Origin of the sequence: Mycobacterium sp. JS623, assembly GCF_000328565.1 — a bacterium.
In the GTDB taxonomy this organism is placed as follows: domain Bacteria; phylum Actinomycetota; class Actinomycetes; order Mycobacteriales; family Mycobacteriaceae; genus Mycobacterium.
The window spans coordinates 6,349,617-6,407,287 of record NC_019966.1 but is presented as its reverse complement, the minus strand read 5'-3'; the positions used below and the strand labels follow the sequence as shown (position 1 = coordinate 6,407,287).

51 protein-coding genes (2 of these 51 cut by a window edge) are annotated in these 57,671 nt (G+C 65.0%); 34 read left to right on the top strand and 17 right to left on the bottom strand.

Features of this window, described 5'->3' with window-relative positions:
- Both MYCSM_RS31130 and MYCSM_RS31125 read left to right on the top strand, forming a co-directional pair.
- Nucleotides 1-335: the 3' portion of a DUF1931 family protein gene (locus MYCSM_RS31130; RefSeq protein ID WP_015310173.1), read on the top strand. The gene continues 118 nt to the left of window position 1, outside the view; only the last 335 of its 453 coding nucleotides appear in the window; its start codon lies off the left edge, out of view; the stop codon is at nt 333-335.
- 13 nt (nt 336-348) lie between these two features.
- Nucleotides 349-564, top strand: coding sequence for an Hsp20 family protein (locus tag MYCSM_RS31125; RefSeq protein WP_051073847.1), 216 nt, complete (start codon nt 349-351; stop codon nt 562-564).
- Nucleotides 565-587: 23 nt separating this feature from the next.
- On the opposite strand, the gene MYCSM_RS31120 is transcribed toward MYCSM_RS31125, so the two are convergent.
- The 3 genes from MYCSM_RS31120 to MYCSM_RS38545 form a co-directional block, all read right to left on the bottom strand.
- Nucleotides 588-1,928: a PucR family transcriptional regulator gene (locus MYCSM_RS31120; protein WP_157681426.1), complete on the bottom strand. Its 1,341-nt coding sequence runs from the start codon at nt 1,926-1,928 to the stop codon at nt 588-590.
- 503 nt (nt 1,929-2,431) lie between these two features.
- On the bottom strand, nt 2,432-3,049 hold the full coding sequence (locus tag MYCSM_RS35435; protein WP_232425697.1) for a PucR family transcriptional regulator: 618 nt from the start codon (nt 3,047-3,049) through the stop codon (nt 2,432-2,434).
- Entirely contained in the window at nt 2,974-3,501 is a 528-nt protein-coding gene (locus MYCSM_RS38545) for a hypothetical protein (RefSeq protein ID WP_157681425.1), read from the bottom strand. The genes MYCSM_RS35435 and MYCSM_RS38545 overlap by 76 nt, the downstream gene beginning before the upstream one ends.
- Nucleotides 3,502-3,581: 80 nt before the next feature.
- Between MYCSM_RS38545 and MYCSM_RS31110 the strand changes: the two genes are divergently transcribed.
- From MYCSM_RS31110 to MYCSM_RS31070, 10 genes are all read left to right on the top strand, one after another.
- A complete protein-coding gene (locus tag MYCSM_RS31110) occupies nt 3,582-4,442 on the top strand; it encodes a hypothetical protein (RefSeq protein WP_083906371.1) in 861 nt (286 codons plus the stop codon).
- Nucleotides 4,443-4,955: 513 nt separating this feature from the next.
- Nucleotides 4,956-5,459: a general stress protein gene (locus MYCSM_RS31105; protein WP_015310170.1), complete on the top strand. Its 504-nt coding sequence runs from the start codon at nt 4,956-4,958 to the stop codon at nt 5,457-5,459.
- 3 nt (nt 5,460-5,462) lie between these two features.
- Nucleotides 5,463-7,346 carry a molecular chaperone DnaK gene (gene dnaK, locus MYCSM_RS31100; RefSeq protein WP_015310169.1) on the top strand — a complete coding sequence of 628 codons (1,884 nt, stop codon included), beginning with the start codon at nt 5,463-5,465 and terminating at the stop codon, nt 7,344-7,346.
- Between the two features lie 6 nt (nt 7,347-7,352).
- Complete coding sequence (locus tag MYCSM_RS31095; protein ID WP_015310168.1) at nt 7,353-7,877, top strand: nucleotide exchange factor GrpE; 525 nt, start codon at nt 7,353-7,355, stop codon at nt 7,875-7,877.
- Nucleotides 7,878-7,883: 6 nt separating this feature from the next.
- On the top strand, nt 7,884-8,810 hold the full coding sequence (locus tag MYCSM_RS31090) for a DnaJ C-terminal domain-containing protein (RefSeq protein ID WP_015310167.1): 927 nt from the start codon (nt 7,884-7,886) through the stop codon (nt 8,808-8,810).
- The gene (locus MYCSM_RS31085; RefSeq protein ID WP_015310166.1) at nt 8,807-9,124 is read left to right on the top strand and encodes a chaperone modulator CbpM; all 318 of its coding nucleotides are present in this window, start codon (nt 8,807-8,809) and stop codon (nt 9,122-9,124) included. Before MYCSM_RS31090 ends, MYCSM_RS31085 begins: the two co-directional genes overlap by 4 nt.
- A complete protein-coding gene (gene clpB / locus MYCSM_RS31080) occupies nt 9,106-11,730 on the top strand; it encodes an ATP-dependent chaperone ClpB (RefSeq protein WP_015310165.1) in 2,625 nt (874 codons plus the stop codon). Before MYCSM_RS31085 ends, clpB begins: the two co-directional genes overlap by 19 nt.
- Nucleotides 11,731-11,743: 13 nt before the next feature.
- Nucleotides 11,744-12,196, top strand: a complete 453-nt coding sequence (gene trxA, locus MYCSM_RS31075; RefSeq protein WP_015310164.1) for a thioredoxin — start codon at nt 11,744-11,746, stop codon at nt 12,194-12,196.
- Nucleotides 12,193-12,456, top strand: a complete 264-nt coding sequence (locus MYCSM_RS36360) for a UBP-type zinc finger domain-containing protein (RefSeq protein ID WP_015310163.1) — start codon at nt 12,193-12,195, stop codon at nt 12,454-12,456. The genes trxA and MYCSM_RS36360 overlap by 4 nt, the downstream gene beginning before the upstream one ends.
- Nucleotides 12,449-14,137 carry a cyclic nucleotide-binding domain-containing thioredoxin-disulfide reductase gene (locus MYCSM_RS31070; RefSeq protein WP_015310162.1) on the top strand — a complete coding sequence of 563 codons (1,689 nt, stop codon included), beginning with the start codon at nt 12,449-12,451 and terminating at the stop codon, nt 14,135-14,137. The genes MYCSM_RS36360 and MYCSM_RS31070 overlap by 8 nt, the downstream gene beginning before the upstream one ends.
- Before the next feature lie 488 nt (nt 14,138-14,625).
- On the opposite strand, the gene MYCSM_RS31065 is transcribed toward MYCSM_RS31070, so the two are convergent.
- The gene (locus tag MYCSM_RS31065; RefSeq protein WP_041315381.1) at nt 14,626-15,888 is read right to left on the bottom strand and encodes a COG4705 family protein; all 1,263 of its coding nucleotides are present in this window, start codon (nt 15,886-15,888) and stop codon (nt 14,626-14,628) included.
- Between the two features lie 170 nt (nt 15,889-16,058).
- On the opposite strand from MYCSM_RS31065, the gene MYCSM_RS31060 reads away from it, so the two are divergent.
- Nucleotides 16,059-16,343, top strand: coding sequence for a YggT family protein (locus MYCSM_RS31060; protein WP_015310159.1), 285 nt, complete (start codon nt 16,059-16,061; stop codon nt 16,341-16,343).
- A gap of 1,085 nt (nt 16,344-17,428) precedes the next feature.
- On the opposite strand, the gene MYCSM_RS31055 is transcribed toward MYCSM_RS31060, so the two are convergent.
- Together MYCSM_RS31055 and MYCSM_RS31050 are read right to left on the bottom strand one after the other, a co-directional pair.
- The gene (locus MYCSM_RS31055) at nt 17,429-17,650 is read right to left on the bottom strand and encodes a hypothetical protein (RefSeq protein WP_083906370.1); all 222 of its coding nucleotides are present in this window, start codon (nt 17,648-17,650) and stop codon (nt 17,429-17,431) included.
- Between the two features lie 504 nt (nt 17,651-18,154).
- Complete coding sequence (locus MYCSM_RS31050) at nt 18,155-18,373, bottom strand: hypothetical protein (RefSeq protein ID WP_083906369.1); 219 nt, start codon at nt 18,371-18,373, stop codon at nt 18,155-18,157.
- 803 nt (nt 18,374-19,176) lie between these two features.
- Between MYCSM_RS31050 and MYCSM_RS31045 the strand changes: the two genes are divergently transcribed.
- Nucleotides 19,177-19,917, top strand: coding sequence for a COG4705 family protein (locus MYCSM_RS31045; RefSeq protein ID WP_232425696.1), 741 nt, complete (start codon nt 19,177-19,179; stop codon nt 19,915-19,917).
- 1,359 nt (nt 19,918-21,276) lie between these two features.
- Here the strand turns inward: MYCSM_RS31045 and MYCSM_RS31040 are convergent.
- Nucleotides 21,277-21,510 carry a hypothetical protein gene (locus tag MYCSM_RS31040; RefSeq protein WP_015310155.1) on the bottom strand — a complete coding sequence of 78 codons (234 nt, stop codon included), beginning with the start codon at nt 21,508-21,510 and terminating at the stop codon, nt 21,277-21,279.
- 544 nt (nt 21,511-22,054) lie between these two features.
- Nucleotides 22,055-22,585, bottom strand: coding sequence for a hypothetical protein (locus MYCSM_RS35425; protein WP_157681424.1), 531 nt, complete (start codon nt 22,583-22,585; stop codon nt 22,055-22,057).
- Nucleotides 22,586-23,075: 490 nt separating this feature from the next.
- Here MYCSM_RS35425 and MYCSM_RS31030 point away from each other — a divergent pair, with 490 nt between their 5' ends.
- Together MYCSM_RS31030 and MYCSM_RS31025 are read left to right on the top strand one after the other, a co-directional pair.
- Complete coding sequence (locus tag MYCSM_RS31030) at nt 23,076-23,324, top strand: hypothetical protein (RefSeq protein WP_015310153.1); 249 nt, start codon at nt 23,076-23,078, stop codon at nt 23,322-23,324.
- 314 nt (nt 23,325-23,638) lie between these two features.
- Complete coding sequence (locus tag MYCSM_RS31025) at nt 23,639-25,090, top strand: ATP-binding protein (RefSeq protein ID WP_015310152.1); 1,452 nt, start codon at nt 23,639-23,641, stop codon at nt 25,088-25,090.
- On the opposite strand, the gene MYCSM_RS31020 is transcribed toward MYCSM_RS31025, so the two are convergent.
- Nucleotides 25,060-25,740, bottom strand: coding sequence for a response regulator transcription factor (locus tag MYCSM_RS31020; protein ID WP_015310151.1), 681 nt, complete (start codon nt 25,738-25,740; stop codon nt 25,060-25,062). The genes MYCSM_RS31025 and MYCSM_RS31020 overlap by 31 nt on opposite strands.
- Nucleotides 25,741-25,852: 112 nt before the next feature.
- On the opposite strand from MYCSM_RS31020, the gene MYCSM_RS31015 reads away from it, so the two are divergent.
- From MYCSM_RS31015 to MYCSM_RS30980, 8 genes are all read left to right on the top strand, one after another.
- Nucleotides 25,853-26,776, top strand: a complete 924-nt coding sequence (locus MYCSM_RS31015; protein ID WP_015310150.1) for a phosphatase PAP2 family protein — start codon at nt 25,853-25,855, stop codon at nt 26,774-26,776.
- Entirely contained in the window at nt 26,773-27,387 is a 615-nt protein-coding gene (locus MYCSM_RS31010; RefSeq protein ID WP_015310149.1) for a hypothetical protein, read from the top strand. Before MYCSM_RS31015 ends, MYCSM_RS31010 begins: the two co-directional genes overlap by 4 nt.
- Entirely contained in the window at nt 27,384-28,055 is a 672-nt protein-coding gene (locus tag MYCSM_RS31005; protein ID WP_015310148.1) for an ABC transporter ATP-binding protein, read from the top strand. The genes MYCSM_RS31010 and MYCSM_RS31005 overlap by 4 nt, the downstream gene beginning before the upstream one ends.
- Nucleotides 28,052-28,780 carry an ABC transporter ATP-binding protein gene (locus MYCSM_RS31000; RefSeq protein ID WP_015310147.1) on the top strand — a complete coding sequence of 243 codons (729 nt, stop codon included), beginning with the start codon at nt 28,052-28,054 and terminating at the stop codon, nt 28,778-28,780. The genes MYCSM_RS31005 and MYCSM_RS31000 overlap by 4 nt, the downstream gene beginning before the upstream one ends.
- On the top strand, nt 28,777-31,437 hold the full coding sequence (locus MYCSM_RS30995) for an ABC transporter permease (protein WP_015310146.1): 2,661 nt from the start codon (nt 28,777-28,779) through the stop codon (nt 31,435-31,437). The genes MYCSM_RS31000 and MYCSM_RS30995 overlap by 4 nt, the downstream gene beginning before the upstream one ends.
- Before the next feature lie 207 nt (nt 31,438-31,644).
- Nucleotides 31,645-31,944, top strand: coding sequence for a WXG100 family type VII secretion target (locus tag MYCSM_RS30990; protein WP_015310145.1), 300 nt, complete (start codon nt 31,645-31,647; stop codon nt 31,942-31,944).
- Nucleotides 31,945-31,955: 11 nt separating this feature from the next.
- Complete coding sequence (locus tag MYCSM_RS30985; protein ID WP_232425695.1) at nt 31,956-33,779, top strand: alpha/beta hydrolase; 1,824 nt, start codon at nt 31,956-31,958, stop codon at nt 33,777-33,779.
- A 10-nt stretch (nt 33,780-33,789) separates the two neighbouring features.
- The gene (locus tag MYCSM_RS30980) at nt 33,790-34,347 is read left to right on the top strand and encodes an LppA family lipoprotein (protein WP_015310143.1); all 558 of its coding nucleotides are present in this window, start codon (nt 33,790-33,792) and stop codon (nt 34,345-34,347) included.
- Nucleotides 34,348-34,493: 146 nt separating this feature from the next.
- Here the strand turns inward: MYCSM_RS30980 and MYCSM_RS30975 are convergent, their stop codons facing one another.
- The 3 genes from MYCSM_RS30975 to MYCSM_RS30965 form a co-directional block, all read right to left on the bottom strand.
- Nucleotides 34,494-35,246 (bottom strand): hypothetical protein, encoded by a 753-nt coding sequence (locus MYCSM_RS30975; RefSeq protein ID WP_015310142.1) that lies wholly within the window; start codon nt 35,244-35,246, stop codon nt 34,494-34,496.
- Nucleotides 35,247-35,382: 136 nt separating this feature from the next.
- Nucleotides 35,383-37,437 (bottom strand): AMP-binding protein, encoded by a 2,055-nt coding sequence (locus tag MYCSM_RS30970; protein WP_041315361.1) that lies wholly within the window; start codon nt 37,435-37,437, stop codon nt 35,383-35,385.
- 146 nt (nt 37,438-37,583) lie between these two features.
- Complete coding sequence (locus tag MYCSM_RS30965) at nt 37,584-38,642, bottom strand: alcohol dehydrogenase catalytic domain-containing protein (protein ID WP_015310140.1); 1,059 nt, start codon at nt 38,640-38,642, stop codon at nt 37,584-37,586.
- Between the two features lie 276 nt (nt 38,643-38,918).
- On the opposite strand from MYCSM_RS30965, the gene MYCSM_RS30960 reads away from it, so the two are divergent.
- Both MYCSM_RS30960 and MYCSM_RS30955 read left to right on the top strand, forming a co-directional pair.
- Entirely contained in the window at nt 38,919-39,365 is a 447-nt protein-coding gene (locus tag MYCSM_RS30960; protein ID WP_015310139.1) for an MmpS family transport accessory protein, read from the top strand.
- Nucleotides 39,362-42,241 (top strand): MMPL/RND family transporter, encoded by a 2,880-nt coding sequence (locus MYCSM_RS30955; RefSeq protein WP_015310138.1) that lies wholly within the window; start codon nt 39,362-39,364, stop codon nt 42,239-42,241. The genes MYCSM_RS30960 and MYCSM_RS30955 overlap by 4 nt, the downstream gene beginning before the upstream one ends.
- Here the strand turns inward: MYCSM_RS30955 and MYCSM_RS30950 are convergent.
- The 3 genes from MYCSM_RS30950 to MYCSM_RS30940 form a co-directional block, all read right to left on the bottom strand.
- Entirely contained in the window at nt 42,181-42,675 is a 495-nt protein-coding gene (locus tag MYCSM_RS30950) for a hypothetical protein (RefSeq protein ID WP_015310137.1), read from the bottom strand. The genes MYCSM_RS30955 and MYCSM_RS30950 overlap by 61 nt on opposite strands.
- Nucleotides 42,676-42,737: 62 nt before the next feature.
- Complete coding sequence (locus MYCSM_RS30945; RefSeq protein ID WP_232425694.1) at nt 42,738-43,385, bottom strand: FKBP-type peptidyl-prolyl cis-trans isomerase; 648 nt, start codon at nt 43,383-43,385, stop codon at nt 42,738-42,740.
- A gap of 36 nt (nt 43,386-43,421) precedes the next feature.
- Entirely contained in the window at nt 43,422-44,444 is a 1,023-nt protein-coding gene (locus MYCSM_RS30940; protein WP_015310135.1) for a fused (3R)-hydroxyacyl-ACP dehydratase subunits HadA/HadB, read from the bottom strand.
- Nucleotides 44,445-44,624: 180 nt separating this feature from the next.
- On the opposite strand from MYCSM_RS30940, the gene MYCSM_RS30935 reads away from it, so the two are divergent.
- Nucleotides 44,625-45,968, top strand: coding sequence for a S1C family serine protease (locus MYCSM_RS30935; RefSeq protein WP_015310134.1), 1,344 nt, complete (start codon nt 44,625-44,627; stop codon nt 45,966-45,968).
- A gap of 54 nt (nt 45,969-46,022) precedes the next feature.
- The gene (locus MYCSM_RS30930) at nt 46,023-47,015 is read left to right on the top strand and encodes a glycoside hydrolase family 6 protein (protein ID WP_015310133.1); all 993 of its coding nucleotides are present in this window, start codon (nt 46,023-46,025) and stop codon (nt 47,013-47,015) included.
- A gap of 105 nt (nt 47,016-47,120) precedes the next feature.
- On the opposite strand, the gene MYCSM_RS30925 is transcribed toward MYCSM_RS30930, so the two are convergent.
- On the bottom strand, nt 47,121-49,448 hold the full coding sequence (locus tag MYCSM_RS30925; RefSeq protein WP_015310132.1) for a Tex family protein: 2,328 nt from the start codon (nt 49,446-49,448) through the stop codon (nt 47,121-47,123).
- Between the two features lie 80 nt (nt 49,449-49,528).
- Entirely contained in the window at nt 49,529-50,719 is a 1,191-nt protein-coding gene (locus tag MYCSM_RS30920; RefSeq protein WP_015310131.1) for a metallophosphoesterase, read from the bottom strand.
- Between the two features lie 127 nt (nt 50,720-50,846).
- On the opposite strand from MYCSM_RS30920, the gene MYCSM_RS30915 reads away from it, so the two are divergent.
- The 6 genes from MYCSM_RS30915 to MYCSM_RS30890 form a co-directional block, all read left to right on the top strand.
- A complete protein-coding gene (locus MYCSM_RS30915; RefSeq protein WP_015310130.1) occupies nt 50,847-51,677 on the top strand; it encodes an LLM class F420-dependent oxidoreductase in 831 nt (276 codons plus the stop codon).
- 93 nt (nt 51,678-51,770) lie between these two features.
- A complete protein-coding gene (locus MYCSM_RS30910) occupies nt 51,771-52,184 on the top strand; it encodes a YciI family protein (protein WP_015310129.1) in 414 nt (137 codons plus the stop codon).
- A 3-nt stretch (nt 52,185-52,187) separates the two neighbouring features.
- Nucleotides 52,188-53,360 carry an RNA polymerase sigma factor gene (locus MYCSM_RS30905; RefSeq protein ID WP_015310128.1) on the top strand — a complete coding sequence of 391 codons (1,173 nt, stop codon included), beginning with the start codon at nt 52,188-52,190 and terminating at the stop codon, nt 53,358-53,360.
- Nucleotides 53,361-54,191: 831 nt separating this feature from the next.
- Nucleotides 54,192-55,235, top strand: a complete 1,044-nt coding sequence (locus MYCSM_RS30900; RefSeq protein ID WP_015310126.1) for a methyltransferase — start codon at nt 54,192-54,194, stop codon at nt 55,233-55,235.
- 93 nt (nt 55,236-55,328) lie between these two features.
- A complete protein-coding gene (locus MYCSM_RS30895; RefSeq protein WP_015310125.1) occupies nt 55,329-56,084 on the top strand; it encodes an SDR family oxidoreductase in 756 nt (251 codons plus the stop codon).
- 105 nt (nt 56,085-56,189) lie between these two features.
- Nucleotides 56,190-57,671: the 5' portion of an ATP-binding protein gene (locus MYCSM_RS30890; RefSeq protein ID WP_015310124.1), read on the top strand. It continues 1,302 nt past the right edge of the window; the window shows 1,482 of its 2,784 coding nt (coding positions 1-1,482); the start codon lies at nt 56,190-56,192; its stop codon lies off the right edge, out of view.

Here is a 57,671-nt window from a genome sequence, read left to right as displayed (position 1 = left end):
ACATAGCCATCGCGGGCCGCAACTCCGCCAAGTCGAACGGACGTGACGTGGTTGTGCCGCAGGACCTTCCGATCACCAAGGGCGTTCAAGAGCGAATTCGCGAATTCGACAAGCTCGAGGAGGCCGACGAGATCCGTGAGCTACTGCGGCAGGTGGTGCGACAACCTCCTGGGGACGTCACGTTCGCCGAGGACACCGACCGGCTGCTGCCAGAGTTGTTCGGCGGGTTGAGCATCGCGCTGGCCCGATCGTTTCGGGTGATCGACACGACGGTGTCCAACCCGTCAACTGAGCATTGGGATCGGGCGTTCGCGCTCTTTCGGCTGATCTTCTGAACCCCGACGGTCGGTGGCTGTCGGGACTGACCCGCGCGAGGGCTCGTTCCGTCGCCGTAGCCGAAGGGGCGGCGAGTTCGAGTTTCGTGTCACGTTGCCGGGCAGCCTGCAGGACGAGGACATCGAGGCATCGTTGGCGCATGGCGTGCTAAACGTGTATGTGCCGAAGGCGGAAAGCACCAAATCGAGCAAGATCACGGTGAGTGAGTCGGGCGACGGCTCGTCCTAAAACCCGTTGCGCCTGCCTGCTGGTCAGCCGTCCGGGTTGAGGAATCGCCACGCCCGTGTCGCGGCATGGAGGTTGAACCGGGTATCGACCTCGCGGAGGTCGTGACCGGTGAGTTCAGCGATGCGCGCCAACCGGTAGCGCAACGTGCTTCGATGGATGTGTAGTGTGGCCGCGGATTCGTCATAGTTTCCGCCGCATTCCAGATATTCGCTGAGAGTCAGGACCATGTCGGATTTCCTGCTCGCGTCGTAATCCAGGAGTGTGCCCAGCCATTCGCGCACGAACGCCTCGACCGTGCCGCCGTCGTGGGCGGCGTCGATGAGGCGATAGAAACCAAGTTCGTCGAACGCCGCTGCGCCTTCTGGATTTGCCGACCGCAGCTGGATGTTCAGGGCACGACGCGCCTCGATGAAGGACTGCGGCATGTCATCGGGCACTTCGCAGCGGGTGCCGATGCCGATCACGGCGTTCGTGCCGGCGGGGCCTTCACTGATTGCGTGGTGCAACGCCCGCGGGTCCGGGCGCCCGTCGGTGAGCAGAACAATTAGACCACCGTGGCGTCCTTGCAGGTAGTTCAAATGCAATGCGGTCGCAGCGCGCCCGGCGGCGGTGGCCAGTGCGCCCTCTGCGCGGCCGGCGGATTGCACCACCACCACAAAATGCGGGCGCCGAAGGTCATGGCCCAAGGCATCGGCACGAGCGTAGGCCCCGTCCCGATCGGTGCCGGCCAACAGATCGTCGACCAACTCGCGGCGCAGATTGAGCTCGATCTCGGCGAGATTGCGCTCGTGGGAAAGCTCCAATGCTAAAACCGTGGCGCCGTAGCGCAGCGCTAACAGGCTGTCCTCGCTCACAGTGCCGTCCGGGTCCTGCAACGCAAGTACCCCGAGGATCTCGGCTCGTGGCTGCACGAGCGTGAGCACCCGGCCACCGATCCGCGCGGGACCGTTCCATACCGTCAGTTCGTGGAGCAACAGCTCGCGCTGGTCTGTTGATTGTTTCGGGTACGGGTCGGGTTGTCCTGGCCCGGCCCAGCAACGCAGGTTGCCGAACCTGTCCTCAAGCCCCACCGGCAGTGCCGTCAGCTCATACAGCGCATCCACGATGCCCTGCTCGCCCACTCCGGCCGCCACCGCCGCGCTCAGAACCTCGTGCATGTTCAGATGGCGTTGCAACCGCGAAACCGTGCTGGCGAGTGCGCGATTCGTTGCCTGTAGATCGGTGTTCGCCTTGGCCAGCTGCCCCGCGAAACCGGTGTCGCGCTCGTGGATTGCGACGTATGCCAAGGCGGCGCCGGCTTGCTGGGCAAGCATTTCCAGCACCAGGATCTGATTCCCGGGCGGTGCGCTAACGGCACTGAGCACTAGGCAACCCATAACGGTGCTTCCATAACTCAGCGGAAGCGCCCACCCCCACCGTCCGCGATTTAAATCGACCTGCGTACCGCAGCCGTCCTCGCGAACGTGCCGCTCAATGTCGGGATGTTCGGGCTGGGACGGGGGAAAGCGAACAAAGCCGCCGTCCACGAAACGGTAACTGGCCTCCACCTGACAGGGCGAAAGGTTGGCAACCGCAGCGGTGGCCAAGTCGAAGATCCCGCCGGTGTCAGATTCACTAAAGTCGACGCGCGCCAAAGTGGCCAACTGCGCCGGCGAAACCTCTCCGGCGGGCCGACTCTGTCCTCGCGGACTGAGCGATTCGCCATTCATGTTGATATGGCCGCGCTGACCTACCCCTGTCTTTGTGCCACGGATCGCTTGTCATGGTGCGCTATCGGCGAAGCATACCCACCGTTGGCGAATCGAACCCCTTCTGCGGCCTGAGGATTTCGTCGATAACCGACGTGGCCAAGACGTCGCTGGTGTGCCTAGTGCCCCTTGTCTTCCTGTAGCAGCGGCACCCCGGTAATGCAGACGATCCGGGTCGCTAGATGCAAGTTCAGTCGGTCCTCGACATCCTGCAGGTCACGCCCCGAGATGTCGCGAATGCGGCCAAGCCGATAGCGCAGGGTGCTTCTGTGAATAGTGAGCGACTCCGCCGCAGCGTCGTAGTTCCCGCCGCAATCCAGATAATGGGTGAGCGTCGTGACCAAATCGGCGTTCTTCTTGCGGTCGTAGCTCAGCAGCGGACCCAACCACTCCATCACGAAGTCGTGAACCTCTCGCCTGTCGCTAGCGTGATCAAGGATGCGGTACAGGCCGAGGTCCTCGAAGTGTCGGCCACCGTATGGTGACATCGATTCCCTTTGGACCTGCAGCGCCCTTTGCGCCTCAGCGAATGACCGCGGCAGCTCGGACGGAGTGGCGGCCGCCGAGCCGATTCCGATCGAGCCTTGTTCGCAAGTGACGTCGGCCGCTATCGCGCGGTAGAGAGAGGACGGCTCCGGTACACCATCTGTGAGCAACACGGTCATTGTTGGTCTTCGCGCCGCGAGGGAATGCATTCCCGCGTTAGTGGCCCACCGTCGCGCGGCCGCGGCGACCACATCGCCGGGGATTCCTCGCCGCCAACGCGGAACCGTGATGGTGTGGGGTACACGTGACCGAGTGCCTCTGCACGCAAGCATGCGCTGTCATCGTCCGTGCCGGCCAGCAAGTCCTCAACTAAGTCGCGCCGCAGCCGCAGCTCCGTTTCGGCCAATTCGCGTTGATGGGCGAACTCGAGCGCCAACACAGTCGCAGCGTGTTCTAACGCGACGATGTCAAGACGATCGGCAACCCTCTTCGGATCGTCAAGCAGCACCACGCCAAGGATGTTCGCCTTCTGCCGGATGAGCCAGAAGATCCGATTGCCGTCCCGCTGGGGTGTGCCCTGCGCGGCCGCGCGCCTGAGTAATTCTTCGCGGTTGTCACCGCCGATCGGCCGGTGCGGGTCTGGCTCCGCACCGCCGGACCACGCCCGTGGATCGCCGAACACGTCCTCGACTATGACGTTCAAAGACGTAAGCTCCCGAAGCGCATCAGCGATTCCCTGCACTCCCGAGCCCGAGCCCGAGCCCGAGCCCGAGCCCGAGCCGGATACGGCCGTCAGGGTCGCGCAATCGGGAGGGCTCGGCCCTGCAGGCCCGCGGCTGGGATCAGTTCGCCGATCCGCGCCGCACCACCTACCGGATCTACACCCAGCTGCAGGACGGTCGCGAAGACGTTGTCGACGGCCTGCTCCGGGAGATCGACGACGCGGCGTACGACACCGAGCTAGACGACGAGTGGGTGGGCTTCCTCGACCGCTGGTACTCCCCGCTACGGTTCCCCGTGCACGGGCTGCAGATGTTGGCCGCCTACGTCGCCCAGATGGCGCCCTCCTCCAGGATTACCAACTGCGCCTCCTTCCAGGCAGGCGACGAGATGCGTCGCGTCCAGCGGATCGCTTACCGCACTGTGCAATTGGCCGGTCCGCCCTTCGATGACGAGGCCGCGGCGCGGCAGCGGGCGGCGTGGGAGGAAGCTGCCGCGTTCCAGCCGCTGCGTGAACTCATCGAACGTGCGCTGGTCGCCTATGACTGGGGCGAGTCCTTCATCGTGACCGACGCGGTCATCAAGCCCAGGATCGACCGCCTCGTCAACCAGGACATCGCGGGCACACTCGCGACCGCGAACGGCGACCCGATCCTGACGAGCATCTACTTCTCGCTCGACGAGGATGCCCGCTGGCATCGTGAGTGGACCGCGGCGCTGATGCGGCACATGGTCGACGACAACGCCGCCAACGCCGAGGTGGTTTCGGACTGGATCGAGAAGTGGAGTCCGTTGGCATCCGAGGCGCTGGAGGCCTTAGCCGGTGCCACCGCGGAGGCGCCGGTGCCGTCCGACCCCGGCGCGGTGGCCGCCCGCATCACTGACGAGGTGTCGCGTGAGTTGAGCGCCGCGCTGGAGCGCTGACAGGCGACAGCGAGGCGAGAATGCCCTTTATGGTGTCGGGCTCTTGCTGCTGAGTACCGGCTCGACCTTCCTCGGTTTCGTTGTGCACCAAGCTGATTGCGCCCTCGTGATAGGCAATTGTCTGTGGCCGCTCCATTCGATGACCGCTTTCCGGACAGGTTCCGCAGCCCTTTCCAAGCGGCACCGTCGCCGGAACGAGTGTGCGGCATGGACCTGTGCCGTGGGTTAACCCGGCCGGAATGAAAGCGGCGGCCCAAACTCGGCATGAACACGTCGGGTCTGTAGTGGGCGCGTATCCGTAGACCGCTTCCCAGGGCGGAGGCCGCGGAGCGGTACCCCCTCGGCGATGCATTTGTTCGTACTGTCAGGACCAATCCTGCATGCCTTTTCTGGCTGGGTAGGCGCACGCGGTAGGCGAATCTGATTGCCAGACTTGTTGTTCGGAGGTCAGCGGTCAGGCTATCGGCGGTCGAGCCTCCGGGACAGCAATCCTTGGAACATAGGGGAGAAGTGATGGCTGTGCATTCAACGGTGCAAACCTCGGCGGTGCGGCCCAATGAGCCCGCTCGCCAGGTGATCGCCACTTTCGACACCTATGCCGAGGCTGAACGCGCGGTCGATTACCTGTCCGATCAAGGGTTTGAGGTAAACCGGGTGGCCATCGTGGGCCGCGATCTGGAGTACGTGGAGCAGGTCTTGGGCCGGTTGAATTACGGCGGGGCGGCGCTGCGCGGCGCCGGGTCGGGCGCCTTGGTCGGCGCGCTGATCGGCTGGATCTTCGGGCTGCTCGACTGGATCGAACCGCTGGTTTCGGCGCTGGTGCTGGCCGGCTATGGGTTGATATTCGGCGCCGTCGTGGGCGCCCTGTTCGGACTGCTCGCGCACGCGCTGCAACGCGGCCGCCGCGATTTCCACTCAGTCAGCGGACTGCTGCCCAAGTACTACGACGTCGTGGCTGACGTTGAGGTAGCCGATCGTGCGCTGCAAATCCTGACCAACGCCAACCGAAGGGAATAGACAATGGCAACAGCGGTAGGCATCGATCTCGGGACAACCAACTCGGTGATCGCCGCCTGGCAGGGCGGGGAACCGATCGTGATCCCCAACACCGAAGGCGCCCGCACCACGCCCTCGGTGGTGGCGTTCACCGAAAACGGGGAGCGCCTGGTCGGGCAGTTGGCCAGGCGCCAGTCGATCATGAATCCGAAGGGCACCATTTATTCGGCGAAGCGATTCATCGGCCGCCGCTTCGATGAGGTATCGGAGGAAGCCAAGGCGGTCAGCTTCGACGTCGTCGAGGGTGAGGGTGGCGCGGCCCGCTTCGAAGTTCGCGGTAAGCAGTATTCGCCTGAGGAGATCAGCGCGCAGGTGTTGCGCAAACTCGTCGACGACGCCAGCAAATTCCTGGGTGAGCGGGTCAAGGAAGCGGTGATCACCGTTCCGGCCTATTTCAACGACGCCCAGCGCAACGCCACCAAGGATGCCGGCCGCATCGCCGGCCTTGACGTGCTGCGCATCATCAACGAGCCAACGGCCGCAGCGCTGGCCTACGGGCTGGACAAGAAGGGCCACGAGACGGTGCTCGTCTTCGATCTGGGCGGGGGCACGTTCGACGTCAGCCTTCTCGACGTAGGCGATGGGGTGGTTGAGGTGCGCGCCACCGCGGGTGATTCCCATCTGGGCGGCGATGACTTTGATCGCCGCCTCGTCGACTACCTCGCCGATGAGTTCCAGCGGGAGAACAACATCGATTTGCGGAAAGATCCGCAGGCGTTGCAGCGCCTGTTTGAGGCGGCCGAGAAGGCGAAGGTCGAACTGTCGTCGGTGGCGCAGACCCAGGTCAATCTCCCGTTCATAACCGCCGACGCCAGCGGACCGAAGCATTTGACGACGACCATCATGCGGTCGAAGTTCGAAGATCTCACCGCGGACTTGGTCGAGCGAACGATGGGCCCGGTCAAGCAGGCGATGGGTGATGCGAAGGTGACCGCCAACGACATCGACGAGGTGATCCTGGTGGGCGGATCCACCCGGATCCCGGCTGTCCAGGCGTTGGTGCGCCGGCTCACCGGCGGCAAGGACCCCAATATGAGCGTGAACCCCGACGAGGTCGTGGCGTTGGGCGCCGCGATCCAGGCCGGTGTGCTCAAGGGCGAGGTGTCCGACGTCTTGTTGCTCGACGTGACTCCGCTGTCGCTCGGTGTGGAGACCGCCGGCGGGCTGATGACCAAGATCATCGAGCGCAACACCACCATCCCTGCGCGGCGCAGTGAGGTGTTCACCACTGCGGCCGATAACCAACCGGCCGTGGATATCGTTGTGCTGCAGGGTGAACGGGAGCTGGCAAGGGACAACCGAGTACTGGGTCGATTCAAGCTGGAGAACATCCGCCCGGCACCCAGGGGTGAACCGCAGATCGAGGTCACCTTCGACATCGACGCCAACGGCATCCTGCATGTCACCGCACGCGACAGGGACACCGGCGCCGAGCAGGGCATCACCATCAGCGAGCAGTCCAACCTCGATCAGAGCGAGGTGGAGCGGATGGTCGCCGAGGCCGAGGCGCACCGCCGCGAGGACGAGGAGTTGCGCAACGCGGTCGAGGCGCGCAACGCGCTCGACTCGGCGGCATACCAAGTGGAGCGCCGGCTTGCCGAGCTGGGCGACTCGGCGGCACCGCACGATCGGGCGCGTGCCGAGATGCTGATCGCCGACGCGCGCCAAGCGGTCAAAGAAGACGCGCCGATGGACCGGGTGCAGTCGCTGACGTCGGAACTGCAGCAAGTGCTTTATGGCCTGCAACCCATGGCATCCGGTGGCGGCAACGGGCAAGCGGCCGGCAACGGCCATGGCTCTCCCGTCGGCGACGACGACGTAGTCGACGCCGAGTTCGACCGGGGCTGAGCCGCAATGGTCAGCCCCGCAGAGCAATCCAAGACCGAACAGGACGACGACCGGGTAGCCGAAAACCAGCCGGCAGTGGTTGCCTCCCAACCTGATTCGGACGAGGAGCTGGCCAAGCTCGAGGACCGTTGGCGGCGCGCCGTCGCCGATCTGGACAATCTGCGCAAGCGGTATGCCCGCGAACTGGACCGCGAACGAGCAACGGAACGATCCAGGGTGGCCGGCGCTTGGCTGCCCATCGTGGACAATCTGGAGCTGGCGATCAGTCATGCCGGCGACCAGTCCGACGCGGTCCTCGACGGCCTCCGAAGCATTCTCCAACAAGCGCTGCAGGTCCTCGAGCACCTCGGCTATCCGCGCGACACGCAGGCCGGGGTGCCGTTCGACCCGCAGCGCCACGAGGTGGTCGGTGTGGTCGAACAGCCCGACAGCGCGCCCGGGACGGTTGTCGAAGTACTGCGACCGGGCTACGGCGAAGGCCCGAGGCAACTGCGGCCGGCGGCCGTGGTGGTCTCCCGACGCGGGGAGTGACGTCTAGTGGCCCGCGACTACTACGAAGTGCTCGGGGTGCCGCGGGACGCCACCGCCGACCAGATGCAGCAGGCGTTTCGAACGCTGGCCCGCAAACATCACCCGGACGTCAATAAGGATCCGGGCGCCGAGGACCGGTTCAAGGAGATCAACGAGGCCTACCACGTGCTGTCGGACCCCGAAACCCGGAAGCGCTACGACCGATTCGGCGAAGACTTCCGCAAGGTTCCCGACGACTGGGAAGAGCGGGTAGGTGCACAAGGCGGCGGCTTCTCCGGCGGCTTCCGCGGCGGAGGTCCATCCGGCGCCCGGGTGCGCTACGGTCAGGGCTTCGGCGGCGCCGGCGGCATCAACATCGAAGACCTTTTCGGCGACATGTTCAGCGGCGGTGGCGGATTCGGGTCGATGCCGGGCGCCGACCAGGAAGCGGTGCTGGAGCTGACTGTCGAGGAGGCCTACCGGGGCGGCAAACGACAGCTCTCGCTCGGTGGCCGCAACTATTCGGTCAACATTCCCGCCGGTGTGATCGATGGTCAACGGATTCGGCTGGCCGGAGAGGGCGGCCGGGGCAGCGGCGATGGGCCGGCCGGAGATCTCTACCTTGTGGTGCGCATCAAGCCTCATCGCCGGTTCCGGCTCGATGGCCGCGATATCACCGTGGATCTGCCGGTGTCGCCGTGGGAGGCGGTGCTGGGGACCACTGTGGCTGTTCGGACTCCCGGCGGCGAAGCGAAAGTCAAGGTTCCGCAAGGGTCCTCCACCGGGCGTCGGTTGCGGCTGCGGGGCGAAGGCATGCCCAATCCGCGCGGTACCGCGGGCGACCTGTACGCCGACATCAAGGTGATGGTGCCGGCCAAACCCACTGCGCGGGAACGCGAGCTGTTCGAGCAACTGGCCGCCGAATCCACATTCGACCCCAGGAGGTCACGATGACCGCCCCACGCTATGTGCTGGCGCGGCGGCCCGGTATGCAACTCGACGTCTTCGCAGCGCGCTGCGGGCTACATCCAGAGTTGGTGCGCCGGTTGGTGGCACTGGGCCTCCTGCCTTGCCGGCAGGATGCCCACGGCGATCTCTGGTTGGAACCTTCTGCGTTGGCCACTGTCGCGCGCATTCAGCGGCTGCGAACCGGCCTGGGACTGAACTACGCGGCGATCGGGCTGGTGCTCGATCTGCTCGACCGCATCGAAGAGCTGGAATCAGCGTCTCGCCGAAGGAGGACATCGCTGTGGACATCAACAAGCTGACGCAGAAGTCGCAGGAGGCGTTGGCCGACGCGCAAAGCATCGCGACCCGGATGGGCCACATCGAGGTCGACGGCGAACACCTGTTGATGGCACTGATCGACCAGCCCGAGGGCCTGGTACCGCGGCTGCTCGATCAGACAGGCGCCGACACCGCGGCGCTGCGCGCCGACCTGGAACGCGAGTTAGACCGGCGTCCGAAGGTCAGCGGTCCGGGCGCGACGCCGGGCCAGGTCTCCGTCACCAGGCGCCTGGCGAACCTGCTGGGGGGCGCCGAGCGGGAAGCCAAGCGCCTCAAGGACGAATACGTGTCGGTGGAGCACCTTGTCATCGCACTCGCCGAAGAGGGTTCGGCGAGTGCCGCCGGGCGGATTCTGGCCTCCCACAACGTGACTCGGGACTCGTTCCTGACTGCGCTGACCAAGGTCCGTGGCAACCAGCGAGTTACCTCCGCGACCCCGGAGGGCGCCTACGAGGCGCTGGAGAAGTACGGCCGCGACCTGGTCGCCGAAGGTCGCGCCGGCAAGCTGGACCCGGTGATCGGACGCGACGCCGAGATCCGCAGGGTGATCCAGATCCTCAGCCGCAAGACCAAGAACAACCCTGTGCTTATCGGCGACCCCGGCGTCGGCAAGACCGCGATCATCGAAGGTCTGGCCCAGCGCATCGTGCGGGGCGACGTCCCAGAAGGCCTGCGCGACAAGACAATATTCTCCCTCGACATGGGCTCACTGGTGGCAGGGGCCAAGTACCGCGGCGAATTCGAAGAACGGCTGCAGGCGGTGCTGTCAGAGGTGAAGGCCGGCGAGGGCCAGATCCTGCTGTTCGTCGACGAGTTACACACCGTGGTCGGTGCGGGGGCGACGGAGGGGTCGCTAGACGCCGGCAACATGCTCAAGCCGATGCTCGCCCGCGGTGAGCTGCACATGATCGGCGCCACCACCCTCGACGAATACCGCAAGCACATCGAAAAGGACGCCGCGCTGGAGCGCCGGTTCCAGACCGTGCTGGTCGACGAACCTGACGTGGAGGACACCATATCGATCCTGCGCGGTCTGCGCGAGCGCCTCGAGGTGTTCCATGGGGTGAAGATTCAGGATGCCGCACTGGTGGCGGCCGCCACGCTGTCGCATCGCTACATCACCGACCGCTTCCTACCCGACAAAGCGATCGATCTGGTGGACGAGGGCTGTGCCCGGCTGCGCACCGAAATCGACTCGATGCCAGCGGAGTTGGACGAAATTACCCGGAGGGTCACACGGCTCGAGATCGAGGAGGCGGCGCTCGCCAAGGAAACCGACCCGGCCAGCAAGTCCCGTCTGGAGGAACTTCGGAAAGAATTGGCCGATCTGCGAGCGGAGGCCGACGCCCGGCACGCCCAATGGGATGCCGAAAGGCAGGCCATCCGGCGGGTACAGGAACTGCGCGGGCAGCTCGAGCAGCTACGGCACGACGCAGAAGAAGCCGAACGCAACTACGACCTCAACCGCGCCGCCGAATTGCGCTACGGCCAGATCACCGAACTGGAGCGCAAACTGCAGGCGGCAGAGGAACAACTGCGGTCCAAGCAGGGCGAAAAGCCGCTGCTGCGAGAGGTCGTTACCGAGGACGAGATCGCCGAAATCGTGGCCGCATGGACGGGCATACCGGTCGCGCGATTGCAGGAGGGGGAACGGGAGAAGCTGCTGCGGCTCGACGAAATACTGCACGAGCGGGTGATCGGTCAGGATGAGGCGGTCCAGCTGGTCTCCGATGCGGTGATTCGGGCCCGCTCCGGAATCCGTGATCCGCGCCGCCCGATCGGCTCGTTCATCTTCCTCGGGCCCACCGGGGTCGGTAAGACCGAGCTCGCGAAGACGCTGGCCGCCGCGCTCTTCGACAGCGAGGACAACATGGTTCGGCTTGACATGAGCGAGTACCAGGAGCGGCACACGGTCAGCCGGTTGGTCGGTGCGCCACCGGGATACGTCGGCTACGAGGAGGGCGGCCAGCTCACCGAAGCCGTGCGTCGCAAGCCCTACTCGGTGGTCCTGCTCGACGAGATCGAAAAGGCCCACGCTGATGTGTTCAACACCCTGCTGCAGGTGCTCGACGACGGCCGGCTCACCGATGCACAGGGACGTCAGGTTGACTTCCGCAACACAGTGGTCATCATGACTTCCAACATCGGGTCGCACCACCTGCTCGACGGCGTCACCGCGGACGGCGAGATCAAGCCCGATGCACGGGACCGCGTGATGGCCGAGTTGCGCGGACACTTCAGGCCCGAGTTCCTCAACCGCGTCGACGACATCGTGCTGTTCACGCCGCTATCGATGCCGCAGATCGAACGGATCGTCGCGCTGCAGCTGACCGAGCTGCGGGATCGTTTGGCGGACAGGCAAATCGAGCTCGACATCACCCCGGACGCTCGCCGGATGATCGCCGAACACGGCTACGATCCGGTGTACGGCGCGCGACCGCTACGCCGCTACATCGCCCACGAGGTGGAGACCAAGATCGGCCGGGCGTTACTGCGCGGCGACATCGCGGGCGGTGGCAAGATCCGCGTCGCGGTGGAGAACGGCGAACTCGCCGTGGAGTATTCGGAACCGGCCCTGGCGGCCTGACGGAGAAGACACCATGGAAACAGAAATCGTGACGTGCCCGCACTGCGGAAAACGAAACCGAGTACCCGCGGCGGCCGCGGGGAAGCCCCGGTGCGCCAACTGTCAGCGTTGGCTGCCGTGGATCGCTTCGGCCGGTGACGGCGACTTCGCTGATGTCGCCGAAAAGTCTTCGGTTCCAGTACTTGTCGATCTGTGGGCGACCTGGTGTGGACCGTGCCGCATGGTGAGTCCGGCACTCGAGCAGCTCGCAGGAGAACGCGCCGGACAACTCAAACTGGTCAAGGTCGACGTGGACAAGGCACCGGCGATTTCGCAGCGGTTCACCGTGCAGGCGGTGCCGACTCTGCTGGTCCTTGACCACGGGCAAGTACTTGCACGCCAGTCCGGTGCTGCTCCCGTTGCGGCGCTGCGCAATTGGCTGGACCAGGCATTGTCGGCCGACAGCACGAAGGAGGCACGGTCATGACATCGATAGGGATAGATCCACACGTCGCGGCGATTCGCCAGGTGTACCCGCACACGAACGGCTGTGAGGAATGTCTGCGGCTCGGCACACCGTGGGTGCACCTGCGGCTGTGCCTGACGTGCGGGCATGTCGGCTGCTGCGACTCGTCTCCGATGCGGCATGCCCGGGCACATGCCCACACGGTGGGTCACCCGATCGTGCAATCCATGGAACCGGGGGAGGCGTGGCGTTGGTGCTACGTCCATGAGAACTATGTCTGAGACAGCCGCCGACCAGCGCGAATCGACTTCGCTGGCGGAAACCCCCGACATCTACGGTGCGTACCCGCGACTGTCCGACGTACAGATCGTCGCCCTCGAGGCGGGCGGCGCCCGGCGCGCCGTCGACACCGGCGAAACGCTTGTCCGCGAGGGTGAGCGCTCCGACTACTTTTTCGTCATTCTGTCCGGCAAGGTTGCCGTCACCACTACCGACGACGCAGGCAATCGGCACGTGATCCGGGTGCATGGCCCCCGGCGGTTCCTCGGGGAGTTGGGCGACCTCGAAGGTCAAGCGGCCTTCTACACCGCCGAAGTGGTGGAACCCGGCGAAGTACTCGTGGTACCGACTGATCGGGTGCGGGACCTGGTCGCCCACGATCCGGCGCTCAGCGATCGCATCCTGTGCGCTTACCTGGTACGCCGCTCGCTGCTGATCCAGGAAGGAACCGGGCTTCGGATCATCGGCTCCTGCTATGACCCCGATACCTTGCGGCTGCGAGAATTCGCTGCGCGAAACCGACTACCTCACAAATGGATTGACCTCGAACGGGACAAGAACGCCGAGCGGCTGCTGCAGCGGTTCGGAGTGTCGCCCCAAGACACTCCGGTGGTGATCTGGGGCGGTGAGGTGCTGCGCAACCCGACCAACACCGAGCTGGCCCGCCGGGTCGGGCTGCCGGTGGCCCACACAAAGAACGACGAAAGCGACGTCGTTGTGGTGGGCGCTGGTCCAGCCGGGCTTGGCGCGGCGGTGTATGGCTCCTCGGACGGTCTGATCACGGCGGCCATGGAGCGGATGGCAACCGGCGGGCAGGCCGGGACGTCATCGAGAATCGAGAACTACCTCGGATTCCCGGGCGGCATCTCCGGTGCCGACCTGGCCGAACGGGCCGTCCTGCAGGCCGGTAAGTTTGGCGCGCGGATCGTCGTCTCTGCGGAGGTAACCGGGCTGGAATCCGACAGCGGACACCATCTCCTCCGACTCGCCGATGAAACGTCCATGATCGCCCGCGCTGTCGTGCTTGCCACAGGAGCGCGGTATCGCAGGCTCGCCGTCCCTGGAATCGAATCGTACGAGGGCAACGGCGTGTACTACGCCGCCACGTTCCAAGAGGCGTTGATGTGCGGCAGCGGGCCGGTCGTCATTGTCGGGGGTGGCAACTCCGCGGGCCAGGCGGCGATCTTCCTCGCCGCGCGGGTTTCCCGGGTGTACGTGGTGATCCGCGGCGACGACCTGAACACGAGCATGTCCCGATATCTTGTCGACCAGATCCACCAGCACCCCCGCGTGACTGTGCTGCTGCGCACCGAGATCCGGGAGGTGCACGGAGACAAGGCACTCACGGCGGTGGAGACCGAGGACAAGCGGACCGGCGAGCGTCATGTGATCGAGACCCGCGCCCTGTTCGTTTTCATTGGCGCGGATCCCCACACCTCGTGGCTTGCCGGCGCCATCGAACTCGACGACCGCGGCTTCGTGCCGACAGGCCAGGCCGCGCTCTACTCGGACACCGACGGCAATCATGGGCGAAGGCGACGTCAGCCGATGATGCTCGAGACCAGCCGACCCGGTGTGTTCGCAGCAGGCGACGTGCGTAGCGGCTCGGTCAAGCGGGTGGCGTCCGCGGTCGGCGAAGGTTCAATGGCGATCCGCCAAATCCACGAGTATTTCGGCGCGTAGTCGGCGGATCCTCGGCGTTGAACGCCGCATCGCCCAGCTCGATCCGACAACACAACGCCGCCTCGGCCCGCCAGCCAAGCGCAAACGAGGAAAAGCGAAATTCAGGTCAGCGGTCTGGGCTACGCGGGTATGCCGGGGTCGATGGCGGCGCCCGCGTCATGTTCGGACTGATTTCGATCCCCGGAGTGGGCGGCTTGTTCAGCGAACGCCGAGTGAGGAATTTGGCGCAGACGACAGTCGTGGCGGAGGTGACGTGCCAGTCGATGAAGCAACACTGATCCGTGAAGCGGCTGACCCGGACGCAGCAAGACGATGTCGTCTGCTGAGTCGCGCCGTCAGCCCTTTGACAACCTACGCATATTGTCGACTCTCAGTTGAAATGTCGCATTCCCATTCGGCTTGTCATCCCATGTCGCGTGTGACATGAAAAACGAGACTCGAGCTGCGTCGTGATCTGGCGCCCGCATGTAGGACCTTCGGCGGGTGCCTCACCTAAGCGAGGTCAGTAGTGCGCTGAGAGTCTGCGTCTCGGTCGCGGGGTCAGGACTGCTGGCCCGCAACGCCTTCAGGACGTTGTCGATCTGACCGTCGAGGACGGCCCAGCCGATGTTGTCCATGGGCTGCAGACTCGGCTGATCGTCGTCCCACGCGGCTTCGAGATCCTTGATCCGGGCCGTCGCCCCAGACTGGTCGCCGGCCCGTACCTTCGCGAGCGTATCCGCGGCGATGGTGCGAAACTTCGCGACCTCCGCCGGCGGGAAATTAGCGGTCGCCGACTCCCCTGGGGCGAGTGACACGGTGACGGACGACCCGCCGGATTCACTCTCGCTGGCCGTCGCGGTTGAGTGCGGTTGTACCGCGGCCCAGACCAGCAGGGCGCCCGTCGCGACGGCGACAACGGCGTAGTACCCGAGCATGATCCGCTCGCGGGCCGCATTCTTGGCTGCGGTCCGCGGGCGGTTTTGGTCCGACTCTTCGATGACATCGGCGCGCGTGCGCGTCAGGTACAGGACAATTGCGAGGATCGCGGTGAGGAAGATCGCGCTGGTGAGGGCAACGCCCAAGCCGAGGCCCCGTTGGTCCGACGGGAAACCCAGCCAGTCGCCGAGGTTCGCACCCAGCGGGCGGGTCAGAATGTACGCAAGCCAGAAGGACAGTACGGCGTTCGCGCCCAGCCGCCACCCGATCACGATCGCAACGATCAGGCCCGCTGGCAGCAGCACCGACGTACCAGGACCCCAGCCGGTGAGCGCCAGTATCCAGTCGCCAGCCGCTGTGCCCAGGGCGAAGGTCACCAGGACTGCAAGCCAGTAGTACAACTCCCTCGGCCGCGTGACGATGCTGTGGATCGACAGCGTCCGCTCGCGGGCGAACCATACGCCGAAGACTATGGCCAGAATCGCGGCGAAGACGCTCGTGCTCAATGCGAGTGGAACGCCGAGATCATCTGTGAGGATGTCGGTGTAGAGCGTGCCGGTCACGCTGAGCAAAACGACCGTCAGCCAGTAGACGAACGGCACATAGCGGTCGAGGCTCAATTGCCATCCCAGGACAGCGGCGAGGACGACCGTGAAGATGACGGAGGTCTGGGTGAGGCCAACGCCCAGAGTCATGTTGATCCAATCGGCGAAGCTCTCACCCACCGTGGTGCAGAGGATCTTGATGACCCAGAACCACACAGTGACTTCGGGCACCTTGCTCAGCAGCACACGCGCGGTCTTGACGGCCTCGGAACTCGTTGTTTCGCTCACGACGCCCGACCATAGAGACACGTTGCTGAGCGAACGCTGAAAGCCGGTGTCGGGCAGATTGCGAGCGACACGACCTCCGAACACACCCGGGCGGCGGGGCAGAGCGGCGAGGAACTCAGTTCCTTTTCAGCTGGACGCCGGACACTCGGGGAAGTCGGAAGGAGTGTGCGGTGTTCGCAGGCTTGCTTGGAATTGTTCTGTTGCTGTTCGAACTCGTGCTGATTGCCCGCATGGTGGTCGACTGGATCGGCGTGTTGTCCCCGGTGGGCGGCCGCGGCGGGCTCTACCAGGCCCGCCGGATCACCCACGGCATCACCGAGCCAGTGATCGGCCCGGTCCGGCGGGTGTTGAAGCCGGCCCGGTTCGGGTCCTTCTCGATTGACCTGGCATTTACCGCGGTGTTCGTCGCCGTGATCGTCCTGCGGACCTTCGTGGTGCCGTTAATTCCGTTCTGAGGCGACCCGCAGGGGTCTACGTTTGGCACGTCCGCGCCGGGGTAGGGGTCAGGCAGAATTGCCCAGCCCTCGATCACCGCACGCGAGCCTCAGCCGGATCGGGTTCGCGCTATTGAATCGATGGCCGGCAGATTGCCCGCTGCGCATCCGCGACCCGGCCACGTCGCAACAGATTTCACCGGCGAACAGCGTGCGCGAACCGCCGTCGCGACAAGTGCCCCTGGTCCTGCTGGTGATGGCCAGGTAATTCGGGCCGGTCCAGGTGCTCTTGTGAAGACGAGAATGTAGCCTCAACGCCGTTGCAAGAGGCGGTCTTTCGACCCATCGGATGGTTCCGGTGTTCCACACGACATTGCCAGCCTTCGTTCTCAACGTGGCGGTCGTGCGGTGGAGTGGCTGGACAATTCGGGAAATCCGTCAAACGGGCCGTTCAATCTCGAGCGGGCAGTTGCGTTTTCGCGCGTATAGAGCGTGTCGTTGACGTTCGAGGCCGGGGCCTTCCGAAGTCTGAAAGTTGCGAAGCATTCAGGCGATGGAAGGAAACCAAGAGCCGTGTCCGACGGTACGACACTGTTGTGTGGCTGCCAAGCGTACGGGTCGAGCGTGTCGAGCGCTGAGCCGATGGGACGCGTGTGTGGTGTACGCGGTAACCGCGAGTGAGACGGCGGCGTGCGCGTCGTGTGGGGTGTTCTCCACGGCGGTGAAGGGTCAGGTGAGCACCTCGCCGCGCGACATTTCCTACGGGGGAGAATCGAATCATAGTGCGGTGAAACCAGACCCGCTGGCGGTGCCGGCAAGACTACTGCGAACGCGGTTCCTTCACCGATGCGGGCGCGGGAACGTCTGTCGCAGAGCAGCTTCGCCCGAATGTGGAACACCGACATCGACTAGCACCCTAGTGCGCAAGACCTGTCCGCGTGGATTGCCAAAGAATTACTGCGCACCTGCTATCCACCTTGCGCACCGGCGGCGACTCCCACCTCACCCGCCATCGCGTGCACCGACACCTGGGTGGCCCGAAATCAAGGCCTACATCCACACCGGCATCATTAACTCACCGGCAACAGTGGGCAGCAACCCAGACTTCAAGCTTGCCCGGTCAAAATCGAAGACGACATATGAGGCCCGTAGGGGTGGTATTGAACGTGGGGCGGGGGAGTCTTGATCTGAACGTTGCCCGGGGACTTGCAGACGGTTCCCGAGCAGGGCTGCTGATGCGCTGCGAAAGCTGTCGGTGCGGCGGCGATCGCGACGGCGGCAGCACCCGCCGCCAGCAGTGCTGTGATGTATTTCAGTTTCATTCCCATGATGGCACTCCTTAAAGCGTTAAATTATTGGGTGTTGCTGTACGGAATTAGCGTCGCCCGCCACCGCTGTGAATTCACTGAGGGCCGCTGAAAACTGGCTCACCATCCATCAATACCCCCGTGAGCTGGAATGGCATTCTAGGGGTGTGCCGCCGTTGTGCCGCGAGACCATCACGTCACTGCGCGTATTGTGGGTTGGCTCGGCCTGGTGATCACGTGCACTACGCCCCTCGATGGGCACCTTGGTGTGCTGCTTCACCGTCAAATCGCCATTCTCACTCGGCACGTTAAGGGCTGAATCGCGGCGCGCTCCCGGGGCGATGCGGCGGAACATCGTGCAGACCGAGATGTAGCGACACGACATTGCGAATGACGCGACCGTAGAGCCCTGCCACTTAGTTCAGTGAAGGGACGCACCACCAACGACGCCACGCACTTGGCCCGCCGGACGCTTGATGTCAGCGACAAGACGTGCTATCTATGACCGCCTGGGCGAAAGCTGCCTTAGTGGTGGAACAGCAGCCCGCGCTGGTCTGCTCCTGCGTAGGGGTGGTATTGAACGTGGGGCGGGGGAGTCTTGATCTGAACGTTGCCCGGGGACTTGCAGACGGTTCCCGAGCAGGGCTGCTGATGCGCTGCGAAAGCTGTCGGTGCGGCGGCGATCGCGACGGCGGCAGCACCCGCCGCCAGCAGTGCTGTGATGTATTTCAGTTTCATTCCCATGATGGCACTCCTTAAAGCGTTAAATTATTGGGTGTTGCTGTACGGAATTAGCGTCGCCCGCCACCGCTGTGAATTCACTGAGGGCCGCTGAAAACTGGCTCACCATCCATCAATACCCCCGTGAGCTGGAATGGTCCTCACCTGCCAGCATCCAGAGGCGCTGCCTGGTACCTGATATGGCGCGGTAGGGGATATATCGCCTCGAATAACGTTCCTTGCCGATTCTGCCGGTGCGGTGACAATTCTTCTCCGTGGTGGACTTCGACAGACGACGCAATTCGTCTCGAAATAGACCCACATTTCAGAACGGACTCATGGCTGCAGGTCCTCACCATGTGATTCATGGATGCGCACCTTCACTCTCGACACTCCGCTGCATGTACCGTCCCGAAGGCTTCTAGTGCGGCGCACTCGCTATCGGTTGTTAGTCCATCACGCGCAGGGTCCCCGTTCGGGCAGCGCCGGGTCATCACCGCTGACGCCAGTTTGGGTCCCAGGTTGGCTGGAATATGTCCGTACCTGCCGGCACCGGTGCGAGTACCCGGCTGATGGGGGGACGCAAAGTCGTGTCAGCGCTGATGGCAGCGGCCTGTTGCAGTGGGATGTTGACAGTGGCCCACCGCCACGGCAGGCCTTGTGGCGCCGACACTTCCGACGTTGTGAGCGTCTACCAGATCGGCAAGCGAGAGGAACCGACAACCAATGTCTGCGACGCGCACACCTGATATGTCTGAGACAGTTGGTAGGCGATTGTGAGCGCCGACAGCCAAGTTCTTACGCGGCGCGAGCCAATCGCCGCGAAGGTGCCTGACATAACCGCGGCGTTCTGGGTTTTGAAGCTGACCACGACCGCAATGGGCGAGGCAGCATCGGATTACCTGCTCAATACCGTGGGCTTCGTGGGCTTTGTCATCGGTCTAGCCGGGTTGGCATTCGCGCTGCTCGTTCAGTTTCGGACGCGGCTGTACAACGTCTTTGCCTACTGGGCGGCGGTGATGATGGTGGCGGTGTTCGGCACCATGGCCGCAGACGTTGTGCACCACCATCTTGGTGTCTCCTTTGGGATGTCCACCCTGTTCTGCGCCCTTGCGGTCGCGGCGACCTTCTGGGCTTGGCATCGCAGTGAAAACACACTGTCGATACACAGCATCACCACCCGACGCCGCGAGGTGTTCTATTGGCTGACAGTGTCGTTCACCTTCGCCCTCGGAACCGCTGCCGGCGACCTGACGGCCAGCCAGCTGCACTTCGGGCTCGTCGGATCGATCGTACTGTTCGCAGTCATCATGGCCGTGCCCGCCTTGGGCTGCTGGCGTTTTCGCCTGAACAGCGTCGTCGCCTTCTGGTGCGCGTACATCGTGACCCGACCGCTCGGCGCATCCGTCGCGGACTGGGTGAGCAAGCCCACCAAGGTCGGCGGCCTTGACTACGGCGACGGCCCCGTCGCTGCGGTTCTATTGGTAATTGCCCTGATCCTGGTAGCAGTTGCAGCGGTCAGGCGCACCAACAAGACGAGCCCTGCTCCGCCGATAGTCACCGCCTGATGCCGTTGTACAACAACGCATCAGCGGTGAGCACGCTGGTGGCGATTGCGGCTCTTCAATTTTAGAGAAGCAGTTGTGCGTCAGATCATCCAGCGGAGCAGGGAGCTGCGCGTCGAGTGCAACCGGGCCGGGCACACCTATGTCGAAAATGGCAATGATTGGCGTGCTGGCCTGTCGGTCGCGGCCAGAGCCCTCGATTATGAGTGCTCGGCATGGGTACACCAAGGCCAAGCGTTCAGATCCTCGAACCACGCTCGACCGCGCAGCGCCACCAATCCACAGGTCTTGACGTGTCCCCACGCCGGATCCACAAGTCTGGGACGCATTCGCTGGCTTGATCGTGAAGGGTGACGACAAACCGAATTGTCGATCTGGGCTGCGGGACCGGAGTAACCACCGTCTGTTGGCCAGTAGCGAAATTTGTGGTCGTCGAAATGGACTTGTCTCCAACATGATTGATGAAACGCAACGGCCCAATCCGGCTCTGCAGTTCACTGTAGGATCGATCACGGATCTCACGATGGGCATTGTTTCGCACGCTCACCGCATAGTTCGATTACGGGCCGGCGGGGGCCAACAATCTCCCGCTACCGCGGCTCGCCGGGTGTCAAAGTTCAGAAGTCGAAGAAGGGTCATTCTCGAAGAGCTGTTGACAACCGGTCGCAGGCACGTTCCTACAGTGTTTTCTGTGAAGTTCGGGCTTCTTTGATCGATTCCTATTGGTGGTAAGGCCGCGGCTTTCGTCTCGTTATGGACGATGGGCGCACGACCAATTATGCGAAACATATTGCGCGCCAATAGTTTTCGTGGTTATCGTTTAATCATACAATAGTAAAGAGAAAATCGGCGGCCCGGATGGCTAGACAAAAGCGATCGCCAACGGGCCAGGCGGAAACAAGGACCCACCAGCAGTGGCCTCGGCCTGCTCCAGCTCGGGGCAGCTAAGCCTTGCAGGCCTGAATTTGTCCGGTATTCATTTGTGTTGCTTGTTCTTTCGTTTGGTCGCGATGCCCTGCGGGGACTACCAGCGGCATTGAACGCGGGTCAGACTGTGGAAATTGCTGCAGTACAGCGGCTCCGGGTGGTTTGGCGTTGCGTAGCGGGTTGCCGGGACACCGTCAGCGGGCCCGGGTGGAAAAAGTGCCCCACACCTGCAGCGGCCTGCGGTGAGCAGGCAAGCGGCACGCGTTGCCGGGTGGGCCGACGAGATATCCGGTCGGCCCAAGTCTGTAAGGTGGCCGATTGCTCGGCGCTAATCAGTTGAGAGGTGCGCATCGGTGCCGAAGCGGCCTCGTCCGATACGCTGACATCCTTCAGAACAGCACTCGGGTGGGCCCGCCACCCCGCGGGCATTTGGCCTTAGAAACCCTTGGGAGGCACCGCCTTCACGACCGGGCTGGCCTTCGCTATCGGTGGCACTGCCGGCGGCGTCGTCGTCGTGGCGGTAACTCCGATAGTCATCGGGCTTCCGTTGACGGTCCCTGTCTGTTGCTGACCGACCGCCACGGCAGCCACCGCGCCGATGGCGACCAAGCCGCTCGCGATTGCGCCCGCAATGAGCAACTTGACACGTTGATGCCTGATTGATTCCACTGTCACCCCTCCAATCGGCCCTCGTCGCTCCCCGAAGCGAGACGTCCCCTTTTGAACGCGCCGGAATAACAGACGTCATACGCCTGCATCGCTGAGGGGACGCTGAGAGCAAACTGAGCGCCGACAGATAAAGGTCTCTATAGCTTGGAAATGATGCGGTATAGCTGCCCTGGCATGTGACCCGGGAAGTCGATTCGGTCGTCTCTGCCTATGCTGTCAGCGAGATGTTCAGGTTCGTCGGACAATCTCTGCACGGCACTCCTGCACAAAGGCGCGAGAATCGTTGTGGCACAGCATGTGCACAACCACAAACACCGGATCCGGTGCGCCAACGTCGCCGTGCCTTGGTGATAGATGTTGACGATCTCCAAGCTCAAGCAGTGGGCCGCCGGCGAACCTGACGAATACCGGTGAACCGGCACGGCATGGTATTCGCGACCAATTGCCAGTCGTTACTCGAAGCTGGAACCTCGACCACCGGCCATCAGTAGCAATCGCCGTGACTTCGGTGCTCCTGGGCCAGGTTCTTCCGGATGCCCAACCGCTACGGTCTCGGCGTAGCGGGGGCCGATGACGCCGGAGCCTCGGGTCGGGGCTGCTGCTCTGACCCGCTTCGGTCTCCGTTGCCGTCGGACCCGCTGTCGCCTCCACGGTCTCCGTTGCCCTCCGAGCCGCCGCCTCCACGGTCTCCGTTGCCCTCCGAGCCGCTGCCTTCATGTTCGCCGTTGCCCTCCGAGCCGCTGCCTTCATGTTCGCCGTTGCCCTCCGAGCCGCTGCCTTCATGCTCGCCGGATCCGTCAGCGCCACCGGCCCCGTAGTCAGCCGACTCCGACCCGCGGTGGTGTCCCTCTGAGTCGCCGAATTCCGCGCCGACCAGCACGCCCGCGCCGAAGATGAGGGCAGCGACGAACACCGAGGCCACACCGCCCAGGACGAACGCGGCGATCCGGTTCGTCCGGTTCAACTTGCTCCATCGGGATTGCCGTCCGGATGGCGGTGTCGAATCGATTGCGGTGTCGTGATCCCGGGCAGTGGTCGTTGGCTCTGCCGCGGCGTCTGGTTCTTGCGTTGTCATGGCCACAAGGTGCCACCCCGCGACTGAAAGCACGCTGAGGGCGACATTGTCGGACTTGAGGACGCGAGTTCGCGAAACACTGCCGCTCTTTGCGCCGTGCGGCAAGCCCGTCGCCGATGGCACTCCGGCATGCCACGGGCCTGAAGCACACGGTGAGAGGGAGAGGACTCACCCATGCACGAGACCAGCACACTGACACGAGTTGGACGGTTGGACGACGGTGCTAGCTGACAAGCATGTTCACCCACGACTCACCAGGCCCGGCAGAACTGGAGGCGAACGAGGATCGAGGCAGTACTCCCCTACCGCGCCGTATCACGTCCAACGCAGCGCCTCTGCATGCCGGCACGTATGGGACGGTTACAGATCATGGCGTGTGACTGGATGCTCAACGGGTTCTCAACTGCCCTCAATGGATTCACAGCGGTGATGGGTGAGGCTGGTTGTGTACGGCAATTACACATAATCGAGCACTTCAAGGAGAACCACCATGGGAATGAGACTGCAGTACATCACACCACTGTTGGCGGCGGGTGCTGCCGCGGTCGCGATCGTCGCCGCACCGACGGCGTTCGCAACAGATCAGCAGTCCTGCAACGGGAGTGGCTCGGCAACTGTCTGCCTGTCGCGCGCCAACGTTCCGATCAAGTCCCCGGCCGATGTTCAGCACCACCCGTCCGGAGACATGCCCGATCTGGCGGTACAGGACTTCGCATTGGCCCTCGGCCTGGTGACGTGACGGGCGCACCCCCACGCCAACATCGCAACCATCAAGGGCACCGGGGCCAGCCGCCATGGGAACGCCGCGGTCGAGCGCGTTCGATCGCAGGCGTATCGGCAACGATGGCCGTACCTGGGTTGGAGGGCGCCGAAACAGCACAACCGAGCGGTGGCGACGGAGCGTCGTGGCAACGCGGGCGCTCTCACAGATCGCTGAGGATGTTGATGCGCGCCCGTTCTTTCAACGATTTCACAGCGTCGGCGGGCCACGATGATGGGTATCACGTCGTGCTGGATGATTGGGGTTAGGGGACGACGGGGCGCTGCGATGACATGGCGGCGTTGGGCGCACACCGGGAGGTTCTGATCGTCGGCCGACTCAACCCGATGCATGCGAGCGTGCGTACTCGCTCGGCGCTGGCCGCCGCGGTGGTGATGACGCTATGTCTTGCCGGCGCCGGTGGTGTTCTGCTGCTGGTGCTCTACCGATCTTTGGAGTCCACCGCGCAGGGTGCGGCCGCGGCCCGCGCTGAGCAGATCAGTGCGCAATTGCGCACTGATGCGCCCCGGGAGGTGGATCCGTCGTTGTTGGTGACCGACAGCCAGATCGGTGCGGTGCAGATCGTGGATGCCACGGGGAAAGTGCTGGCCGCCTCGAACGGTGCACCCACGTCACCGCTGGTGACAACCTCGTTGAGCGATGGTCAGGCGCGCAGCGTGGGACGGGTGCAAGGTCCGGGGCGTAGCTTCGATTACTGGGTGTCGGCCCGTGCGACAGGAGTTCGCGGCGGGTTGGTCACCATCTTGGTCGGCGCCAACCGCGAACCCGTGGAATCCGTCGTCACCAAGGTGGCTGCCCTCGTCGCGGTCGGTTCACCGGTCATCATCGCGTTAACGGTCGTGGGCACCTACCGGTTGGTGGGGGCGGCGTTGGGACCGGTCGAAGCGATCCGTTCCCGGGTGGCGTCGATCTCGAGCACCGATCTCGCGCAACGGGTGCCGATGCCGGCCACCCAAGACGAGATCGCCCACCTTGCGGCGACGATGAACGCCATGCTCGCCCGACTGCAACGCGGCCGCGACGCCCAACACCGGCTGGTCAGCGACGCTTCCCATGAGCTGCGCAGCCCACTAGCCACAATCACCGCCGCACTCGAGATGGCGTCTGAGCGGCCCGAACTGATGGACAACGAGCTGATCGACGAATCCCTGCTGCCCGAAGCGCACCGCATGCGTCAGCTCATCGAGGATCTGCTGTTGCTGGCCCGCTCGGATGAAGACGCGATAGAGCTACACCACGACGACGTCGACATCGACGATCTACTCCTGGCCGAGGCGAGCCGGCTACGCGCCATCGGATCGGTCCACACCGTCACCCACATCCAGGCGTGCCGCGCCGTCGGCGATCGCGCTGCCCTGGCCCGAGTGCTCCGCAATCTGGTCGACAACGCCGTGCGGCACGCCTCCAGCACGGTCACCATGGGTTGCCGCCCCGAGGCAGCTCACGCGGTCATCACGGTCGCTGACGACGGACCCGGTATCCCGGTGCAAGACCGGGCACGGGTATTCGAACGATTCGTTCGCCTCGACCCCACCCGCACCCGGTCGTCGGGCGGATCGGGCCTCGGCTTATCGATCGTCGAGCAGATCGTGCGGTCTCACCACGGCGCCGTCGCGGTAAGCGATGCGACCGACGGTGGCGCGGTCTTCACTCTCACACTGCCACTGGGACAGCAAGATTCGGCCGACGCAGATCATGGGACTGGAGCGCTTAGGAGTCGGTAGCCGGCGCCGCGCACGGTTTCTATGGTGACCACCCCGAACGGCACGTCGATCTTGCGCCGCAGATACCCGATATAGACCTCGACGACGTTGTCGTCGCCTTCGTAGTTCGAATCCCAGACTGACCGCAGGATTTCGGACTTGGAGACCACATCGCCCTTGTTGCGCAATAGGAATTCCAGCACGCCGTACTCACGCGCCGTCAGGCTGAGCACGGTCTGGCCGCGGGTCACTTGTCGACGTGCCGGATCTAACGACAGGGTCCCCGCAGTCAGCACGGTCGGGCGTTCGGGGGCGCCGCGTCGCAACAGGGCTCGCAGTCGCGCCACGAGGACCACGAACGAGAACGGTTTCGTCAGGTAATCGTCGGCGCCGATGTCGAATGCGTCCGCCAGGTCGTATTCGCCGTCCTTGGCCGAAAGCATCAGTACCGGTGTCCACACCTGGCGGCTCCGCAACTGGCGAACGATCTGATATCCGCTGAGCCCTGGCAGCATGATGTCGAGTACCAGCACGTCGAAATCTCCGGTGGCGGCTGCCGCCAATCCCTCCACACCGTCGTGTTCGACGTCGACGACGAATCCTTCTGCGACCAAGCCGCGGCGCACCGTCTCGGCGAGCCGGGTTTCGTCCTCGACCAGCAGAACGCGCACGGCGCCCTCCATCTCCGGCTCGTCTAGCCGGTGACCCCAGTAGAGCAGAATCTTCCACCGTCATCGATGACTTCTCAGCGTCTCCACAGCCACCGGGCGCCAGGCTGCTGGCATGTCCGACGTCAGAGCCACCATCCTCGACAGGGTCTGGGACGCGATCGCCGGCCCGGCTACCGCGTCGACGTTTATGACCGTGCTCATCGTCGCGGCCTTCTTCCTCGGTGCCCAGGTGCTATCCGGACACCGGCAGGTCGCCGCCGCCCTGCGCGTCGCGGGGCTGCTCACGATCCTGACCGGACTCGTGCTCGCGATCCACCGCCCCGGATGGGTCCCCGAACTCGACACGGCGACCACGTCCTGGGTCGTCGCGCACCGATCCATGGGGTTCGACGTGGCCGCCTTGGTGATAACCGACCTGGGCAGCCCGGTCGCGACCGCGGTTGCCGCACTGATCTGCGCGGCGCTGCTGTCCTGGCGGGCCCGCTCGAGGGTCCCGGGCATCGTCGTGATCGGCACGGTTTCTGCTGCGGCGCTGGCAAGTACCGCACTCAAAGCGGTGGTCGATCGGCCCCGGCCTCCGCTGCAGTGGCGGCTGGTCGTGGAGACCGATCCGTCGTTCCCGTCCGGTCATGTCACCGCCACCGCCGCGCTGCTCGGCATCACCGCGGTCTGCGTGGGAATGGGCCGCAGCCGCACCGCAAGGACCTGGCTGGCGGGCGGGGTGGTCACCATCGTGCTGGTCGTCGCCGCCACCCGCCTCTACCTCGGTGTGCACTGGCTCACGGACGTCACCGCCGGGGCGATCCTGGCCGCGGTGTTCGTCACCATCGGCACGACGGCATACGGGGCCCTGCATGACCGGTCGGGCCAACACGACGCGCCGCCGGTCGCCGCGTCAACCGGCGAAGACCCACCGGTGACGACGTTCGGCGGCGGGCTCGTGAAGCCCGCCACCCTGATCGCAGCGGACCGCCACGGCGTGCCCTCGGTGCGCTCACGCGACATGTGTGAACCGCGCCTCGAGGGAAAGTCATGAGAAACCCCACCCGCACGCTGGCGGTTGCCGCTGCGGTGTTGGCCACAGCAGCGGCGGTGCTCGCCGGGTGCGGGACCAGCGGCACCGCCCCGTCCGGGGCGGGCGCCCGCAGCAGCACCGTCACGACGCCGACGCCCGAAAACAACCCCGCCGGCGACATCCCCGACAACCAGGCATATGTGCCGTTCACGCCACCGGGAGGCGCATTCACGGTTTCGGTGCCAGAAGGCTGGGCGCGCACCACCGACGGCGCCGCGACCATCTTCACCGACAAGGCGAATGCGGTGCGCATCGAGACACGCCCTCGTGCCACCGCCCCCAATACCATGTCGGTCAGTGTCGACGAGTTGCCGGCCATCGCCTCGTCCACCCCTGGCTACCGGCCCGGGACGGTGACTGCGGTGCAACGCAAGGCGGGTCAGGTCATGTTGATCACTTACCAGGGCACCTCACCCCCGAACCCGGTCACCGGGAAAGTCGGAACTGACGCCATCGAGCGCTACGAGTTCTGGCGAGACGGCCACGAAGTGATCCTGACCCTGTCCGGCCCGGTCGGCGCCGACAACGTCGACCCGTGGCGGACCGTCACCGATTCACTGCAGTGGCAATGAAAGTCGAGCTCCCGCCCGCGCTGGAGGCGCGCTCGCTCTACCGGTTCTACCGGGCGGGAGATGAGGAAACCCTTGCGCTGCAAGGCGTATCGCTGACAGTGCATAGTGGCGAGTTCGTCGCCGTCACTGGACCTTCCGGGTCGGGGAAATCGACGCTCCTGGCCTGTCTGGCCGGGATGGACGACCCAGACGGCGGCAGTGCGCGCATCGCGGGCCAGCGGATCAGCCATCGCCCCGAACCCGAACGAACCCGGATCCGGGCCCGACACATCGGCATGCTGTTTCAGAACGCCAACCTGCTGGACCACCTCACGGTGGCGCAGAACTTGTCGTTGGTGCGCGGCCTGGCGGGACCCGCAGCGATCAGCCAGCCCGACGTGTTGACACTGCTGGGTCTGTCCGAGCGGGCCGGGTTCTACCCCGGTCAGCTCTCCGGTGGCGAGCTGGCCCGTGCCGGACTGGCGATGGCGCTCGCCAATGCTCCGGCCGCGTTGCTTGCCGACGAACCCACCGGTGAACTGGACAGTGCCACCGAATCACGGGTGCTCGACCTCCTTTCCGATGCCGCGGGCCGCGGCACCGCGATCCTCGTTGCCAGCCACAGTCCCGCGGTCGCCGCCGCGGCCGCACGCCTGGTTCGGCTCGATGACGGCCGGGTGTGCTCGTGACCACCCGTCCCGGCGAGCAGGAAGCCGTCATCGACGCGACCATCACAACGTCGCCCGTCGCCGAATGTATCGGTGTGAGCCGCATTTTCGGCTCCGGTGCCACGGCGGTGCGCGCAGTTCGGGACGTGAACTGCCGAATATCGCCGTGTGCGCGGATCGCTGTGACCGGACCATCGGGATCGGGAAAGTCCACTCTGCTGCACCTGATCGCTGGACTCGACGCCCCGACCTCCGGATCGGTCCGATGGCCCGCACTCGAGGACAGCCCGCACCCGACCGCGGTCGGCATGGTGTTTCAGGGCCCGAGCCTGCTGCCCAGCCTCGACGTCACCGAGAACGTCGCTCTCCCAATGCTGTTCGCCGGGCAGGCCGAGCACACCGCGATGCGCGATGCGCGCGCTGCACTCGACCTGGTCGAGATCAGCGACCTGGCCGCCAAACTGCCCGACGAGCTGTCGGGAGGTCAGTCGCAGCGGGTCGCGATCGCGCGGGTGCTCGCCGCCCGCCCAGCCCTAATCCTCGCCGATGAACCCACCGGGCGATTGGACCATCACCACGCCGACAAGGTAATCACCGTCCTGCTGGACACCGCGATCTCGATCGGCGCCGCGGTGATCATCTCTACCCACGACCCCGGCGTGGCCGCCCGGCTACCTGACCACTGGGTGATGCGCGACGGGCACGTCGACACACATCCCAGCACCGATGACAGCAGCGCGCCATGATCGCGACCTGGACGCTCGGGCTGCTGCGGCGCCGACGTGGCCGACTGGCCGCGACCGCCGCCGGTATAGCTGCCGCGGTAGCCCTGCTGGCCTGCCTCGGCAGTTTCCTGGCCGCCGCCCAGGGTTCGATGACCGCCCGCGCCATCCGCAGCGTTACCGTCGACTGGCAGGTCGAAATCCAACCCGACACCCAACCATCGACCGTTCTGGACACAATGCGGTCCGCACCGGAATTCCAAGCCTCACTACCGGTCGGATACGCCCACTCCACCGGATTCGTCGCACAGACCGGTGGAAGCACCCAAACAACTGGCCCCGGAATGGTTTTGGGCATCCCCCCGAACTACCGAGCGCAGTTTCCGGGTGCCATTCGCGCCCTCGTCGGCGCCGAAAGCGGGGTCCTGGTGGCCCAACAGACTGCCGCCAACCTGCATGTGGCGCCCGGCGACACCATCCGCATCGGGCGGGCAGGCCTCGCGCCGGTCGACGTCAAGGTTGACGGCGTCGTAGACCTGCCCCAGGCGGATTCGCTGTTCCAGAAGGTCGGTGCACCCGTCGGCGCCCAACCCGTCGCACCGCCGGACAACGTGCTGATCCTCGGAAACACTCAGTGGCACACCGTGTTCGATTCGCTGGCGGCGCTGCGGCCCGACCTGATCAGCACTCAGATCCACACCACCCTCGACCACACGCTGCCGTCCGACCCCTCGTTGGCCTACACGCAGGTCGTTGCCGCGGCGCACAACCTCGAGGCCCGCAGCTCCGGCGGCGCTCTTGTCGGTGACAACCTTGGCGCCGCGCTCAGTGCCGCACGCGGCGACGCCGCATACGCAAGGGTGCTGTTTCTGTTCCTTGGCCTGCCCGCCGCCATCCTCGCGGCACTGTTGACCGCGACCGTTGTCACCGCGGGCGCAGATCGTCGACGACACGACCAGGCCCTGCTGCGCGCCCGCGGCGCGACGCGGGCCCACCTGATTCGCCTGGCCGCGGCAGAAGCCGTCGTTGTCGGCATGATCGGCAGCGCGGTGGGCCTTGCTGCCGCCGCACTGGTCGGCCTGGCCACGTTCGGATCGGCCAGCTTTGGTGCTGACACGTCCGCCGCGATCGGGTGGGCCGGCGCGTCGGCCGCCGCGGGGCTTGCCATCGCGGCAGTGACGGTTCTGGCCCCCGCCTGGCGCGATCTGCACGCCGTCACCGTCCTTACTGCCCGCGCCGATGTGCGCAGAACCATGGCCCCCCGGGCGACACGACTCGGTCTAGACATCGTGGCGCTGGCGGTATCTGGCCTGCTGTTCTGGCAGGTCGCGCGCACCGGCTACCAGATCGTGCTCGCCCCCGAAGGCGTGCCCTCGATCTCGGTGTCCTACTGGGCTTTCGTCGCCCCGGCCCTGTTGTGGATCGGCGCCACCCTGCTGGTGTGGCGACTGGCCGATCTGCTTCTTGGCCGCGGTTGGCCCGTCGTCGCCCGCGCGCTGCGGCCATTGACCGGGTCCTTGTCGCGCGTCGTCGCCCACTCGCTATCTCGGCAGCGCGCGCCGCTCGCGCGGGCGATCGTGCTCTTGAGCCTGGCGGTCGCGTTCGCCGTGTCCACCGCGACGTTCAATGCCACCTATCAGGCTCAGGCCGAAGTCGACGCGCAACTCACCAACGGTGCTGACGTCACCGTCACCGAACCACCGGGCGCGGCCGCGCCTGCAGACGCGGCGAGACAACTGGCCGCAATACCGGGAGTCCGGGCGGTGGAACCGCTCCAGCACCGCTTCGCCTACATCGGAGCCGACCTGCAGGACCTCTACGGTGTCAACCCGGCCAGCATCACCAGCGTCACCGCGTTGCAGGACAACTACTTTCACGGCGGCACCGTCGGGCAGTTGATGCACCAGCTGGCCGCGCAGCCCGATTCCCTGCTGGTCAGCGCCGAAACGGTCAAAGACTTCCAGCTGGCTCCCGGTGACACCATCAACCTGCGGCTGCAGGACGCCCGCACCCACCAACTCACCACCATCGGATTCCACTACATCGGGATCGTCACCGAATTCCCCACCGCCCCCAAGGACAGCTTCTTCGTCGCCAACGCCAGCTACGTGGCCCAACAAACCGGCAGCGACGCCGTCGGGGCCTTCCTCGTCGATACTGGCGGACGTGACACCACCGCCGTCGCCGACCGGATCAAGATAGCTGCCGGCACTTCGGCGACCGTCACCGATATCGCCACCACCCGCGGCAGTGTCGGATCCAGCCTGACCTCGGTCAACCTCGCCGGACTCACCCGCATCGAGCTTGGCTTCGGCTTGTTCCTGGCCGCCGCGTCCGGAGCCCTGGTCCTCGGGCTGGGACTCACCGATCGGCGGCGCAGCTTCGTCATCGCCAACGCGCTGGGAGCCAGCCGACGCCAACTGCGGTCGTTCGTACTGGCCGAAACCACCGCCCTCGTCGCATGCGGTCTCACCGCTGGGGTCACCCTCGGCTGGGCCCTGTCGCGGATGCTGGTCAGTGTGCTCACGGGCGTCTTCGACCCGCCGCCGACAGTGCTGTCGGCACCATGGACCTACCTCGGCGCGACTGTCATCGCCACCATCGTCGCGGTCGGCGCGGTGTCGGCCGCCACCGTCCGCATCGCGCAACGATCGCCACTGACGGTGCTCGGCGAACTGTAGTTCGCGGGATCACGCTCCACCCGGAGGTGCCCATCGTCGATCCCACCTAGTCGCTACGCGCGTGTTGCTGGGGTATTTGTGCTGGTAGTGCACCCGTCCGCGCGACGGCGAAGATTGCCCAGCGACATCGCTGCACCAGACCCAATCGCCACGCCGGTATTCTGAGCAGGCTGATGTTTGCTGAGCTCGTGTTTACAGGGGTGCGCGATGGCCGACCACGTCAAGGTTGATCCGGTCGATCTGCACATGTCTTCGGATCACATGGACATGCACCATGCCGAGTTACTGACTGCGCACACGGCTGCGAACGGCTCTATTGAAGAGGCGCAGGCCGGTTGGGTGGGAGCCTCCTCAGTCGCGCTGCAGGCGAAATTTGTTGAATGGCAGGAGGCGACGGCCAAACTGACCAGCGAGATTGCCGCCCACCGCGAAGCCTTCCGCACTGCCGCCACGAGCTATCAGGCCACCGATACCGACGGCGCGGAAAAGCTCAACGACCAGCTCTAATGACCATCACCTTGGCCGACATCAATCGGTGGGATCCGTCGGCTGTGCGTGAGGTCTCCAAGGCGATCGCGAAACGGGGCGCCAGCGCCGATGAGGTCAGGGCGGGTCTGGGCAAGCTGCCGCTGATCGCGTCATGGCAAGGCCGCGGCGGCGACGCCGCCCGCGCTTCGCTCGATAAGTTGAGCGCCTTTCTGGCCTCGCACGGCGAAGAGATGGCACGGCTCTCGTCGGCCACTGGCAACGCCGCTGATGAGATTGAGCGAGTGCGCGCGTCCTGGCAGCGCATTCAGAGTGATGCGGCCGCTGGAGGCTTCACCATCGAAATGGCTACAGGCGCGGTGAAGCCACCTCCCGCCATGGCTGGCGACCCGATGTACGCCCTGCAGCAAGCCGATCTCGAAAAGCGAATCAAGGAGCTGCTCACTTCGGCCAATGCCGCCGACGCGGATCTGGCCCAGGCGATCGTGACCGCCGGTGACGATGCGAACAGAGCCGGCCAACCGGAAACCCGGCCCGACGTACTCGACGCCTTGGCTAAGCCGCTGCCGGACGATCCCAAACAGTTCCACGATCTGTGGGAGAAGCTCACACCCGAGGAGAAAGACGCGCTCTATCAACGGGATCACTCAATCGGCAACCATAATGGTATGCCAACGGTTGACCGCGATTATTACAACCGGCTGGCACTCGGTGACGAGCTGAACCGTGCGCAAGCTGCTCAGGCGCAGGCCGACGCCCTGCGAAACCAACACCCCGATTGGGCGAATGGCCAGAACATTCCGCCGCCGAATAAACCGGGCGCGATCTTCGATGACCGGCTGAAATACGAAGCCTGGCAACGCCAATACGCCGCCGCCACGAGCGGTGCGAAATTCCTGCCCGACCTCCAGGCGGTGGACAAAGCCGTCAAGGACAACCCCAATCGCAAACTAATGCTGCTCGACACCCACAGCGGAACGCAAGCCCGCGCGGCCATCGCGATTGGCGATCCCGATACGGCACAGCATGTTTCGGTGACGACGCCCGGCTTGAACACCACGGTCCACGGCAGCATCGGAAGCATGACCGAGGAGGCGACCAACCTTCGGCAGGAAAGCCTGCGCCAGCTGCAGAACACGCCGGGGCACTCGCTCGATTCCGTATCGACCGTCGCCTGGATCGGCTACGACGCCCCACAGGTACCGGGTTGGGATGACAAGAACGCGTCGCTGGCAGGCCTGTGGGGTGTCAGTCACGACGACCTCGCGAGAGCCGGCGCCCATGATCTGGCTGGCTTTTATGACGGCATCGGCGCCAGCCATCAAGGGGTACCGCCCGAGCTGACGGCCATTGGTCACAGCTACGGTTCACTGACGACGGGTCTGGCGTTACAAGAACCCGGCAACCATGGCGTCACCAACGCAATCTTCTACGGCTCGCCGGGCATCGAAGCGACGACTCCCGAACAGCTCCACCTGCAGCCAGGCCACGTCTTCACCATGGAAACGCCCGATGACCCGATTCAATGGGTCTATGACGGGCCGCCGATCGCGCACACCGCCGCAGCCGCACTGCCGCCGCCCTTCAACGTGCTTGCCGAATCAGCCCTTGCCGGGGCCGATCTCACGGGAGCAGGGCAATTTGGGCCCAACCCGGCGACGAACTCCAACTTCACGCATCTGGCGACCGGCGCGTCGGTCGTGCCAGATGGTTTAGGTGGCACGCTGAGCCTTGAAGCCGCACATGGTCATAGCGACTATCCGCGCTTCAGCGGTGACGGCCTGCCACGGACGACCAACTACAACATTGCCGCGGTCATCGCCGGTCTGAGCGATGACGCGGTCCGACAGAAGTAGAGACCTCGACATGACGATTGGAACCAAACGGCATCGCTACGGCTGGCTCAGCGCCGCGGCCCTTGCCTTCGCCCTCTTGACGACAGGATGTCACGTGTCCCAGCCCGATGCCCCCACACCGTCCAGCGATGCAGCGAAGGCACTCGATGAGTTGAAATCCCTGCCGTCGCTCGAGGACACGACCACGCAGGTGCAAGCCGCGATTGACGAGATCACCACGGCGGCAAGCAAAGTCGTGCCAGACATCGTCTGGACGACCGCGACTAACGAAGACACTGGCAACTGCGAGGCGCCATACGAGCAGACCGACGGCAAGCGCCATTTCCTGCCGAACCGGGTTGCCAATGACGTTACCCTCACCGAGCAACAATGGAACGACCTCCTCAACGTGGCCAAAGATGCGGCTGCCAAGCTTCAGGCAACCGATGTCCAGGTCATGCAGGATCAACCGGGCAAGCACGATGTGTGGTTCACCGGTCCGGCCGGCGTCTTCATCAAGTTCTCGTACAAGGGCAATGTGGTTGTTTCTGGCTACACCGGGTGCCGCCTACCCAACGACAAGAAGTAGCACCTTCGGAGAATCGAACCGGATCCCTGAGCAACCGAGTTGCGCTGTCCGTTATGCAGTGTCGCCAGATGGTGGTTCGGGGGAGAGGTTGTTGACTCCGAATACCCGGAGCACGGCCATACCGACCCGTCGGCGGGAGCGCCTGGTTAGTTGGCTCGGCGCACGTTCTGGGCAACGACTGTGGAACCGTCCCAACGCAGGTCGGCCATCATCTCCACGGTCGGACAACATGCGCCATCATTCGGACCGTTCGCCATCCACGTCACATGTGCGACACCGTCGGAGATGGACAGATCGGTCACGATTTCCGAGCCACCATGGGTAAGGTCGCCGAGGTCGATTCCACCCAGCCACTTGGGCCCGGCGGTTGAGAGCTGCGGGCCCGCCGTATAGAGCTGCACACTCTCCGGCCACCCAACCCCACCGGCATTGCAGTGGATGACCATAGCGGCGCCGCCTGCGCCCCCCGTCAGGTTGCCAAACGCCACCTTGTAGGCGGCGGTGTTGTAGTTCAACGCGATCCCGACGTTTCCGCGATGCCCCTCTTGTGGCGGCAATTGCCCGTTTCGCAGTTCGCCTGGGTCGTGCTCGCACACCGCCGGCACGGGCGCGCGCTGCAAGTACTCGAACGTGACCGCGCCCGTGCCGGGCGTGGGCACCGCGGTCGCCGGACTGGCTTTGGACGTCTCTGATGTGGGCGCGGATGTGTGGGCACAGGCGGCCACTGTGACGGCCAACAGAAGGCCAATCAGCTTGACGGTCCGGGACTGAAGCAGCACCCGGCGGTGCGAATCCGGGGCCGTCGCCGTGCCGATCAGCGCGAGCTCCATAATCCTGGTCGTTTTCACTGGCTTGTGTTCCTTCTTGGTCTGACGGGCCCGGCTGGGCTGGGCGAACATGTTGGCTCAAGGTTGCGGTGATCGCCTTGGCGGTTTCTTGGTGACGTGTCGCTGCTGCGTAGTGTGCGTCGCACATCGGTCGGAGTTGAATGGGGAAATTTCCCCGTGTTCGAGATTTGCCGCCCAGTAGCTCGTGCTAACCAGGCCAGCCTGTCTCCAGCGGAAACTGGGAATCGACCAGCTGGCGCTTCAGTATCTTTCCCGTCGCCGTGCGCGGCAGCTGATTGACGAACGTGATTTCGCGCGGAATCGAGAAGCGACTCAGGCGGTTTCGGACGTAGCCCTTGACCATCTCTTCGTCCAGCGACGACCCTTCGGCCCGGACGACGAACGCGGCAAGGCGTTGACCGAATTCCGCATCCGGAACACCGACCACTGCCACGTCGGCGACCTGTGGCAAGGCGGCGATAGCTTCTTCGACGGGCCGCGGAAACACATTCTCGCCGCCGGAGATGATCATCTCGTCGTCGCGGCCGGCGACGAACAGCCGACCGCTGGCGTCGAGGTATCCGAGATCGCCGGTGTCCATCAGCTGGTCTTCGACGGCAGGTGACGCCGCATTGGTGTAGCCGTCGAACAGCATGTCGTTGCCGACGAAGATACGACCGACACCGCCGACCGGCAGCGGATGGCCGTTCTGATCGAGGATGGCAATGCGCGTACCGAGAGGCGGGCGACCGGCGGTCGTCGGGGCGAGGCGAAGGTCCGTGGGATCAGCGATCGTTGCCCACGACACCTCAGTGGAGCCGTAGAAGTTGTACAGAATGTCACCGAAGGTGTCCATGAACTTGACGACGGCTGCGCCGGGGATCGGCGATCCGCTGCTGGCGACCACCTTCAGCGACGACGTGTCGTATTGGCTGACCACGGCGGCAGGTAATTCGAGAATGCGCTGTAACATCACCGGAACCAGCACAAGGGCGGTGCAGCGTTGCAGGGCAATGGTTTTCAGGCACTCTTCGGCGTCGAACCGTTCCATCAGCACCACCGTTGCCACTAGCGGCGTACTGACTTGGAGTGCGGCCAGGCCCCAGGAGTGAAATAGCGGCGCGGCCAACAACATCACTTCGTCGCGACGCAGCGGCATACGGGACAGCATCGCGGCGATTGCGCCGAAGCCGGGTGGTGTAGGCCGACGTGCGCCCTTGGGCGTGCCGGTGGTCCCGGACGTGAGAACGATCAGCTTGCCCGGTCGTTTCGGTGGTGCCACCGGTCCCGCGTCGGCCCCGTCCGAGATGACGTCTTCGATCGAACGCCGCTGCGGCACCGCTGAATTGGGGTGCGTCGAAATGCGCGGTAGATCGGCGGGGAGGTAGTGCACCCGCGGGTCGAGGTCGTCATCGACGAAGATGGCCTCGACGGCGTGGTGTGCGACGATTTCTTCGATCGCACGCGGCGCGAGGCCGGTGTTGAGCAATACCAGGTCCGCACCCAACTTGCTTGCAGCCACCATGCATTCGACCATCGCCGAATGATTGCGTGCGAGCACCGCGAACTTGCTGTCGCTCGTGAAGCCACCTGCAACGAGGCCCGCCGCCAAGCGTGTGGTGCGTTCGGCCATGTCCGCGTACGTCAAATTGCCGTGCCGGTCGATCGACGCGATGTTGCGCGGTGATCTCGAAGCGGCCGCCCCCAGTCCGCCTGCGAGCGTAAATCCCCATTTAGCAAGGGAATTGAGCTGTCTAAGACCACGATCCGGCCGGGCCGCCCGCACCACACCACTCGCGATCATGGTCTTCACGACGCTCAGATGTAGAGAACGTCCGTCGCCCATATTGGCCAGAAGCGACGACTGCTTGCCGTCGAGGTAGTCCGAGATTCGCAACAGGCCGTCCCGAACCCAGTTCTGGACGGCCTTGTCGCCGACTTTCGCGAACTCGGGGTGGAGCTGGCCGACCGCGAAGATCCTCAACGCGATCTGCGTGCCGTCCGTCTCGGGCGTCAGGCGAATCGCCACGAAACAGCGACTTCCCTGTGTTGCCTCGAGTCGCATCTCTGTACCCGCCCGGAGCGCCGTTTGGCGCATCTGGTGAACGACGACGCCCCCCTGCGGGGTCGCGAAGCGGACCTCGAACTCGTGCAGCGTGCCGGATACCTGCTCGCATGACCCGAGCCCATGGAAGAAGCGCGGGTACCAGTCGGGTGTCTCGAGGATGCCCCATATGTCTGGACATGTGTGAGCCAGCGTCATGTCGAAGGCGATCACGTCACGTGCCACGTCGGTCCTGCCAGCTAGGCGAACTGAAGGCACATTGTGGTTCATTTGCCTTCGACGCGGAACTTTTTCGTCGACTGGACAACATGGACGTCGACGCGGATGGGGCCTGCTGAAGTCGGTTATCCCACCTGTTCTGCGCGCGGTGGCCGTGGGTTGATGAGGGTCATCCCGGCGGGGGAAGCGTTGACGACGTTGGGCAGGAGTGCAGCCGCCTCCTCCAACCCGATAACACGCTCGATCAGGTCCTGGGGGCGCAGGTCGCCGCTCTCGATCATGGCGAGCATCCTCGGATAGTCTGCTGCCGCCATGCCGTGGCTGCCGAGCAGATCGAGCTCCCAAGCGATAGCACGGGCCATCGGAACCCGCGGATGACCGTTCGCCGGGGGCAGCAGCCCCACCTGCAGGTGGCGGCCGCGGCGACGCAGGCTGAGGATCGAGTCCGCACAGGTCTGCTCGAGGCCGACAGCGTCGACTGCGATATGGCTTCCGCCGCCGGTGATCTCGTGAACCCGAGCGGGAACGTCGGAGCCGTCAGCGACCAGGACATGGTCGGCCCCGAGGGTTTTCGCAGCGTCGAGAGCGACGGCGTTGCGGTCGACGGCGATGACGTTGGCGTCCAGCGCCTTGGCGATCATCACCGAGCTGAGGCCGACCCCGCCCACGCCGACGACGGTCACCCACTCGCCGGCGGCCAGGCGGGCGCGGGCGGTCAGCGCGCGGTAGGCGGTGGCAAACCGGCAGCCCAGGCTCGCGGCAGCCTCGAACGACACCGAGTCCGGTATGGCGACCAAGTTGGTGTCGGCGGCGTGCAGCGCGACGTACTCCGCGAATGAGCCCCAGTGCGTGAAGCCGGGCTGCACCTGGTCGGGACAGACCTGCGCGTTCCCGGACTTACACCATTGGCACCTGCCGCAGCCACACACGAACGGCACGGTCACCCGGTCGCCTACCGACCAGTTCTGCACCCCGACGCCCACCGCCGAGACCATCCCGGCGAGCTCGTGGCCGGGCACATGGGGCAGTGCGATGTCGTCGTGGCCGGCCCACGCGTGCCAGTCGCTGCGGCACAACCCGGTGGCATACACGTCCACCACAACACCGCCGTCGGGCGGCGCGAGGTCGGGCACCTGCCGAACCTCGAGTGGCTCGCCGACGCGGTCCATGACCATTGCGCGCATATCGCCTACCTATCCGGTCAAGGCCTTCAGTGGTGCGACTGAAAGAGTCACTCGGACCCGCGCCCGTAAGATACGCCGACCGCATTCCCCGGTAGTCCCCAGCGCCAGCGGGCCCCGGCCAGGTCCGGCGAATCGGCACGAGGCACCATTACGGGGCGTGTCCAATGCCGGTGTTGTGGACTCTGATCCCGTGTCGTACCGTCAACCTAGTTGATTAGCCACGCTACGGGAATTCCCTACCGACCGCGCCTGTCGCCGCTCATGAAAGGGTCACGGATGCAGCGGGTTTCGCTCGGAAGCCGAGTGTTGCGACGCTGGATGCTTCTGGTCGCGATCCTCGTCATCGCGGTCGCGGGATTCGCTGTGTACCGGCTGAACGGCATCTTCGGCTCCAAAGACGTCACCTCCACCCCCAGCGCAGCCGCCAACGAGATCCACCCGTTCAACCCCAAGCACGTCGTCATGGAGGTCTACGGCCCACCGGGCACCACCGCGACCATCACCTACCTCGACGTCAACGCCCAACCCCAGCGTGTCGACGCCGCGACCCTGCCCTGGTCCTATGACACCACCACCACCCAACCGGCCGTCTTCGTCAACGTCTCCGCCCAAGGCGACAGCGACTCCCTCGGCTGCCGAATCAAGATCGACGACGTCGTCAAAGACGAAAGAACGGTCAACACCCTGAACGCCTTCACCTACTGCCTGGACAAATCCGGATGACGACCCAGCGGGTTCCCAACCTCATCCGCCGGTACGCGGTGCTCATCGCGCTGTTTTGGCTCGGCCTTGCTGTGGTGACGAATGTCTTTGTGCCGCAATTGGAGACGGTCGCCCAAGCACACAACGTGTCGCTGAGCCCGCAGGATTCACCCTCATTGCAGGCCGCCAAACGTATCGGCAAAGTGTTCGGCGAATTCGACTCGGACAGTTCGGCAATGATCGTGCTGGAGGGCGACCAGCCGCTCGGCGCCGACGCACACCACTACTACGACGGCCTGATCAAGAAGCTCGAACAGGACACCAAACACGTCCAGCACATCCAGAATTTCTGGGGAGATCCGCTGACGGCGGCCGGCTCGCAGAGCTCCGACGGTAAGGCGGCGCTGGTGCAGCTGTATCTCGCAGGCAACCAGGGCGAGTCGCTGGCCAATGAATCCGTCGACTCAGTGCGCAACATCGTCGACCACACGCCACCGCCCCCGGGCCTGAAGGCCTATGTCACCGGCGCCGCGCCGCTGGTCACCGATCAGTTCGAGGTGGGCCGGCACGGCACGCTGAAAACCACCCTGATCACCATCGGGGTGATCGCGGTGATGCTGTTCTCGCTCTACCGTCGTCTCACCACGGTGTTCCTCGTGATCTTCACGGTGATGATCGAATTGACCGCCTCCCGCGGAGTCGTCGCCGTACTCGCGAACGCCGGCATCATCCAGTTGTCGACGTACTCCACCAATCTGCTGACGCTCTTGGTCATTGCCGCCGGAACCGACTATGCGATCTTCATTCTCGGGCGTTTTCACGAAGCGCGTTACGCCGGGCAGGATCGCATCCCCGCGTTCAACACGATGTACCACGGAACCGCACACATCATCTTGGGTTCCGGTCTGACGATCGCCGGGGCGGTCCTCTGTCTGACCTTCACTCGACTCCCGTATTTCAACAGCCTCGGTGTCCCCGCCGGCATTGGCGTCCTTGTCGCAGTGGTCGCGGCGTTGACCTTGGCGCCGGCCTTACTGATCATCGGTCGCCACTTCGGTCTGTTCGAACCCAACCGTGTGATGAACACCCGGGGTTGGCGACGCGTCGGCACGGCCATCGTCCGCTGGCCCGTGCCGATCCTGATGGCGACGATCGCCATCGCCCTCATCGGCCTCCTCGCCCTTCCGCGCTACACGACGAGCTACGACGCCCGGTCCTACATGCCCGCCACCGCGCCCGCCAATGTCGGCTACACCGCGGCAGAGCGGCACTTCTCGCAAGCCCGGTTGAATCCCGAACTGCTGATGGTCGAAGCCGACCACGATCTTCGCAATTCCACCGACATGATCCTGCTGGAGCGCGTCGCCAAAGCCGTCTTCCACACCGACGGCATCGCTCAGGTGCAGTCGATCACCCGGCCTTTGGGCACGCCCCTGGACCACACGTCGATACCGTTCCAGATCAGCGCGGGCAGCGCCTCGCAGATAAACAACCTGCCGTTTCAGCAGGCCCGCGGCGCTGATCTGCTCAAGCAGGTCGACGTGATCAACGACTCGATCAACATTCTGCGGCAGCAGTATTCGCTACAGCAGCAATCTGCCGCCGTCACTGATGAGCAGACACAGGCGTTCAAAGACACCGTTGCCACCGCCCAAGACCTGCGCGACAAGATCGCCAACTTCGACGACTTCTTCCGGCCGCTGCGCAATTACTTCTATTGGGAGCCACACTGTTTCGATATCCCAGCGTGCTGGGCGCTGAGGTCGCTGTTCGACGCACTCGACGGCATCGATGCGCTGACCGACCAATTGGCCAACGTGTCAGGAAGCATCGCCAAGCTTGACGAGCTGCAGCCCAAGCTGCTCGCCTTGATCCCGCCCCAGATCGCGAGCCAACAGACCAATCGCGACCTGACACTGACCAATTACGCCACCACCTCAGGTATCAACGACCAGACGGAGGCGGCACTGCAGAACTCGACCGCCCTCGGCCAGGCCTACGACGCGTCGAAAACCGACGACTCGTTCTACCTACCGCCCGAGGCGTTCACCAATCCCGAATTCCAGCGCGGGCTCAAGCTGTTCCTGTCACCGGATGGCAAAGCCGCGCGCATGATCATCACCCACGAAGGCGATCCCGCTACGCCAGAAGGCATTTCGCACATCGACGGCATCAGGCACTCCGCGCAGGAAGCGGTCAAGGGCACACCGCTCGCCGGATCCAAGATCTTCATCGCAGGCACCGCCGCCACCTACAAGGACATCCAGGACGGCGCCAAATACGACCTCATGATCGCCGGTATCGCTGCGCTCAGCCTGATCTTGCTCGTCATGATGTTCATTACCCGAAGCCTCGTCGCTGCTTTCGTCATCGTGGGTACCGTTGCGCTGTCGTTGGGCGCCTCTTTTGGTCTCTCCGTGCTGATCTGGCAGGACATCTTCGGTATCAAGTTGTTCTGGATCGTGCTGGCATTGGCCGTAATCCTGCTGTTGGCGGTGGGCTCGGACTACAACCTGTTGCTCATATCTCGGTTCAAGGAGGAGATCGGCGCCGGCTTGAACACCGGCATCATCCGGGCGATGGCGGGCTCCGGTGCCGTGGTGACGGCGGCTGGTCTGGTGTTCGCCGCCACCATGGCGTCGTTCATCTTCGCCGACTTGCGGATTCTGGGTCAGATCGGCACTACGATCGCGCTCGGCCTGCTGTTCGACACGCTGATCGTGCGGTCATTCATGACTCCGGCCGTCGCAGCGCTGCTCGGCCGCTGGTTCTGGTGGCCGCTGAACGTGCGTCAGCGCCCCGCCCGACAAGCATTCGGGTCGCAGGCAGCAGGTCGTCAGCTACCGCTGTGGGTCGACGCCGATCCCGCTGCCGCCGAAACTCCGCCGCGCTCTTGAGAAACCGGAATGTCGACCAGCCGCCTCTTCAACGCCGCGACCCTACGCAACTGGGCGGCGATGTTCATGGAGGTCAACATCGGGATGCCGCCGATGAACGTTCGGAACGAGGGATGACCACCATCGAGGTGGAGCATGAACAGACAGCCGACGACGTAGAAGAATCCCATGGTGAACAGGGCCGCGGGTATCGCGTACGCGAGCGGTGAACGAGCGTCGGCAATCAGTTCGGCCGCATAATCCACTTCGTCTTGCGACATCGGTTCGCGCTTGCGAAGTTTGGCCAGCACCTCTTTATGGGCGCCCACCTTTTCACCGAGAGGATGCGATGTGCGCTTCTCCAACCGACCGATGTAAGTGAATACGCAAGTGGCGAACACTATTTCCATCACCGCAGCGAGGATCGTGAGATCACCCCACACACCGAGATCCACTGGCCGCTCCTGTAGTTGCACGGAACTCTAGAAAACGTTACCCCGACAGGTACGTGCAGTGCCTAACCCGATGCGTCCAAGATCTTGATCGCGAAGATGAGCGTGTCGCCCGGCTGAATCCCCGCACTGGGCTGACCCTCCGGATAGCCGTCGGTGGACGTCATTGCGACGGCGACCGTGGAGCCGACTTTCTGTCCTGCGATCGCCTTCTGGAAGCCCGGCACCACTCCGTCGAGCGAAAAGTCAATGGGGGCACCGCGTTCGTAGGTGCTGTCGAACACCGAGCCGTCGCGTCCGTTGACTCCCATGTAGCAGACGAACACCTTCGCGGTGGCCGCGACCACCGGGCCGTCACCGGGCTTCAACGTATGCACTTGGGTTTCGGTCACGCTGAACGGTGCGGTCACCTGAATGCGCGGCGCAGCCGAGTCCGTGGGCCCCGTCACTGCCACGCTTCCGGTCGCTCCAGGCAGAGTCCACTCCGGCGCTGCGTTCGTCTGCGCTGCGGACGGGCAGCCGCCGTCTCCGGTCGGCGTCTGTGCGGACGCGGGCGGTGTGAACACGTCGGAGACTGGTGATGACGATGCGCTTGCCGACGGCGTCTCCTTGGCGGCCTTATCGGCGCCGCATCCGGACAACGTCACGGCGAGCGACGTGAGGCAGGCCAGGACAGCGACGGAAGACACACGAAGGGCGTTCACAAAAGTCACGCTACTGACGGGGCGCCCAGCCCCGGCGGTGGCCCCTCAGCGAAACCGGACCTCGAGCGTCGCCATGCCGAAGATCTTCTTGCCGGCGGACTTCGCAGAGACGATGACGACACCCCCGCGGGTCGCCGGGTCCAGCGACTTGATCCGGCCGCTGAACTCGATGTCGGTGCCCTCGGCCGAGACGATCGCGGGCGCCGACAACCGCACCGTGTAGCGGGTAACCGCACCGGGGTCACCCAACCACGCGGAGGCGTATCCGGCGCCCAGCCCCATGGTGAGCATCCCGTGGGCGATCACGTCGGGCAGCCCCGCCAGTTTGGCAATGCCCTCGTCCCAGTGAATCGGGTTGGCGTCGCCTGCCACCCCGGCATAGTTCACCAGGTCGCCCCGCGACAGTCGGGTGTGATGGACCGGCAACGCGTCGCCGACCTTCACGTCGTCGAAGTTCGGAGTCCCAGGCGTGCGGGCCAGGCCTCCGTCGGAGATCCGAATATCACCCTCCGGGCGTACCGCCCTCTCATAGGCGGCCTTGCCGACGTCCAGGATGTTCATGTCGTGCATCATCGCGTTCTGCACGGCCGTCTTGACCCCCGCGTCGATGTCCTCGGCGGTGACGCCGACGACGGTGGTGTGCAGTGTGTGCACCCGCTCGCCGGCGGCATCGGTGAAAGTGTTGGTGACGGTGATGAAGTCTCTGCCTGCGGTCCTGCGGACCGACGACAGTTCCACGTCGATGGTCAGCTCGTCGCCGGCGACGATCGGGCGGTGCTGCTCGAAGACTTCCTCGGTCTGCAGGTAGGTGTCGTAACCGACCACAATCTGTTCGAACATCCGGCGGTTGCACTGCATACCGGGCGCCGAGGTGAATGTCAGCGGCGCGATGACGTCCGAGTAGCCCAGCTCAGCGGCAGCGGCGACGTCCCAATGCGCGGGGTGGTAGTCCTGCACTGCACGGGCGTATTCACGCAACTTCTCGCGGCCCACCAGGTAGGTGCCGTCCATCTGGTAGTAGTGGCCCACCCGCGCTTCAAGCGGAGACGACTCTGCTGGTGCAGTCATGAATTGCTCAACTCTTCTATCGACTTGTTCGCTGAGGCCGACCAAAGCACACTAACGCGCGGGCACCCGGAGCAAAGTCTCGGGCTTCCCTGAGCAGCCTCTCAGTTCTGTCTCAGCAATCGTCGGCACCTTGTGCTTAAGCCACTGGGCTGACTCACGATTCAGAAGGAACGAAACAACATGACCAACCCTCCGCGGTATCCCACGGATCAGCCCGGCACTCAGCCGCATCCGAGTCAACCTGCGGGAGAAGCCAACCCGGATTCCTACGCCTACATTCCGTCGCATCTGCGCTACGACTATCGCTACACCCAGTCGCCGACTGGCCCGTATCACGCTGCACACCAAGCGATTACAGCGCCGATACCCACGATTCGGCCGAAGGGTTCTCGTCGCGGCGCCGTCATCGCCGGAGCTGCGGTCGCCGCGGTGGTTGGTGGTGGACTCGGTGCCGCCACCGTGGGCGCTGTTTCGCTAGCCCACGACAAGCCGGCCACCAAACCGCCCATCGCTCAAGCGCCGCTGTCGCCCCAGCCCGCAGCCAAGGCGCCCGCCGGCTCGGTCGAACAGGTCGCGGCCAAAGTGATGCCCAGTGTCGTCAAGCTCCAGATCGACACGGGCGGCCAAGGCGACACCGGATCCGGCATCGTGTTGACTGCCGACGGCCTCATCCTGACCAACAACCACGTCGTCGCTCCCGCTGCCGGCAATGATCAGGGAGCCGGGCGCGCCCTATCCGACTCCACCGGCGGTGGTGGGATCACCAAGACCGTGACTTTCGCCAATGGCCAGACGGCGCCGTTCACAGTCGTGGGCACCGACCCCAGCGGGGATCTTGCGGTTGTGCGCGCGCAAGGGGTTTCCGGATTGACGCCGATCGCAATGGGGTCGTCCAAGGATGTGAAGGTCGGTGAGCAGGTGGTGGCGATCGGCTCACCCCTGGGTCTGCAGGGCACCGTGACCAACGGCATCGTCAGCGCGCTGAATCGGCCGGTCGCCGCAGGTGACGGTGGCGGGGGCAACGTCTCCGTGATCGATGCCATCCAGACCGACGCGGCAATCAATCCTGGCAATTCCGGCGGCGCACTGGTGAACATGAACGGCGAGCTGATCGGGGTGAACTCCGCGATCGCGAGCATGGGCGGCGACGGTGGCGCCGGCGGCGGCCAGAGCGGATCGATCGGGCTGGGCTTTGCGATTCCGGCCGATCAGGCCAAACGCATCGCCGACGAGCTCGTTTCCACCGGCACCGCCAGCCACGGCTCCCTCGGCGTGCAGCTCAGCAGCGACGGGGTGAAGGGTGGCGGAGCGGCCGTTGGTGAGGTCGTCGATGGCGGTCCCGCGGCGACTGCGGGCATTCCACGTGGCGCGGTGATCACCAAGCTCGACAATGAGGTGATCGACGGTCCGGAAGCTCTGGTGGCCGCGGTTCGATCGAAAGCGCCCGGCGACACCGTTTCGTTGAGTTACGTCGACGAATCCGGTGCGACCCAAACGACCCAAGTCACCCTCGGCAAGGCGTGACAAACGGCGCAGGATTGGCGCTCGACGCGTTGAACCACTAATTTTTCCGAGGTGATGTCAGCTGCCGGCGCCGTCGCGCGCTGGATCGCTCCCCTCCTGACCGTGGTGGCCATCGCTGGCCTGGCCGTCGCGGCCGACCCGACGCCCGCCCCGGCGGTGCGGTTGGCCGCCGACGAGGGAAACCCGTTGGCCGGGGCGTCCTTCTACGTCAACCCGACCTCGACGGCCATGCGCGCCGCGCAGAAAGCCGACCCGCCGAGCCCCGAGCTGACCGCGATCGCCAACACACCCCAGGCGTACTGGCTCGTGCAGGGCTCGTCGGCAGCGACGGTGGCGAAGTACGTCGGTGACGCGCAGGCGGCCGGTGCCATGCCGGTGTTCGCGCTCTATGGCATCCCGCACCGTGATTGCGGCAGTTTCGCTGCGGGAGGGTTCGCGACGGCTGCGGACTACAAAGGCTGGATCGACGGTATCGCCGCCGACATAGGCGGGTCGCCCGCGGCGATCGTCGTCGAACCCGATGCCCTCGCCATGGCCGACTGCCTGTCGGCTGATCAGCGCCAGGAACGCTACGACTTGATTCGCTACGCCGTTGAAACCCTGACTCGCAATCCGGCCGCGGCCGTCTACATCGACGCCGGCCACCTGCGCTGGCACAGTGCCGACGAGATGGCCGCCCGGCTCAACCAGGCTGGTATCGCGCAGGCTCGGGGTTTCAGCCTCAACACCGCTAACTTCTTCACCACCGAAGACGAAATCGGTTATGGCGAAGCGATTTCGGGGCTGACGAATGGGTCGCACTACGTGGTCGACACATCGCGCAACGGCGCAGGGCCAGCGCCTGACTCCCCGCTCGACTGGTGCAACCCAAGCGGACGGGCACTGGGTACTCCGCCAACCACGGCTACCGCTGGCGCGCACGCCGACGCCTACCTGTGGATCAAACGCCCCGGTGAATCCGACGGCTCCTGCAACCGCGGTGATCCCCCGGCGGGCAACTTCGTCACTGAATTCGCCGTCAATTTGGCCCGCAACGCGGGCCACTAGGGCGCGAATTGGGCTTGCGCTGCCGGATGAGCGGACGTACTTCTTCGATGCGGAAACCGGCGACGTCTGGCGCACCCGCGAGTTGATTGAAACTACGAGCGGCGCCTAATTGCCGAAGCCCGCCTTACGCAGGGCATCCGCCATCGATCCCCCTGCGTCCGACGCCTTCTGACGAGGCTGCTTGCCACGATTCGGGTTTGGCCGCTTCGCGTGTCCCTGATCGGTCTGTTTGCCGCGATTCTGTTGCGGCGTGTCGTTGAGCCGCAGGCTCAGCCCGATCCGCTGACGCTCGACATCAACGTCCACCACCTTGACGCGCACCACCTGACCGGAGCGGACCACCTCGTGCGGGTCGGACACGAAGCGGTCTGCCATCGCCGAAACGTGTACCAGGCCGTCCTGATGCACACCGACGTCGACGAACGCGCCGAACGCCGCGACGTTGGTGACGACGCCTTCCAGCACCATGCCCACCGTCAGGTCGGCGACCTTCTCCACACCGGCGGCGAACGTGGCCGTGGAGAACGCGGGTCGCGGATCGCGTCCGGGCTTCTCCAGTTCGGCGAGGATGTCGGTCACCGTGGGGACGCCGAATCGGTCGTCGGCGAAGTCGGCCGGCTCAAGGGACCGCAACGATCGCTCGTTGCCGATCAGCTCGGCGAGCGTCACCCCCGAGCGGTCCAGGATTCGACGGACCACCGGATACGCCTCCGGATGCACGCCCGACGCATCGATCGGGTCGTCTCCGCCGCGGATCCGCAGGAAACCAGCGCACTGCTCAAAAGCCTTGGGGCCCAGGCGAGGAACTTTCAGCAGAGCCTTGCGGTTGGCGAACGGTCCCGTCGTGTCACGGTGCGAGACGATCGCCTCGGCTAGGGATTCGGATACCCCGGACACCCGCGCCAGCAAGGGAACGGACGCCGTATTCAGGTCGACACCCACCGCGTTCACCGCATCCTCGACGACGGCGTCCAGGCTGCGCGCCAGCGTCCCAGGCGTGATGTCGTGTTGGTACTGCCCAACGCCGATCGACTTCGGGTCGATCTTCACCAATTCGGCCAGCGGATCCTGCAGCCGCCGCGCAATCGACACCGCCCCACGCAGCGTCACGTCGAGCGTCGGCAGCTCGTGCGCCGCATACGCTGACGCCGAATACACCGACGCACCGGCCTCGCTCACCATCGCCTTCGCGGGTGCCTTGCCGCCCGCGGCCCGGATATCGGCGATGAGTTCGGTTGCCAGGGCGTCGGTTTCGCGCGACGCGGTGCCGTTGCCGACGGCGATGAGCTCGACGCCGTGACGCGCGACCAGCGCCGCCAAAGTTGCCTTGGCCGTGTCCCATTGTTTCTGGGGCTGATGCGGGTAGATCGCGCACGTGTCGACGACCTTGCCGGTGCCGTCGACGACCGCGACCTTGACTCCGGTCCTGAAGCCGGGATCCAGGCCGAGCGTCGTGCGGTTGCCTGCTGGCGCCGCGAGCAGGAGGTCCTTGAGGTTCTTGGCGAACACCGCCACGGCCTCTTCCTCGGCGCGGCGCCGCAGCCGCAGGCGGGCGTCGACGCGGCCCGAGATCATCAGCTTCGTGCGCCATGCCCACTCGACGGTGGCGGCCAGCCATGGCGTCGACGCGGCCTTCGATGACATGTCGATACCCAGCGTTTTGGCGATCATGGCGTGATAGATCGCTTCATCACCACCGTCGAAGGTGAGCGCGAGCGCCTCTTCCTTCTCGCCTCGCATGACCGCAAGCACACGGTGGGACGGCATGCTCTCCAGTGATTGACTGAATTCGAAGTAGTCGCGAAACTTCTGTGCTGCAGGGCTTTTCGCCGCATCGGCCGACCACGGCTCCGTGCGCAGCGAGCCGCCTGCCCAGAACCTTTCCCGGATGGCACCGACGAGCTCGGCGTCTTCGGCCGCCCGCTCGGCGAGAATGTGTCGCGCGCCGTCCAGTGCTGCAGCAGCGTCGGCAACGTTGTCGCACAGAAACTCCGCAGCCACCTTCTCCGGCACCAGTGTGGGGTCGGCCAGTAGCCGGTCGGCCAACGGCGCGAGCCCCGCCTCGCGGGCAATCTGCGCCTTGGTCCGTCGCTTCGGTTTGTAGGGCAGGTAGATGTCCTCGACCCGCGACTTGGTGTCGGCCACCATCAGGGCGGCCCTCAACTCGTCGGTGAGCTTGCCCTGCTCGTCGATGGAGGCCAGCACCGCGGCCCGACGGTCATCGAGCTCACGCAGATACTGCAGACGCTCCTCGAGGATGCGCAGCTGGCCGTCATCGAGACTGCCGGTCACCTCTTTTCGGTACCGGGCGATGAATGGCACGGTCGCGCCCTCGTCGAGCAGTCGCACAGCGGCGGCGACCTGCGCTTCCTCGACGGTCAATTCCGCAGCGAGACGGGCATTTACAGACTTTGCGGGTGAGCTGGCAGGCACGCGAAGACTCTACAGATCGGCTCTGCGCGAGCGGCGTGACGCACACCTGTTCTGGCGCCGATGAGGCGCGACCGCGCGAGTTATGGGCTGCGAAGCGTCAACAGGGTGATCTCGCTGGGCGCGAACACCCGAAACGGCGGGCCCCAGAATCCGGTGCCGCGGCTGGTGTACAGCTGGGTCCGATCGCCGTGTCGGCTGAGTCCGCGCACCACGGGCTGCTCCAGCCGAACCAGAAGGTGGAACGGCCAGATCTGGCCGCCGTGGGTATGACCTGAGATCTGTAAGTCGACACCTGCGCTCACGGCGTGGGTGACCTGCTTGGGTTGGTGGGCGAGGAGCACGACCGGCAGCGCCCGATCGGTTCCGGCGAGGGCGGCATGAAGGTCCGCGCCGTGTCCGCGGGCGCTGGACGCAGTGGCGGTCGCGTCGTCCACACCGGCGAGCACCAGCCGGTCACCGCCGCGTTCGACGATGACGTGCCGGTTGTGCAGCGCGGACCATCCGATGCTTTCCATGTAGTCGAGCCACCCCTGCGCCTCGCTGAAGTACTCGTGGTTGCCGGTGACGTAGGCCCGAGCCGACACTGCCTTCACCGATGCGAGGGGGCTGGCTTGCCGTTCGCGAATGGTGACCCTGCCGTCCGCGATGTCGCCGACGTGGCACACCACATCGGCGACGAGTTCGTTGACACGTGCCACCACGGCCGTCGACCACTTGGCGCGATTGATGGGTCCGAAGTGCGTGTCGGTGATGACGGCGATGCGCAGGCCGTCCAACCCGCGCCCGAGGCCGTCGATCGCGACATCGACGTTCTTGACGCGCGGAACGCGCATCGCTTCGGCATAACCCCAGACGAGGAGCACCGCCGCCACAGTCACCACCGCGCCGGCGACAACCCGCGACCGCGCCGGATCCTCGACGCCGGCAACGAGCAGCACCAGGCCCAGCAGCTGGCCGAGCACCGACCAGGCGAACAGCACCCAGGCCGCGCCGAGCAGCGCATCCCCGAGGGCAGCAGCCCAGTCGAGATGCCTGTGGCCATGCCCGAGCACCATCAACACCGGCATCGCGGCCGCGCTCGCGGCGAAGAGCAGCGTGCCGGTCACGACGACGCTCGTTGGCCAGGCCGTCCCTCCTGCCGCCAGCGTCCACCAGGGCACCCCGAACAACAGCAGCACGACGGCGAGCACGACCGCTATGCGGCGCCACCTCCGCCGGGACCGCCGTCGCGGTCCGGCCGACTCCACTACTTCGGCAGGGTTGTCTGTCATCGGGCCTCGGTCTTCAGCGTGTGGTTGCAGGGTCACTGACGACGGTACGGAAGCGCTCGTGCGGGCCGGGATTAGCGTGGAGTGGGCGCGCGTTGCGTCAGCGGGGAAACGGCAGAAAAGGATGCAGATGAAATTCGGGATTTCCACGTTCGTCAATGACGACAGCATCGACACGGTTTCGCTGGCGCAGGCGATAGAGGAGCGAGGTTTCGACGCGCTCACGATCGCCGAGCACACGCACATCCCAGCCAGCCGGGAGTCTGCGTATCCGCTCGGTGGCGAGCTGCCGTCGATCTACTACCGGACGCTGGACCCGTTCGTCACGCTGGCGGCCGCGGCCGCCGTCACCTCACGCATCGAACTGATCACCGGCATCGCATTGCTCATCCAGCGTGATCCGATCATCACGGCGAAGGAGGCTGCCAGCATCGATCTGATCTCCAATGGCCGGTTCATCTTCGGGGTGGGCGCGGGCTGGAACCTGGAGGAGATGCGTAATCACGGTACCGATTCGAAGACACGCGGGGCGCTACTCGACGAACGCATCGAGGCCATCAAGGCGCTGTGGACGACCGAACCCGCCGAATACCACGGCAAATACGTTGATTTCGAGTCGTCATACATGCGACCCAAGCCGGTCCAGAAGCCACATCCGCCCATCGTTATCGGCGGCGACTCCGATGCCACCGTCAAGCGGGTGATCCGCCACGAGGCGGGCTGGATCTCCAACCCGTTCCCGATCGATCACCTCAAGCGCCGCATCGATCAACTTCGCGAGGGCGCTGGCCACGATGTCCCTTTGACGACATTCGGCACGCCGATCGATCCGGAGTACTGGCGCGGACTCGAGGATCTCGGATACGGCCAGGCGAACCTGCTGCTGCCGACCAAGCCGCACGACGAATCGCTTCGACTCCTCGACGAGTACGCCGAACAAGTCGCGCAATATCGCGGCTGAAAATTGTTGGGGGGTTGATGTCGAGAACCGGGTGACGGCTCCGTCCCAGGGGTGAGCGACCAACTAGGGTCGCGAATCTGAAGGGAGAACGTCATGGCCAAGTTCCTGTTTCTCAAGCACTACCGTGGCGCGCCTGCGGCGGTCAATGACGTGCCGATGGACCAGTGGGCACCCGCGGAGGTGGAGGCGCACATCAAGTACATGAACGACTTCGCGGCCAAGCTGCAAGCCAGCGGCGAGTACGTCGACGGCCAGGCCCTGGCCCCTGAGGGCGCGTGGGTCCGTTACGACGGCGAGGGCAAGCCGCCCGTCACCGATGGACCGTTCGCGGAGACCAAGGACCTCATCGCTGGTTGGATGATCGTCGACGTCGACTCGTACGAGCGGGCTGTCGAGTTGGCCGGCGAATTGTCTGCGGCGCCCGGCGCAGGCGGCAAGCCGATCCACGAGTGGCTCGAAGTCCGACCGTTCCTGACCGCTTCCCCGACCGTCACTGAGTGTCACTGAGTGATGGCCGCCGATGCGGTGGACGAGGCCCAGCTGCGGGGCCTGATCCCCGGCGTGTTGGCAGCCCTCGTCCACCGCGGGGCCGACTTCGCGACCGCCGAGGATGCTGTGCAGGAGGCCCTGCTCAAAGCTGTTGAGACATGGCCGAATCAACGGCCGGACGATCCCAAGGGCTGGTTGATCACCACGGCGTGGCGGCGTTTCGTCGATCTTGCGAGATCCGACAGCGCGCGGCGCGACCGTGAGCTTCGGGTGACTGACGAGCCGCCGCCCGGCCCGGCGGAGTCCGTCGACGACACACTGCAGCTCTACTTTTTGTGCGCGCATCCGAACCTCACCCCCGCATCGGCCGTCGCGCTGACTTTGCGCGCTGTTGGTGGCCTCACCACACGCCAGATTGCGCAGGCATACCTTGTGCCGGAAGCGACTATGGCGCAACGGATTAGCCGGGCCAAACGGATCGTCGGCGACATCCGGCTGGATCAGCCGGGAGATTTGCGCACGGTGCTGAAGGTGCTGTACCTGGTGTTCAACGAGGGGTACAGCGGCGACGTCGATCTCGCTGAGGAGGCGATTCGGCTGGCGCGACAGCTGGCCGCGACGACGCGCGACGAGGAGGTCGCCGGGCTTCTCGCATTATTTCTGCTTCACCATGCGAGGCGAGACGCCCGGACTCGCGACGACGGCAGTCTGGTGGTGCTGGAAGATCAAGACCGCAGCCTCTGGCGGCGCGAACTCATCGCGGAGGGAGTGGCCGTACTCCAGGCGGCGCTAGCCCGCGATCGGCTCGGGGAGTACCAGGCGCAAGCGGCGATCGCGGCGCTGCACGCAGACGCGCAGACCGCTGAGGAGACCGACTGGGTGCAGATCGTCGAGTGGTACGACGAGCTCATCCGGCTCACCGACAGCCCGGTGGTGCGGCTCAATCGCGCCGTCGCAGTCGGTGAAGCGGATGGACCGCAGGCGGGGCTCGCCGCACTCGGCGAGCTCGAGCCGACGCTTCCGCGGTATACCGCGTCGGCCGCGTACTTGCATGAGCGGGCCGGCGACATCGCCACGGCGGCAGAGCTTTACGTGCAGGCCGCCGCACAGGCGCAGAACGTCGCCGAGCGCAACCACCTCACGTTTCGCGCGGCCACGCTTCGTCAGCGCTTACCGGGCGAAGACAACTCATAGCGGATCGGCATACCGGCGGGGCTCTTCGTTGTGCGGCCCCCCGGATTTCGACTCTGTGGCCGTCGATTCTGTCGGCGTCGTGTACCGGTGCGACTTCGCGATGTCGGAGGGATACTCGGGAAGATTACCGTCGGGCCGCGACATCGCGATGCCCGTCGGCGAAAGCGACGAGGTCCGCTGGCGTGACGTTCAAAGTCGACACCAAGCTAACGTTAGCGCTACAGCGCACGTCCTCACGTCGCCAACTTCTCAGCATTGCGAGTGGGTTGGCAACACAATTCAACGAGCCACTAGTTGCGGTATTGCGGGCAATAGGCCGTCATCGACGCGACGATCATCGCCTCGTTCTGCTGTGGCGTCGCGAACACCTTCTTCGCGTTGAACGCTGCGATCAGTTGGCGAGGCCGACGAGCGCAGCTGTGAGCGTTCCGGCGGCGAGCACTGTGCCGGCAATCGTTGCCACGAGGCGGTTGGTGAGCATGGGGGTTCTCTCGCTTGGTTCCGGTGACGCCCCGGATCGTGCGCCATTACCCCAAGTACAAGACGGCGCGACCGCTACCGATCCCAACAGACAATTTGCACTCGAAAGCACTGCCAGGCATGAAAGACTTGGAAGTTGCTGTGCGAGAGGGGAATACGTTGACGCCAGGTCAATTGCGGCGCGCTCCTGGGCGCGACGATGATCGCAGTTCGTTCGCCCCCGTCTTCCCCAGCGTCGTCCGCGCCGATGAGTTGCCCGCACTCAGCTGCTGAAGGGAGCGAATCGCACCGCAAACGTCACTAGCGCCGGTAAATTCACCTCTTAGTGATCTTTCGGCGGGGGGATATCAAATGAGCAAACCAACTGTGCTGTCTACGCCAGATTCCGAGGCCTTGACACCCGACGGCATCATGCAGCTGGGCTTCGGCTACTGGGCTTCCAGGACCCTGTTGAGTGCCGTCGAGCTGAAACTCTTCGGCGTGCTCAGCGAGGCTGGGCCGCTGGACGCGGAGCAACTCCGCGAGCGACTCGGCCTGCATCCGCGCAGTGCACGGGACTTCTTCGACGCGCTCGTCGCTCTCGGGATGCTCGAACGCACCGACGGCCGGTACCAAAACACTCCGCACACCGATCTCTTCCTCGATCCGGCAAAGCCCACATACGTGGGCGGCATCATGGAAATGTCGAGTGTCCGCCTCTACGGCTTCTGGGACTCGCTGATCGAGGGACTGAAAACCGGCCAACCGCAGAACGAGGTGAAGACGGGCGGCGACTTCTTCGCAACCCTGTACGCCGACCCGGAGAAGCTGGCCGTATTCACCGCTGCGATGTCGGGTCTGAGTCTCGCGGCGGGCTACGCCATCGCCGCCAAGTTTCCGTGGCGCGACTACGGCAGCGTGACCGATATCGGGTGCGCACAAGGCGCCGTCCCGGTCGCCATCGCGACGGCCCACGAGCACTTGACGGGCGGCGGCTACGACCTGCCACCCGTCGAGCCGATCTTCAATTCCTATGTTGCACAACATGATTTGAGTAGCCGCCTGCGATTCACGCCCGGCGACTTCTTCGCCGACCCTTTGCCGAACGCCGACGTCCTCATCATGGGCCACATCCTGCACGACTGGGATATGGACCAGAAGCGTCTGCTCCTGCAGAAGGCCTACGACGCACTGCCCAGGGAGGGGGCGTTGATCGTCTTCGAAGGCCTCATCGATGACGAGCGGCGCCACAACGCATTCGGTCTGCTGATGAGCCTCAACATGCTGATCGAGACTCCCGGCGGCTTCGACTACACGGGTGCCGATTGCCGTGGCTGGATGGCCGACGTCGGCTTCAGCAAGAGCTATGTCGAGCAGCTGGTCGGTCCTGACTCGATGGTCGTCGGCATCAAGTAGCCCTAGCCGAAAAGATCGACATCGGGATGACTTCGCGGTCGCCCGCCCGTTCTGGCGGTCAGGAAGCTGTCAGGAGACAACGGAAGGGCCATCATGAAGATCGTCGTCATCGGAGGAACGGGCCTGATCGGCTCGAAGCTGGTGCACGCGCTGGACCAACACGGCCACGAAGCCGTCGCCGCCGCGCCTTCGACAGGAGTCAACACGCTGACGGGCGAGGGTCTGGCCGAGGTTCTCGCGGGCGCCTCGGTGGTGGTCGACGTGTCGAATTCACCGCAGCTCGACGACTCGGCCATCGAGTTCTTCCGCACCGCGACCACGAATTTGCTCACTGCGGAGAAGGACGCCGGCGTCGGCCACCACATCGCGCTGTCGGTGGTGGGCACCGCTGCGCTTGCCCCGCAGAGCGGGTATTTCCAGGCGAAGCTTCTGCAGGAGAACCTGATCGCCGAGGGGCCGATCCCGTACACCCTTGTGCACGCGACGCAGTTCTTCGAGTTCATCGACACCCTCGCCGACTCCGCGACCGCCGACGGCGTGGTGCGGATGCCAGCAGCTTATTTCCAGCCGATGGCCGCTGCCGACGTTGCCCAAGGGCTCGCGATCGCTGCAGTCAACGGTCCGGTGAACGGCCTCACGGAAATCGGTGGGCCGCAGGCGTTCCTGTTGCCCGACCTCATCAGGACTGCATTGACCGCCCACGGCGACACTCGCGAGGTCGTCGCTGATCCGAAGGCGCAGTACTGGGGCATCGATATCGACGAGCGCACCCTGTGCCCCGGCGAGGGCGCGACGCTGTTCGACACGAGGTTCGAGGACTGGCTGCTCGAAACCGCTGCCAAGGCGTAGCGCAGCCGCCGCGGTTTCCTGCCGGGCTAGCGAGCTTGGCCGAGAGCCAGTTCACAGCCCGGCCAGCGGTAAGGTCTCCACTGCAAACAGACGCGGTGGAGCCCTATGTCGAGCGAAGGTCGGGGGGCACGTCTTCGCGGTCGCAATAGCGAATGCGAGACGCTTAGGGGGCTGATCTCCGCTGTCCAATCGGGCACCAGCGGAGTGCTGGTGCTCCGCGGCGAGGCGGGGATCGGCAAGACCGCGTTGCTTGACTACGTTTCAGGGCTGGCGACCGGGGTCCGCTGCATCCAAGTGGTGGGTGTGCAGTCCGACATGGAACTCGCGTTCGCCGGCCTGCAGCAGCTGTGTGCACCGCTGCTGAATCACCTTGGTGAACTTCCTGAACCACAGCGGGAGGCCCTCAACGTCGCGTTTGGTCGCGGAGTCGGCGCCACCCCGGATCGGTTCCTGGTTGGCCTGGCGGTGCTGAGCCTGATCGCCGTGGCCGCCAACGACCAACCCCTGCTCTGCATCGTCGATGACGCCCAATGGCTCGACGAAGTGTCGGTACAGACGCTGGCATTCGTGGCGAGGCGGCTGTTGGCCGAGCGTGTCGCGATGGTGTTCGCCGCCCGCGAGCGCAACGCCGAAGCTCTGCGGGGTCTGCCGGAACTCGCGATCAAGGGTCTGTCCGACGGCGACGCGCGGGAACTGTTGGAGTCGGTGATGGTCGGGGCGCTCGACCCGCGTGTGCGCGACCGCATCGTCGCCGAGACCCGCGGCATTCCGCTCGCTATCATCGAGGTACCGCGAAGCGTCTCCGCGACGGAGCTTGCCGGCGGCTTTTGGATTTCAGGCAAGCGGTCGTCTACAGCGGCAATCGAAGACGGCTTCGTCAACCGCATCAAATCCCTACCCGTCGAGACCCAGCGGCTGCTGCTTCTCGCCGCCGCCGAACCGGTCGGCGATGCCGCGCTGTTCCTGCGGGCGGCGGCGAAACTGGGCATCGCGGTCGACGCGTTGGCGCCGGCCGAAGCCGACGGCGTCATCGAATTCGGACCCCGCATGCGATTTCACCACCCGCTGCTGCGGTCGGCCGCCTACCGGGCCGCCGATCTCACCGACCGCAGGGCCATTCATCGGGCGTTGGCCGACGCCACCGATCCGCAGTCGGACCCCGACCGTCGGGCGTGGCACGCCGCCAACGCCGCAACGGGGCCAGACGAAGCGGTCGCCGCGGACCTGGAGGCTTCGGCAGGCCGGGCGCAGAGCAGGGGTGGAGTGGCCGCGGCCGCCGCCTTCCTGGAACGTGCGACGGCACTCACGTCAGACCCAGCCATCCGCGGGGCGAGGGCCATCGCCGCCGCCCATGCCAAACGTGAGGCGGCGGCGCCCGAAGCGGCATACGAGCTGCTCGCGATTGCCGAGCTCACCCCGCTGTCGAAGTTGCAACGAGCCCAGATCGCTCGGATGCGTGCCCAGATCGAATTCGTGCGTAGCCGCGCCGGAGCGCCGGGTGCCGTCAAGACGAGCGAAGCCGCCACGCAATTACTCAGTGCTGCAAAACAACTGGATGGGTGTGACGACGCCTTGGCTCGGGATACG

What these genes read in the sequence shown, in the direction of transcription:
- MYCSM_RS30910 (WP_015310129.1), top strand. Translation starts at nt 51,771, where the DNA reads ATGGCCAAGTTCCTGTTTCTCAAGCACTACCGTGGCGCGCCTGCGGCG.
- trxA (WP_015310164.1), top strand. Translation starts at nt 11,744, where the DNA reads ATGGAAACAGAAATCGTGACGTGCCCGCACTGCGGAAAACGAAACCGA.
- MYCSM_RS31010 (WP_015310149.1), top strand. Translation starts at nt 26,773, where the DNA reads ATGAGAAACCCCACCCGCACGCTGGCGGTTGCCGCTGCGGTGTTGGCC.
- MYCSM_RS30940 (WP_015310135.1), bottom strand. Translation starts at nt 44,444, where the DNA reads ATGACTGCACCAGCAGAGTCGTCTCCGCTTGAAGCGCGGGTGGGCCAC.
- MYCSM_RS31095 (WP_015310168.1), top strand. Translation starts at nt 7,353, where the DNA reads ATGGTCAGCCCCGCAGAGCAATCCAAGACCGAACAGGACGACGACCGG.
- MYCSM_RS30965 (WP_015310140.1), bottom strand. Translation starts at nt 38,642, where the DNA reads ATGCGCGCAATGGTCATGGACCGCGTCGGCGAGCCACTCGAGGTTCGG.
- MYCSM_RS30980 (WP_015310143.1), top strand. Translation starts at nt 33,790, where the DNA reads ATGACGATTGGAACCAAACGGCATCGCTACGGCTGGCTCAGCGCCGCG.
- MYCSM_RS30935 (WP_015310134.1), top strand. Translation starts at nt 44,625, where the DNA reads ATGACCAACCCTCCGCGGTATCCCACGGATCAGCCCGGCACTCAGCCG.
- MYCSM_RS31070 (WP_015310162.1), top strand. Translation starts at nt 12,449, where the DNA reads ATGTCTGAGACAGCCGCCGACCAGCGCGAATCGACTTCGCTGGCGGAA.
- MYCSM_RS30920 (WP_015310131.1), bottom strand. Translation starts at nt 50,719, where the DNA reads ATGACAGACAACCCTGCCGAAGTAGTGGAGTCGGCCGGACCGCGACGG.
- MYCSM_RS30905 (WP_015310128.1), top strand. Translation starts at nt 52,188, where the DNA reads ATGGCCGCCGATGCGGTGGACGAGGCCCAGCTGCGGGGCCTGATCCCC.
- MYCSM_RS31105 (WP_015310170.1), top strand. Translation starts at nt 4,956, where the DNA reads ATGGCTGTGCATTCAACGGTGCAAACCTCGGCGGTGCGGCCCAATGAG.
- MYCSM_RS31055 (WP_083906370.1), bottom strand. Translation starts at nt 17,650, where the DNA reads ATGGGAATGAAACTGAAATACATCACAGCACTGCTGGCGGCGGGTGCT.
- MYCSM_RS31005 (WP_015310148.1), top strand. Translation starts at nt 27,384, where the DNA reads ATGAAAGTCGAGCTCCCGCCCGCGCTGGAGGCGCGCTCGCTCTACCGG.
- MYCSM_RS30915 (WP_015310130.1), top strand. Translation starts at nt 50,847, where the DNA reads ATGAAATTCGGGATTTCCACGTTCGTCAATGACGACAGCATCGACACG.
- MYCSM_RS30995 (WP_015310146.1), top strand. Translation starts at nt 28,777, where the DNA reads ATGATCGCGACCTGGACGCTCGGGCTGCTGCGGCGCCGACGTGGCCGA.
- MYCSM_RS30955 (WP_015310138.1), top strand. Translation starts at nt 39,362, where the DNA reads ATGACGACCCAGCGGGTTCCCAACCTCATCCGCCGGTACGCGGTGCTC.
- dnaK (WP_015310169.1), top strand. Translation starts at nt 5,463, where the DNA reads ATGGCAACAGCGGTAGGCATCGATCTCGGGACAACCAACTCGGTGATC.
- MYCSM_RS30975 (WP_015310142.1), bottom strand. Translation starts at nt 35,246, where the DNA reads ATGTTCGCCCAGCCCAGCCGGGCCCGTCAGACCAAGAAGGAACACAAG.
- MYCSM_RS30930 (WP_015310133.1), top strand. Translation starts at nt 46,023, where the DNA reads ATGTCAGCTGCCGGCGCCGTCGCGCGCTGGATCGCTCCCCTCCTGACC.
- MYCSM_RS36360 (WP_015310163.1), top strand. Translation starts at nt 12,193, where the DNA reads ATGACATCGATAGGGATAGATCCACACGTCGCGGCGATTCGCCAGGTG.
- MYCSM_RS31050 (WP_083906369.1), bottom strand. Translation starts at nt 18,373, where the DNA reads ATGGGAATGAAACTGAAATACATCACAGCACTGCTGGCGGCGGGTGCT.
- MYCSM_RS30970 (WP_041315361.1), bottom strand. Translation starts at nt 37,437, where the DNA reads ATGACGCTGGCTCACACATGTCCAGACATATGGGGCATCCTCGAGACA.
- MYCSM_RS31025 (WP_015310152.1), top strand. Translation starts at nt 23,639, where the DNA reads ATGGCGGCGTTGGGCGCACACCGGGAGGTTCTGATCGTCGGCCGACTC.
- MYCSM_RS35425 (WP_157681424.1), bottom strand. Translation starts at nt 22,585, where the DNA reads ATGACAACGCAAGAACCAGACGCCGCGGCAGAGCCAACGACCACTGCC.
- MYCSM_RS30960 (WP_015310139.1), top strand. Translation starts at nt 38,919, where the DNA reads ATGCAGCGGGTTTCGCTCGGAAGCCGAGTGTTGCGACGCTGGATGCTT.
- MYCSM_RS31015 (WP_015310150.1), top strand. Translation starts at nt 25,853, where the DNA reads ATGTCCGACGTCAGAGCCACCATCCTCGACAGGGTCTGGGACGCGATC.
- MYCSM_RS30895 (WP_015310125.1), top strand. Translation starts at nt 55,329, where the DNA reads ATGAAGATCGTCGTCATCGGAGGAACGGGCCTGATCGGCTCGAAGCTG.
- MYCSM_RS30990 (WP_015310145.1), top strand. Translation starts at nt 31,645, where the DNA reads ATGGCCGACCACGTCAAGGTTGATCCGGTCGATCTGCACATGTCTTCG.
- MYCSM_RS30900 (WP_015310126.1), top strand. Translation starts at nt 54,192, where the DNA reads ATGAGCAAACCAACTGTGCTGTCTACGCCAGATTCCGAGGCCTTGACA.
- MYCSM_RS31085 (WP_015310166.1), top strand. Translation starts at nt 8,807, where the DNA reads ATGACCGCCCCACGCTATGTGCTGGCGCGGCGGCCCGGTATGCAACTC.
- MYCSM_RS31030 (WP_015310153.1), top strand. Translation starts at nt 23,076, where the DNA reads ATGGGAATGAGACTGCAGTACATCACACCACTGTTGGCGGCGGGTGCT.